Source organism: Microcoleus sp. CZ3-B2, from assembly GCF_036705055.1.
Taxonomy (GTDB): Bacteria; Cyanobacteriota; Cyanobacteriia; order Cyanobacteriales; family Microcoleaceae; genus Microcoleus.
In genome coordinates this window covers 1-57,443 of sequence record NZ_JAUBTN010000036.1, presented here as the reverse complement: position 1 = coordinate 57,443, position 57,443 = coordinate 1, and the positions used below count along the sequence as shown (strand labels likewise).

The following is a 57,443-nucleotide window of genomic DNA, read 5'->3' as shown; positions in this document are numbered from 1 at the left end:
ATCAGTTTTCGGTTTGGGCGATCGAACAAACTTAGGTTTTTTCGCTGCGGGCTCTGGTTTTTTACCAAACAAACCCGATAGCGGCCCGCCTATGGCCCCGGCCAAATTCGCCGGCACGGGAATCGGCGTTTGCTGAGCGACGGGTGTCACCAGCCTGCGTAAAGTCAGGGTTTCCCAAGCCAACCAGCCCAACATAGCTACGCCCGCCATTTGACCCAGCAGGAGAGCACCAGTAATTCGCCCCGCACAAGTCCATAAAATTAACGCATAAAAAAGTCCTACCCCGCTCCAGGTAAAATCACTTTTGCGGTGAACTTCTGGAAAAAAGAAGGCCGCCATGTAAATACTGAAGCTGCCTAGACCGACCGCTAACGCCAGAATGTATGCAAGCATCTTGTCGGTACCTCCGCTTTGTCAAATAACTTCTACGCGCTAATTCTACCTTTGTGAGACACTCAACGGCTTCTTTCTCTAGACCAATTATCTATTTGGAAACAAGTTCGGCAGCGGATTAGTGTCCTGGATTGAACGGATTTAAAGGATTTAACGGGTGGATGTTGACCGTAAAGCTCAAGCGTGAAGATTTTCCCTACTTTCCCCATCTCCACCTCTTTACCCTCGGAGCGAAGTCGAAGCGCTTCTCACCCCTTCTTGGTCTCACCCCCTACTCAGTGGTGATACGTGTCACTTAACTGTGCCGGTACGATCGCACTTGCGGTAGAAGATGTTCTGTAGGGTATAGGTGTCCGAGGAATTATGCCTAGGGGCATAGATATTGGAGGTAGTGTCATGTTAGAAAAACTGTTGTTAGCTGCGGCTTTAACCTTATCGCTTCAAATTTTTGCTGGAGTCGGCACTGCCTCCAAGCTACCGAAAAATCTTGTATTGCGATCGAGCGCTCTGCCGACACAAACCATACAACTGCCCCAGGTTGGAGCACCTTTGTCCGCACAGCAGAACGTCGAATCCTAATTCAGAGGCGAAAAATCAGAGGTGCAAGTGCGATCGAACTAAAGGCACAGCCTCTCTCTCATATTTTTTGCAAGCTGTTCTGTTTTGTATTTTAGTCTTGACAATTTAGAGGTTTCATCCTTCAGACTTCAGTCCTGATTATCAATTAATCAGGATTTTCGTTTCCAGCGATCGAACAGTAGGTAAATCAGGAATAGCCGATCGCATCTTAATTCCCACAACCTCAGACAAATCTTACATTAGGTTGCCAGTTATCAACACTCAAGGCTTAAAATGCTTGTGCAAACTTCAGTAAAGGAGCGAAATAGATATATAATTTTCTGAAGGAACTGGAAGCTAATAAACACATTCACTGTTAAATCAAGGAGAGCAAAAATGGCACTTAGCGATATTTTATTGAATGAAAACAACAGAGACAATTTTGTTGATGACTGCGTACAGTTGATAGAAAAACAAGTTGCAGCAGCGCCGGGGTTGGGGGGTTTGGCTCTGAAAGCCGCCTACTCTACTGTCAAAGGGATACGGGCTGACTATTGCGCTCAAGTCGTCGATCAAATTCTGCCAGAAATCTCGATCGCACTCGACCCCATGTGGACTGAAGCTGTAAACAATGGCAACCCTGTCGAATATTTTGCTGAAAGAAAAGCTGAAGTAGCAAACCAATTGCTCCAAATCAGTGATAAAAAAGCCGATAACAGCACAAGAGCAGTGGTTAAAGGTGCCTATGCCAAACTCCGCCCATCAGCTAAAACTTACGTAGAAAATGGCATACCGGATTTAGCCAAAATTATTAATAAACATACTGCGACCTGAATCTTGAATGGGTGGGAAATTCCCACCCATTTCAATGCTGTTCTGGGTGAGGAATCTCTGCCAAATTAGTTCAATCTCGCGACTTTGTAGGGTTGGAACTAATATTAGTTTGTCAAGTCATATCAATTCCGGTTGCACCGGAATAGTAAATTCACTGTTGACTGTTGACTGTTGACTGTTGACTGTTGACTGTTGACTGTTGACTGTTGACTGTTAACATCATTCCGATGCAACCGGAAACGATATGAATCAGCAGAGAGATTTTTGATTATTCATATCGCGTCTGGTAGATTGACAACGATAAAATAGGTTCGTAGTGCGGACTTCAGTCCGCCACCTATTGCGCGATATTGTCCGCACGCGCGCACCTTGTTATGGTAATCGACAGAACATCAGATCGCAACATCATCACAACTGACGCAACCTAGGATCTAAAATTGTATTATCCGCCAGCTACCCATTGATTCGCCGCCCATATTTTCCACATTGCTTGTCCCGAAATTCCCAATCCCAAAAACATTACTAACATCGCGCTCAAAGCCGGCAGAAACTTCACGGCTGTTATCTGTTTTGGTAGCTTATCAAAATTCCGTTTCGCATAAACTAAGATTAATCCGATCGCGCTCAGCACCAAAGCCAATCCCAAACTAAAAGCTACCACTAGCCCCATTCCCAAACCTACATTCCCCAAAGCAGACGCGCTCAACAGCATCACCAAAGCAGAAGGACAAGGCAACAATCCCCCCGAAATTCCCAACAATAATAAGCTTTTCCAAGTAATTGGATCGCCGTCAGCACCGGGGGGCAAATGCGAGTGCAAGCGGCCGTCTCCGTGATGGTGGTAGTGCTGAGATATATCTGGTTTGACTGGCTTAAATTCTCTTTCCCAAGTTCCTCTATTTAGCAGATTTACTGGTTCTTCAAGGTTCGTATTCAGGACGACATTCCTGGTTTTTTTGCGAACTAAACTCCTCACTACGAACCTGATTTTTTCTAGGAAGTTATTTAAGCCGATCGTGGTAAGAATTTGATTTTTTGATTGTTTGCGGACTGTCGTCCTCGTTACTAACCTTGTTTTGATTCTTTCGGAAAGTAACTTAAAGCCGATGACTGCTACTAATAAGCCTGAGATTAAACTCAGCCAAGGATCGAGTTTTTCTGGTTCGATTAAGTTGGAAGCGAAAAGAGTAATTCCGCCGACTGCAAACACCCCCGCAGTGTGAGTTATTGTGGTTGTTGCTGCTAAAAATAAGGCGTGCATCGGAGTGGCCCGCGAACCTACCAAATAAGCGCCGACTATGGTTTTTCCATGTCCGGGCGACATGGCGTGCACGCATCCCCAGACAAATGCTCCGGCTACGGCTAGCAGCAAACTCCAACCTGTATCCCAGATAGATTCATTTCCTGTTAACAAAAACTCCCGGTTTTGGGCTGTAAATACAAAGCTTTTGACAGCACCGGCTTCCACGATGGTAGCTTGACAGCTAGCTGTAGCCACTCCGGGTAAAAATAGATTGTAGTTAATCCGCAATTTTTCGTGTTTGGAAATTCCACTAGAAGCGGGCCAAGTGTAGTTTAAGATTAAGGTGCTGTGGGTATTGATTTGCTGGATTAAATGGGCGGTTTTACTGGCTAATTCTAGCGGATTTACTGTTAATAAACCTTGAAGTTTGCTGCTGTTGGTGATGCGAATTTGTTGGCTTAAAAACTTTTCTAGCTCTTTTTTGTGGCTGCGAACTTCGGCTGCTTGTAGCTGGCCGTCTCGATTGTCGTCGGCGAATTTTGTTAAGCCGGTTGGAAAGGTTAATGTTACTTCGGTTTGGAAATCGTTGACGATTATTTCTGCGACGGATAAGTCTGACCAGTGCGAGTAAACTGGTTTGGTTGAGGTTGTGAGAAATAGTAATAGGGTGAGGGATAAAAGAATGAGGTATTTGTAGGATTTACGTAACTTTTTGGGCATATTTTTAAATTTTAAAACAAGTTGATTTTGTGAAATATTGTGGTTTTTTTAGGAGGCGATCGGGGGATTTATTCCCTGACTAATAGCTTGAGATTTTGTAGTAGGTACTCGTTATTAGTTAAAATTCAAAACTTCCTAAACCTAATGTTTTGCCCTCACGCCCGTCAAAACTCGGATCTGTTTCTTTAGCCTTTTGAAAATAAGCGCGAGATTCAGCATCTTTTCCTAATGTGCGGGCGATCGCACCAGCCCGGTAAAAGATACCCGCATCGCGAATGCCCGATCGCATTATTTCGGCCATCACCCGATCGGCTTTTTGCCATTCCCCAGTGCTAGAAAGTGCCTTGGCGTAAATATCCAACGTCACAGCATCCCTGCGGATTTTTACCTCATCCTGCATTAACAGCAGCGCTTCGGCGACATCCTGCGATCGACCTTTTTCCAACAGCAAACTCGCCAAATCGCGCCGGTGTCCGAAACCGCGAGCTCCAGAAGCCTGTTCCTGTCGCAGCCCCGCTTCTGCTTTGTCGCGCAGTCGCTTGGAGGATATCGCATCTCCCTGCAACTCCTTCACCCTCGCCATACCGCGATCCACAAGGCGATCGTACACCGTCGCAGCACCCCCAGCATAGGCAGAAACCTTACTGTAACTAGCCTCCGCTTCCCGATAATTGCCCTGGTTGGTTTCCAAATCCGCCAAATAAATCAGCGCCAGCGGGTTTCGAGGCACCAACCGCAGCGATTCCAAAAATAGCGCTTTCGCCTGCACAAACTGGCCGCGGCGGGCGTAAAAGCGACCTAAGAGCGATCGGGCCCGCGCCGATCCCGCAATCTCTCCGGGTTCCTCCGCCACCATTGCTTGTCGGTAATCCTGCAAAACTTCAGCATCTCGGCCCTGCGCCTCTCTCACTAACGCTCTTAATGTGAGAGAACCTAAGTTAGGAATCCGATTAACTAAGGTTTCTGCGGCTGTGTTTGCCTCACTAATTTTTCCCATCGCCAAGTTAGATGTAACCGAAAGGGCGATCGCATCTTCATTATTAAAACCCACCTGTTTAGCCAAGCGCAAAGCACTAGCAAAATCGTGTCTCGCTTCAGCAATTCGAGCTAAAACCAACAGCGCACCTTTGTTGTCAAAAGGCAAATCGGCGATCGACCTTTCGGCCGCCTGTTCCGCCAATAAAAACCAACCACCCTCCCCAGTTGCGCGAGCCATTTTCAGATAAACTCCCGCCAACGCAGCCCGATTCAAACCGCTGCGGGAATCTACAGCCAATCGCTGCTGGTAAAAAGCAATTTCTTGCTGAATAGCTTCCTTTTGATTAGGATTATTTCTCAGAGCTTCAAAAAAATGGTAGCGGTAATTTGCATCAAGATTAGCCGGAGTTTTCTCCGCAAACAAATCAGAAATAAAACGCAGATTTGGGGGAATGTTAATAACAGCAATACCCACAACAGGAACTGCTATCAATAACCACCACCAAAAAACATCAGATTTTATTACTTGTCCTGTTTTAGTTTTCATACATCCCCGTTAATCAGCGTTCATCGGCGGTAAAAAAAAGTATTTTAGATAGTCATTTCTCAAAAAGATGAGGCACCCTAGGGCGGAGCGAAGCGGAGGGATTGGGCGGAGCGAAGCGGAGGGATTGGGCATCTTGCCCGCTCGCGAAGTAGAAGGCTGGGCATAGGGCTATCCTCACCACACGAGCGAACCGCTATATGTCATTAGCCAACAAGCAATCACCAATCACCAATCACCAATCACCAATCACCAATCACCAATTACTAATTACTAATAACTAATTACTAATAACCAATAACCAATAACCAATAACCAATAACCAATAACCAATAACCAATAACCAATAACTAATTCGGCAAAGCCAAATAAGGAAAATTCGGTTCTAACGGCTTGTGTCCCTGAGCCGGATTTCCCGGAGTTCCGTTATATGAAACATTATCGCCAACCGGAGAACCCACCAAAGCTCCCAGAGTGATATCGATAACATCGTCCATCAGCATACGACCTCCGATCAAACTTCCTTGAGCATTTGTCGCACTACCGTAGCCGCTGGGTTTTGTGGTATCGATCCGCATGACATCGGGTAAGAAAGCTTGGGCGATCGCATTTGGATCGACATTATCGCTACCATCCAAAAGATCCACAGCATTCAGAGTAGCAACAGCTTCCTGCCGCACCGGAGCAGCAGCAGCGCTCAAATCCAATTTCGGAGAAATACTATTAAATGCCTCCATAAACGCGGGAGTAACTACCAAACCCTCGTTAATTGCAGGTCTCGCCAAGCGCTCGAATTGTTTGAAACCGCCAACTCCATCCCGGATCGAAATTGTTGACCAAACATCAAAAGTATTCGCCCCAGTTCCTGCTTGCAAAAACGCTTTCGGAACGCGGACGGTAATTGTATTGACGTTGTAACCTTTTGTAAAGTCGATCGCTTGATTCGGTGGCTTGAAACCTACTTTCGCCCCCGTGCCCAAAGCCCCAGCGCGGACTCGGAAAAATTGTTCTACATCAAAGAAAAACGGATCTTCCCGCAAACCTGCAAATACAGTCAAGTTAGAACCGTTCACAGGTACTGTATTCAAAACAGCATTAGAATTCAGCGGAGTTGTGGCAATTAGTCCGCCATTAACTGTAGTCTTAGTAGTTGTCTCGGAGCCACCGCGAATTACAGTTATAGCTACCGCTTGCATACCTTGATTGTTAGGCGGACTGAAGGCAAATCGCAAGATAGTATCGGCGCGTCCAGTAGGTGTAGAATTAACATCACCTACCTGCGAGATGTTAAATTGGTAGAGGGCTGTAGTGCTGAAATAATATTGATAGCGCGCTACAGACCTAGGATTTGAATTCATTGTCAATATTAAATCCCCGTCCGCAGCACTGGAATTTTGGTCTTTTTCGCGATATACGTACAGGTCTGTTAAATTAACAGTTCGACCTTTGATATCGACTTCGCCGTCGTCGTGGTCGGAAGCGGCAATTATCCCTGGAGTTAATACAACAATTAGAGCTAATTCAATAGCTAGTATGGTTTTACGAAACTTTTTTGTTAGCTTCACAGTTAGCACCTTTATTTCAATGGGATTTTTGGACAAATCAATGGCAAATAACCCGCGTTGGCGGGTTGTATTTTTTTAGCAAAAGGTTTCAACCTTTCAACCTGTGGGGCTTTGGTGCTGTTGCCGATTATTCTGCTATCAGTATACGAGTTAGTATACGAAGGTTTGGCAATTTTGGATCTGTGCAGAAATATTAAGTATTAAAAACTAAACCGTCAGCACCCAACTGTTGCGGTTGTTGCTACTAACAAAAGCAGCAGGTACAATTTCAAGATTCATGCCCAAAGCCTTGAAAGTAGCGCGAATAGCTGCAGCGTGGGCGGCTTCTGCCATGCCGATGCTAGCTCCTGCGGTAATCAAACCCGGAGTCTTCAACTTGGCAGCTTCCACAGTGTAGGCGATCGCAGCATCGGTCTCTAAAGCCAGGGCTAATTTAGCAATATTTACATCAGAATCTATATTTCCCTCCTTCTTATTGATGTATGATGAAAGGTCGTAACTCGACTTGGCTGTCACGGGATTTGCGCCCAAATTTTTCACCGCAGAAGCGAGAAGATCTCGGTGCTCTTTGTGGTCGTTTTGATTGCGGAGTGCTAGGGCTAAGACTGCTTTGCCAACATCAGTATTTGTGAGCTTCCCTGCTGCAAAAGTGTAGGCCCAAATTGCCTGATGTTCGTAAAAAAGTGCATTGTTGAGAATAGCAGCATCATTTTTGTTGTCATCGGGAGTGGCGGCGATCGCCTTTTCCCCAAGCAGCGAAATGCCCAAAGCGCCAGCTAACCCGGCAATAGCACCACCTGCAAGCGCAGCGCGGCGCGATCGCAAATTATAATTATGGCGAGTTTTCGACATTTGAGATAAAGCTATTTCTTCATTTTGCATAGAACGTATTGCTAGGTTTGAAAAGTTAACAAAAAAGGTGACAAAAGTGCAAGATAAATCGGGAGCGTGATAATTTAAAGCATGACAAAATTGGCCCGTCAAGGCCTACTTACGATCGCATCCCCAATTGACTTACAATTATGTTCTATAGTGATATACGCCAAATATTTAATTTTGGATCTGTGCACTCAAAACAATTTTTTTTAGGTACACTGAGATGACAGGCCAGAAGCCCAGGGATGAATCGCTGCTTTTAGTGCAGATTGCCCGGAAAGACCAAACGGCACTAGCTCAACTTTACGATCGCTACGGTCGCCAAAGTTATGCACTAGCTTACAAAATCCTGGGTTCGGTAGAAGAAGCGGAAGAAGTGGTACTAGATGTTTTTTCCCAAATTTGGCAAAAAGCAGCAACTTACGATCCTTCTCGCAGTCGAGCGGATACGTGGTTGTTCATGCTTACCCGCAGTCGTTCCCTCGATAGACTCCGAGTTTTGCAGCGAACAGTCCGGGCGGCCGAAGCTTGTCTGGAAGATGCGAAAATTCCTTCTTCGAGCCTTCCAGAACCGATGGAAGATGCAATAATCGAAGAACGCAGGGAACGAGTCAAAGCAGCGCTAGAAAAGTTGCCAGCAGAACAGCGAATTGCGATCGAACTCGCCTACTACCAAGGGCTGACTTGTGCGGCAATCGCGACTAAAATTGGTATTCCGACAGGTACAATCAAAACCAGAATTCGTTTGGGTCTTTCTAAATTGCGTCAAGCTTTGAGTGAAGAAATTTAGGTTGTCACAAAAACACAAGTTAAATTGTCTAACCTCAATCGAAAATTATGGCATCTCGAATTTTCGATATTTAGTGCGAAAAAAATACTCTAAAATCCCAAATCTAAAATCTAAAATCTAAAATGGAAATGATGCCGGATGAGGAGTTTAATATGCTTGCAGTTTTTCAAGTTCTCGATACGCTCGACGAGTCAGAAAGTCGCGCACTTGCAGAGAAATTGCAGAAATCGCCAGAACTGGAAAGCGAACGGGTGGCCTTGGAATCAGCAATTTCTGCGATCGCCTACACAGCCCCTCCAGTTCCCGTCGCCCCCGACCTAAAAAACCGCCTATTGCAGCGTATAGCCGAACTGCCGCCTACTCCGGCAGAATTAGTCAATTTACCGCCAATTGTTACCGAGAAAACTGAGAATAATACTCGCTCTTTAATTGTGCGATCGGGCGATGTCAAATGGAAACCTTATGGAGTTCCCGGAGTTTGGATCGGCAAGCTTTCTTTTGATAAGAAAAAGCGCGAAATCACCTGCTTGATGCGACTGGAACCGGGAGTAAGTTTTCCCCTGCACCGACACGCGGCATCGGAAGAAGTCTTTGTATTAGAAGGAGATTTAATTGTAGAAGGGGAAGTTTGTCATCAAGGCGATTACATTCGTTCGGTTCCCGGTTCCATACATTCGCCGCTCAGTGAAGGGGGATGTTTGCTGTTAATGAAAAGTTCCCTAAATAACGAAATGCTTGTTTGATATCGACAATTCGGTTTGTAGTAAGGAATGCGAGTCCGGGCGGTTTTGTGGACGGTCGTCCTCACTACAAACTGAATTTAGGTTTGTAGTAAGGAATGCGAGTCCTTAAGCTGTTTAAAATTCCAACTAAATAAGGTGAATGCTATGCTAAATTACTGGCGCTTAACTGCTGTGATGTGCGCCGTTATTATACAATTTATACCTAGCGACAAAAGCGCGATCGCCCAAGAACACGAAGGATGTTTTTTGGTTAACTCAGCGGGAGAAGTGATTAACTTAAATCAGTTGTGTTCGCCTGAAGAATCTATTCAACTTATAGGAAACGATGGGAAATTTATTGAAGACTACAAACGCTTAGCAAAAAGCTACTCTCCAGAAGCAACCGGCAATTTACTGCAAGCAATCCAAAGAACCCCCGGTAGAAAAATTGCCGCAGCTAAAAAAATGTGTGCGGATGCAAAATCGGGACTTTCTTTGGCGGAAGTTAAATTAAAGGCGATCGGACAATCTCTCAGCATCGAAAATCCAAATGTCAAAGAAAGTTTTCTGGCTGATGCCGATATTATTACCACTCTTGCAGCTAACCATTATTGCCCGGAATTAGCAAATAAATAAATTAGTTGAAAGACGGAATTTTCCCGATTGAGGATGCGATCGACAATGATAATTATTTGTGCAATTTAAAATAGATGAAACATTTAAAATCAAGTTCCGCCGACTTGCGGGATTTATTCAAAGACAGTATTACTGTTAAATACCTGGCGGAACCGCTAAAATCTGTCCCCGCTGACGAAGATGCAGCCAAATTGCGATCGTGGATGGAGGCCAGGGATTTTGACGTGCTGGGGATCGAAGAAAACGGCACTGTTTGCGGTTATATAGAACGATCGCACTTAATCACAGGTAAATGTAGCGACTACCAGCAAATTTTTCACCCCTGTGAATTAATCGCCGCCGCGACTCCGCTGATGGAATTGTTGCCGCTACTGCGAGAAAAACCGAGATTGTTTGTATTGGAAAGCAACCGCATCAACGGGATTGTCACCTGTGGCGATTTGCAAAAAGCACCGGTGCGGATGTTGCTGTTTGGGTTGGTGACGCTGCTAGAAATGAATTTATTGCGGATTGTGCGGATCTATTTTCCCCAAGATTCGTGGCAAAATTCGCTTAAGGGCGATCGTATTTTAGCGGCCAAACATCTTTGGGGATTAGGGCGATCGCGAAATGAAGCAATTGACTTAATCGATTACCTGCAATTCTGCGACAAGCGAGATTTAATCCTGACGAATGCCGAAATAATCGATCGGCTGGGGCTCAAATCCAAGCGTTACGGAGAGCGTTTTTTAAAGTCAGCAGAAGCATTGAGAAACAAATTAGCTCACGCCCAAGATTTAATCAACGGTTCTTCTTGGCCGGAAGTAATTTTGCTCGCTCAGGAAATAGAAGCGTTATTACAGCGCTGCGAAGAAATTGAAATCACCACAACCACTAAATTATAGCCTTTTTCAAAAAGGTTAAAAGTTAGTCGATTTGAAATTTGAGATTGATGGCTCCATCGATACCTCATATCAATTCCGGTTGCACTCCTCATGATGTTAACTGTTAACTGTTAACCACTAACTACTAACTACTAACTATTAACTGTGAATTTACTATTCCGATGAAGAGCGGATTTGATCTCATCTTTCGCTCTAACTGCTACAGACAGCATTCAACCTTTAATTTCTTAGTCCACGGAGCCGGACATAGTTTGTATAGCAGCGATTTCAATCGCCGTCAGATATCTGATTTAATTTCTAATTTTGAGTTTCCTGTTAGTATACTGAGGAACCCAACCTTGAGCAGTGGTGTAATACTGCACGGCTTTCAAGTAAAGCAACGGAGTTAAATAAAACCAATGTTCGGTATTGGGTGGCACTTTTATGTATTCTTCAGCTTGTAACATTAATTGTACCTGAGAGCCGTTAGGATACACAAATCCAAAAACACATTCGCCAGCTAACACATGAAGAACTTCTGCATCTGCGTGGGTGTGAGTGCGATCGCTTTGAGTCATGAGTGGGTAAATTTGCGGCGAACCGGGATGCAGCACTTTTAAGTCGCACCACTGACATCCGCTTGTACGCTTTAACTGTTCAAACTTGTTGTTAAATGCTGAGAGAATCTGCTGTTTTTCTGTGAGGCTGAGAATGTCTTGGATGAGAATTTCTTGAACCGCAGGATTTTTTTTCGTTAGCAGGCGATCGACCTCAATATTTAAAATAGCCAGTTGGCTGGCGATCGCGCAAATATCGCTGTATGTCGTACCGTCTTCTAGTTGCAGAACAGCCATCGTACACCACCTATTTATTTGACTTTGAGAAGAATTTAGTTTCCAGTTTCTATATACTGTTGTGACAAACTAAACTCCTGCTTATTTTCAATAATAGCCGATCGCTCAAATTAGATATTGTGCTTCCCTAACCTTCAAAGTGATATCATATTTTAACTATCAAGCCTTAAATTTTAACTTTTATTTAAGAACCTGGCGAGTAGAGTCCGCCCCAATCATCTGACAAAACTCAAAAAATTGACAGCAGCATTCCCGCCATGCAAGCAGTCATAAAACAAGCCACAGAACCAGCAATCATCGCCCTCATATCAATTTCGGTTGCACTCCTCATGATGTTATATCGTTTCTGCTTGCATTGGAATGATTTAACCACAGAGAACACAGAGTACACAGAGGGAGAGAATATATATCTGAATCATTCCGATGCTACCGGATTTGATGTTAACGGTTAACAGTCAACAGTCAACAGTCAACAGTGAATTTACTATTCCGATGAAGAGAGGATTGGAGATCGGGCCCAACCGAGCAAAATCGCCCTGATGCGATAGTGCGATCGCACCAATCCCCCAAATTTGAATCCCGATGAAACCAATATTAGAAAAACTGCACAAAGCATAAATCGGAATAATTGCCGATCGTTCAGAAATCGTTTATGGTGATAAACGAAGAGAAAACAATGAGAGTCGGCAACACTGCAAAAGCGATAAAACGCTCCATCAATTTTTCTCCATATAAAAACTTTTCTCCGCTATATAAAAAAATTAGAAACTGGGTAACTAAATCTCCTAAAAATTTAAATAGCGCCAAACCACGAGCAGTTTTGAGAATCAAAATTGTCCAAATTAGCTGCCAAGCAATTCCCCAAAGTACGGGAAGCCACTTAACAGCGCGCCGAGAAACTGAAAACGCCTAGGACAAAGCGACAAAAACCGCTAACCCCAAGAGAGAAATAAGTCTGTCCATTTCAGTCAGATTCCCTTATAATCAGAGACTAAAGCTCAAAATTACGGCGCAGCATAATTGCTGCTACATTTATGCCTCTACCTATAGTTGCTATTATTGGACGCCCCAATGTAGGCAAATCGACGATCGTCAACCGTTTAGCCAACAGCCAAGACGCAATCGTCCACGACGAACCGGGAATCACGCGCGATCGCACCTACAGACCAGCATACTGGGGCGATCGCGAATATCAAATCGTAGACACAGGCGGGCTAGTATTCGACGACGAAACCGAATTTCTGCCATTAATCCGGGAACAAGCACTGGCGGCCCTTGCAGAAGCCAGCGCAGCCATTTTCGTAGTAGACGGAAAAACCGGACTCACAGGCGGCGACGAATCCATCGCATCTTGGCTGCGCCTGCAAAAAGTCCCCGTCATTCTCGCCGTCAACAAGTGCGAATCGGAAAATACCGGACTCACCCAAGCAGCAGACTTTTGGACATTGGGACTAGGAGAACCTTTCCCAATTTCCGGGATTCACGGTAACGGCACCGGCGAATTGCTAGACGAACTAATGACTCACCTTCCCACAGAAATAGAGCCAGAAGTAGATGAAATTAAAGTAGCAATTATCGGTCGTCCCAACGTCGGAAAATCGAGCTTGCTAAACGCATTTCTCGGAGAAAACCGCGCCATAGTCAGCCCAATTTCCGGCACAACCCGCGACGCGATCGACACCATAGTAGAACGCAACGGTCAAACCTACCGCCTGATCGACACCGCCGGAATTCGCAAAAAGAAAAACGTCGAATACGGCGCAGAATTCTTCGGCATCAACCGCGCCTTCAAAGCCATCCGCCGCGCCGACGTTATACTGCTAGTAATTGACGCAATTGATGGCGTTACGGATCAAGACCAAAAATTAGCCGATCGCATCAGCCAAGAAGGTCGAGCCTGCATCATGGTCGTCAACAAATGGGATGCCATAGAAAAGGATAACGACACCATCTACGAGTACGAAAAAGAAGTAAGAAGCAGACTTTATTTCCTCGACTGGGCAGAAATGATTTTCGTCAGCGCCATGAGCGGACAGCGAGTTGAAAAAATCATTGAATTAGTAGACAAAGCCTCCGACGAACACAAGCGTCGCGTCCCCACCGCCGTGATTAACGAAGTCATAGAAGAAGCCACAAGCTGGCACTCAGCGCCAGTTACCCGCCAAGGAAAACAAGGCAAAATCTATTACGGAACCCAAGTGCGATCGCAGCCGCCAACAATTGCATTGTTTGTCAACGATCCCAAACGGTTCACCGAAAACTACCGTCGTTACATGGAAAGCCAATTCCGCAAACACCTAGGCTTTACCGGCACACCAATGCGGCTGCTATGGAGAGGCAAAAAAGTTCGAGCCACCGAAGTCAGCACAACAAACAGAGCACTCCGAGTCAAGTAATTTGAGAATTTAGATTAAAAAAAACGCAGTTTAATGATATAATTAAGTTGCGTTTTTTTTATGTTTTTCTCCTTCTTTTCTCCTCCTTCTTTTCTCCTCCTTCGCGTCCTTCGCGTCTTCGCGGTTCAATCAATTCATATTCTTAAAAATCTAAAATCTAAAATCTAAAATCGCAACATGGATTTACTTCGATCGCTCCCGATAGGACTTTACCTAGAACAACCCGTAACCTGGCTGCACCGCGTAGACTCCCGCGTCAAACTAGCCTGGTTGATGACATTCCTGATCGCGCCCATACTCGCCAACCCCGCTTGGAGGTTGATGCTAGTAGCAATGTTAATCGTACTGACACTAACCGCAGCCATTCCCCTGCGCGTGTGGAAACAGCAAATGGGACTGCTGCTGCTATTCTGCCTTTTAGTATTTTGCCTCAGCGCGATCGCCCCCGATGCACTCCCCTCAGAACACCAGCCCCGCATCCCCGCCGACGAATTAACCTTTTCCCAACAGCCCGCAACCCTTCCACCCCCTCCAGAGCCGAAAGCCTGGTACAAACCTTTTAATTTAGGCTCAAACTCCCCAACCCAAAATTCCAAATCTCAACCGCAAACGAAACTCCCCCAACCCACAAACTACCGTTACGTTTTATTTAAAGGCGGCCCGATAACAATCACACGCAAATCCATAGATTTAGCTATCAACGTCAGCACCTTATTTTTCACAGTAATTTACAGCACCAACCTCTACCTACTCACCACAGCCAGCGAAGAAATCACCTGCGCCATTGAAAATTTAATGAGCCCGCTGCGCCGCTTGCACTGGCCTGTCACCGAAATAGCGCTAACATTAACATTATCTTTGCGCTTCATTCCCCTAGTATTGGAAGAAATACAAAATTTAGTGCGATCGGTCAGCACCAGAGCCATAAACTGGAAAAAACTCGGATTTCGCCGCGCCGCTCAAGTTTGGCTGCTCATCGCCGAGCGACTGTTAGAAAACTTGCTGTTGCGAGCCGAACAAATAGCCAGCGCCATGACTGTTCGAGGCTTCACCAGCCCCGATCGACACCGTGTAGAATGGCATCAGTTGCACTTCAAAATCCGAGACTGGATCGCCCTCGGTTGCTTGATCCTTCTCTGGAGCGCCCGCTTGGTTTGGGGTTGGGACAGTTAGGATTTTAGATTTTAGATTCTTCGACTTCGCGAGAGAACAAGTTTTAGATTTTAGATTTGGGGATTGATTGATTGATTGATTTGGGATTGAGTGATTGAGTGATTGATTGATCGGTAGTTGACACCACATTAGACCGGTTTGGCGATCGCGCTTCCTCGAAAAAGTTTACACGCCCGCCGAACGCAGGGATTGCGGGCAATAAAATTCTCAACACAGCAGCATTAAAGGTAAAATGAATCGAGTTTCCTGCAACCAGCTAGCTGCTGGGCCGCCAAGGACGCTGTTATCAAAGCTCTAGGCACCGGATGGGGGGGAATACGATATGCAGATGTGGAAGTTCGGCGGGACGATCGCGATGCTCCAAACGTGCAACTGCACGGAACAGCAGCAGCACGAGCCTCAGCCACGACGGAGACTACTGCACCGCAGGGCGCGATCGCCCTTTGTACCCCGCCAGAAAACAACCCCCTCCCGTGATTCGCCAGCGAAACTTAAATCTAAAATCTAAATCTTTAAACTAAAATTGATCGACTGTGAGCATAAATGACTACAGAAACCTACCTGAACCATCCAAACTTCGGCCTCCTCTTCAGGGTATCCCAGGTTGAAGACAGCCAAGAATTATTCACCACACTATACGCCCAACGCCTATTCTTCTTAGTGACAAACGGCCCAGGCGGCCTGAGATTTGAACCCATCAGCCGCTCCGACGCTCGCCTGATGGTAGAAATTCGCCTGCGAGCCCTCCGCCGCAACGGGCAATACAAAGATTACGACCAATTGCAAGCCATTCACCAGCGTACATTTCAATAGCGAAAATCTGTCATTGGTCATTAGTCATTAGTCATTGGTAATTGGGAATTTCGTAATTGGGAATTCCTCGTTACCAGGCTCTGCCTGGTAATGCAGATCCCGAGGCTCTGCCTCTCTTTACCTCGCCGCCTCTGGAAACACAGAAGTGTAGCAGATGTTGAAATTAAGTAACCGGGCATCATTAATTACAAAAAGACTCTTGACGCTGATTCGGCCCTGGGGCGATATGCAAGTGTAATTAATTCAGCACGCCCTACTGATTAAATTTTCGTTCCTAACTTTCCTTCCCTCCACTTCCGAGCATTGAGCAACTATGACCATTACCTCTCGAATTAACAGCATTCGCCAACACTTGCCCGAATCAGTGCGGTTAATTGCCGTTACCAAACAGGTATCGACTGATGCTATCCGCGAAGCATACGGCGCGGGCATCCGAGATTTTGGGGAGAGCAAGGTTCAAGAGACTGTCGAAAAACAAAACCAACTGCAAGATTTGCCCGACATCAACTGGCACCTCATCGGGCACTTGCAAGCCAACAAAGCAGCCAAAGCCCTAGAGCATTTCCAGTGGATTCATTCTGTGGATAACTTAAAATTGGCAGCTAGGCTCGATCGCATAGCGGGCGAACAGTCCTGCTCTCAGGAAGTCTGCCTGCAAGTCAAAATGTTGCCAGATCCCGACAAATACGGCTGGACAGTCCCAGAACTGCTTGCCGACCTCCCAGAACTGAATAAATGTCAGAATCTCAAAATTCAAGGTTTGATGACAATACCTCCGCTAGGATTAGATGAGGCGCAAATCCTAGAATTGTTTAACAGCACCCGCGAACTTGCTAATAAAATCCAGCAGCAAAATTTGCCCCACATCCAAATGCAGCAGCTCTCGATGGGGATGTCGGGAGATTATCATTTGGCAATTCAAGCAGGTGCTACTATGATACGGCTAGGAACAAGCTTGTTTGGCTCTAGAAGAGAGGACAACTTGGGTTAAAAATAGAGTAGTTAGCGACCCGCGGCTAACCCGCAACGCGAGTATAGTCGGGGCAGTACAGTCGTGAAGGAGCTTAAAGAGTGAGCATTTTTTCTAAGCTACGAGATTTTGTAGGCTTCAACAATGAAAGTGAATACGATTACGAATACGACGAAGCGGATGGAGATCGTTTTCAAACCGTCTACCAACCGCCCGAACCAAACGCCGCTGCAGCCGCTGCAGCAGAAGAAGAACGCCGCCAAAATCGCAGAATGCGGGAGCGGTCAGTAGTAGGATCGACAGGTACGGATGTTGTTGCACCAACCGGGGGAGTAGGGTCAGTAATGAATAACGTGATTGGAATGCCTGGAGCTATGAACGGGATTTCGGAAGTAGTAGTAATGGAGCCGCGCACTTTTGAAGAGATGCCGGCAGCAATTCGAGCGCTGAAAGAGCGCAAGTCTGTGGTTTTGAACCTGACTGTGATGGATCCAGACCAAGCGCAAAGAGCTGTAGACTTTGTGGCGGGCGGTACTTACGCCCTTGACGGTCATCAAGAGCGAATTGGCGAAAGCATTTTCTTGTTTACGCCTAGCTGCGTGCAGGTGAGAACTCAGTCTGGTGTGGTTCACGAAGTGCCCCCAGCCCAAGGACGCCCCCGCCCTGCTGCTGCTCCTGCACCGACTGTCTGGCCGGCAGAACAAGCTCCAATGGCTCAGTAGTCATTAGTCCTTAGTCAGTAGTCAGTAGTCAGTAGTCAGTAGTCCTTAGTCCGTAGTCAGTAGTCCTTAGTCCGTAGTTAACAACTAATAGCTGTGGAATCAAGACTGCGGATTAATAACCTTAGCTAACAACTAAGTAGCCCATGACTAATGATTACTGACTAACAACTAACAAATAACAACTAATATCGTTTCCGGTTGCACCGTCAGGTGTTTTAACCGCAGAGAACACAGAGGACACAGAGGGAGAGAATAGAGATTAGAGTAATTTCGATTCTACCGGATTTGATATAACAACTAACAACTAACAAATAACAACTAGCAACTAACAAATAACAACTAACAACTAACAAATAACAACTAACTAATGACTAAGATTAAATTTGGTACGATCGGCGGCGGGGTAATGGGAGAAGCTCTCCTGTCGCGCCTCATAGCACAAAAAGTTTATTTACCCTCAGAAATATTGGTCAGCGATCCGCAACCCCAACGGCGCGAATTTTTGACGGAAACCTACGGAATCGCTACAACAGCAAGCAATCTAGAAGTTGCTACCGCTACAGAAGTGCTGTTTTTGGCGATTAAACCGCAAATGTTTGATACGGTAGCTTTGGAGTTGGCGGTGGCGGCCGATCGCCAACAAGCAAATAATGGAGAAACGGCTAATTCCCAGCCCGAAGCGTTGATAGTATCGATTTTAGCAGGAGTCCCGCTCAGCAAGCTAGAACCGGCGTTTCCGGGGCGGGGAGTGCTGCGGGTGATGCCGAATACTCCGGCGACGGTGGGGGCGGGAATGAGCGCGATCGCCCCTGGCAAACTCGTGCAACCAACGGATTTAGAATTGGTAAAACGCATCTTTGGCGCTGTGGGAGAAGTCGTGGAAGTTCCCGAAAGTATGCTGGATGCGGTGACTGGGCTTTCCGGTTCCGGCCCTGGTTATGTGGCAATTTTTATCGAAGCCTTGACAGATGGCGGAGTTTGTGCTGGACTGCCACGGGCGATCGCCTCTCAATTAGCAATCCAAACTGTATTCGGTACAGCGAAGCTATTACAAGAAACAGGAATGCACCCCGCCGAATTAAAAGATCGAGTGACAAGTCCCGGCGGCACAACTATTGCCGGAATTGCTAAATTAGAAAGTAATGGCTTTCGATCTGCTACGATAGAAGCAGTCAAAGCAGCTTATTTGCGTTCTCAAGAATTAGGGAAATAGGTGTTATATCAAATCCGTTCGATTGACCGCAATCACTAAGTAAGTCGGTGGGGAAAAACACAACTGTGTTAAGAAAGATAAATGAGGCTCAAACCCCAATCCCTCCTGCATTCTGTCTCCTGACTCCTGCCTCATCCCAACTACAAATATTTACGCCTTTCTACTTAAAGTCCGCACTAAGAACGAAGGGTTTTTGTTATGGTCATCAACCGGACATGATATGATTATCGATCGCTAGCTGCTGTTTCCAATTTCTCTCCAATCCTCGGTTCAGTACCGTTCAACAAGCGCTGAATATTGCTGCGGTGCCGCACAATCACAAATACGCCGCCCGCAATTGCAAACAATACATAAGCCAGCGGTTGATGTAAAGCAAACATCAATCCAGCAACGCTAATTGCTCCGATAATCGAGCTTAAAGAAACAATTCGGGACACTGCAAAAACAATTCCAAAAATCCCTAAAGTTCCTAAACCAACTGGCCAATACAAACCCAGCAAAACTCCCAAACTCGTAGCCACAGATTTACCGCCGGTAAACCCCAGCCAGATAGACTTGCTGTGGCCCAAAACAGCAAACAAGCCTGTTAAAGTTGCCATCCAAGGGATGACAGTGGCAGTATTTTCTACACCTGCGCCGATCGCTAGCTGACTGGTAAAATCTAGAGAGTAAATGTAGCGGGTTAGGACAATCGCGCTTACGCCCTTCAACACATCAACCAGCAACACCGCCAACCCCGGCCCCTTCCCCAAAGTCCTGAGTACATTAGTCGCGCCAGTCGAACCAGAACCCACCTCTCGAATATCAATTCCCAGCATCCATTTACCCAGGGTATACCCAGTCGGAATGGAACCCAGCAGATAAGCTGCTATTAAAAGTGCGCCATTTAAAACTATCCAGCTAGTCATGTTTTAATTTAATCTTCGTGTATTTTTACAATTTGCCATAGCAAATGTGTTTTTTTACCTTCATAAATAGAGGGCGGATTTTGCCTCGATCGAGTTGCTTGTTTCATAGATTCTGAACTCAACCCGCCCCTACCGGGAATGGTGTGTTTTTTGCTTGTCCAATCAGCAATTACCGATTACCATTACCCGTTTATAATTACTAATTACCCATTCAAAAATCCTTAGGAACCATCAAACTTTGCGGATCGGGAGCAAAGGCCAGCCACAGCGGAAATTGCAGCATTGACAAACTAATTAAATCCTCAGTTTCATCGATCGCAATTAGCGGCAAATTGCCATCTTTCACCAGTCGATCGGCTTTTTGAGCCAAAGCCTCGGGAGACTCAAACATAATAATGCCGCGTTCCGGGCCAAAATCGCTGCGAGTAATCCCCAAACAGTCCTGCAAACCCCTGCGCCACTCTCCCAAACGTTCGGGAGTGTTGGCGAGCACCAAAGTCCGCACCCGTGCGCCGTAGACGCTTCTGAGGACAGAAACAATCGCCGAAGTAATCAAGATATTTTGCAAGCGCGAACCCATAGTTCGCAAAGCGCCCCTTCCTCCTTGGGTGAAAAACCAGTTAGAGACTCGTTCCGCGTGGATGGGTTCAAAGGTGCGGCGGAGTTGCCAAGCTGGGCCGTAGTAGTCCGGGAGGGTGCGATATTGGTCGAGGATGCGGCGAATTTGTTTGGTTTGTTCTTGAAATCCTGGTTCGGCAAATCTCAGATTTACTGGTGCTGAGGACTCCGATTCGTCCGCATACATTTGCTTGGGCGTTTCTTGGATTGGCGGTGTCAAATCTAAGAGTTCCGCAGTGGCGGCCAAATCCTGCAAACTTCCGACTAGATAGTCTTTGAAACCCTGGACTCGGATGGCTAAGTCTTGGGAAACGCCTGCAAAAGTTGTCCGCATTTCCTTTTGAATTCGATCGCGCCGGCGTTCGAGTTTTTCTATTTCGATTTGTAGGGTTTGTTTGCGCTTGTCTAATTGAATCAAGCCGTCTTGTACCAAACGCCCCATCGATGATTGAGCCTCGCTCAACGCTTCTAATGCTTTGGCTTTGTCGGCTTCCAGCGCCGCAATTTTTTCTGTCAAATTTTGTTCTTGCTGGAGCAATTTTTGAACTCGATCTGCCACATTTTCGGTAACATTTTCTGAAATTTCTGTCACCGTTGCGGCGGTTGCTGTTGGCTGGGAGTCTGTTTCTGGCTCGATTCGACCGATCCTCTTCGAGGGCTTCGCTAACGCGCTTTCAAAAGAGCGATCGTCTGTTTCTGGCTGAATTTGATCGATCGCGCTTGCTGCGTCCGCTTCATCGGCGATTTCGGCCTCTTCCTCGGCCCAGGGGTCTGTTTCTGGCGGGAATTGGGCGGCAGGTTTGTTAAGAGCGATCGGCTTTTGCGGTGTCTGAGATGGAAGTTGGTACTCCGTCTCAGATACCGATAAGTTTAGTTCGCCGTCAGCGGCGGCTGTTTCTTGAGGTTTTTGGGTTGGAGATTCGTCTGAATTCATGGGAAATTTTGTTCGGCCCAGGGCACGGAAAAGCTAAATATTTTAAATTAACAACTTTTTTAGTCTTGACGGAGACAGCGCTGTTCTAAGCAGGTCTGTAGCATTTTACGATCGAACAGAACCGGCAGAAAGTGAATGCTGTTAATTTCTTTGAAATAGAACAAAATCGGCAGCGCGGGCCAAAATATCCGCCAATTTTGCCATTCTCGGTAAGGAAAGCGGCGGATTAAGTTTTGCGATCGATAAATGTCCAAATCCGTTGCGGTGAATTGCAGCCGGATGGTGGCGGCTTGGTACATCAGAAACAAGCCGAACAGCGAAAGCGGCAAACTCGCCCACTTCTGCACGAACAGCAGCGGTACGGCGGCCAGTACCAGCACTAGGGGAATCGCAAAACTCGGGGCGAGCTCGATCGTATTTGTGGGCGCGGTCGCAGAGGCGGTTGTATTCACAGGTTTAAATCAAAGGTACATAAACGAATGTTGCCAATTATTCATATTTTATCTGTTTCCTAGCTTACAAGCCTTTGAGTACGCTAGAACCCGTCCCCTGAAACATGATCCAAGTCATCAAAAAGTTAACCACAAAAATTGCCAGCAAAGCCGTCACCACCGCTGTAGTAGTCGATTGTCCCACACCTTTTGCGCCGCCGGTGGTGGTCAAACCCCAGCTAGTACCGATTACAGCAATCAAAGCACCGAACACAAAAGCCTTAATTGCTGCGCTGCAAATATCCCACAGACTCAGGAAATGCCGGACAGATTCTAAAAACACTGTTTGAGAGATGCCGTACATTGTCGTTGCAATCAGCAGCCCGCCGATGATGCCGGTGACTAGGGACAATATTGTCAGAATTGGCAGCATCAAGCAGCAAGCAATGACGCGGGGAATTACTAAGTAGTCTATCGGGTCTGTTCTGAGCATCAGCAGGGCATCTATCTGCTCTGTGACCTGCATCGTGCCGATTTCCGCCGCAAAAGCCGAACCTACCCGTCCCGTCACGATTACCGCTGTTAAAACGGGGCCGAGTTCGCGAGTCAAAGACAAAGCCAAAACGCCGCCGACGACATTGCCGGCACCGAGGTTAATAAACTCCCTCGCTACCTGAATTGTAAATACCATGCCGACAAAACCAGCAGTCAGCAAAGCAATCAACAGCGATTCCGGGCCAACTGCTGCCATTTGGTCGAGGGTGTTGCGGCGGTTAATTTTGCGCGTCAGCAGGTGCAGCATGACTTGGCCGCCCAATAAAATTGCTGCGAACAACCGCTTACTCCACAAACTGAGGCTCGACTGTGTAGTTGTACTCAAGGGATTTTGACTGTAGAACAACTGCCAAAAATGAAATCTATCTACAAATCTTAAACAAGTTTCTTCTCTAAGATTTAAGATTTTTGACAGAATTGGCTGCGGAGGGCGATCGCTGCCTATCGTAGAAAAAGACAAGTTTTGTTTACTTGCACCTTTCGGCAGTTTAGCTGAATTTACTGACTCTTATGAGCATATTTCCTAATTTTCTTCGCTCTTTACTGCTGACGGGCCTGTTGAGCTTTGTCGCTCCCTTATTGTCGATCGGCGCGGGATTGACTGGCTGTGCGCTGATTAGCCTCGTCCCTGGCTTCCAAGGGCTCGGTCGTTCTGGAGAAAACATGATTTTACAGTTCTTAGCGACTTTCGGCAGTGGCTCTCCTCTGCAGGGTGTTTTGGCGATCGGTCTAGCTTTTGGTTTGGTTGGTGCTTTGTTTGATACCTACGCTTCTTATCAGCATTCGCGGTGGGATTGACCGACTTGAGAAAAAGCAGAGCAATATCAAATTTAACATTATTTAGCTGTGGCTCCCTCGGATACCTGCGCCTGTAATGATTTAGCAGTACGATCGCCAATGTTCGGAAATGCGATCGCCCTTTTTGCGGAAAACCGAATATCGCTGTTGCGGAAGCAGGAATATATTAAATACAGGTTGAGTCAAGTGTTTCTCAACCTCTAACAACGTAAGAGATTCGAGGTATCAATTATGGCACTTATTCGTTGGGAACCTTTGCGAGAAATGGACTCCTTGCAGCGAGAAATGAATCGGTTGTTTGATAGCTTGACACCAGCGACCGATCGCCCATCTAACGGCCTAGCTTTTGTCCCCCCCGCCGAACTCAATGACACTCCCGAAGCCATCCACCTTAAGTTAGAAATCCCAGGAATGGAAGCTCAGGATTTGGACGTACAAGTAACCGCAGAAGCGGTGGCTATTAGTGGCGAAAGGCGATCGGAAATCAAGAGCGAAGATAAAGGCATAACCCGTTCAGAGTTTCGCTACGGTTCCTTCCGCCGGGTGATTCCCCTACCCGCACGAGTTCAAAATGACAGCGTACAAGCTGAGTACAAAAATGGGATTTTGAACTTGACTTTACCAAAGGCGGAAGCAGAAAAGAACCGCGTGGTTAAAGTTCAACTCGGCTAATCAATAATTCTTTACCACTTTAGTTAGTTTATTAATAGGGGGCGCAGTGCGTACCCCTATTCTTTGGGTAATTGGTAATTGAAAATTGAAAATTGAAAATTGCGAGTTTAAGGAATAATTCTTCCCTCTTCCCTCTTCCCTCTTCCTTCTTCCCTCTTCCTTCTTCCCTCTTCCTTCTTCCTTCTTCCTTCTTCCCTCTTCCTTCTTCCTTCTTCCTTCTTCCTTCTTCCGACGGACTTACATCCGTTACATCCCGTACATTGCTCGTTGCCGAACTTCCTTCTTCCATCTTCCGACGGACTTACATCAGTTACATCCGTTACATCCCGTACATTGCTCGTTGCCGAACTTCCTTCTTCCAACCGTGTTAAACTCAAATCAGCAATGGTTGGTGGGGAGACTGGCGTGCCGAGTCAGGGAGTTGGAGGACATGGAACTGCATCGGAATTTGGAAACTTAACCGGAATGACTCGCCAAGAAGTCGATGACTTTTTGCGCGGACTGGGTGCAGAAATCCGACCTACTAAAGGTGGTTATCTTGAATAGGAATTTGCCGCTCGTTCGCGAGTCCATATTCGTATTGATGGTGAAGTTATACGCACCGCTGCTCCTAGATACGGTTCAGATGGCAGAAGAATAAACAAAGGTTTGCGTCTTGACAAAGACGGCAGTTTGATCAAAACACGCGATGAATTTGGCAACCCAATTCTGGGTACACACAATACTGGAGAAAAAGTGAGGAATTAGTATGCCGGATGACTACAACTTACTTAATTTAGGTGGACTGACATCCCTCGTAACCAATGTCAATGTCTCTTTGTGGGGAAATGAAATTTTATTTCAATGTATTTACGATCCTACAGGAGACCGCTTGCCTTATACCATAGTATTTCATGACTGCCGAGATGTCAGTTGGGAAGTGTTCCATCCTGAAGATGTACAAGATCCTGAAGCTGATTTAATTGGCATTCATTTGGGTGAAGACGAGCACCGTCAAGCAGCTTTAATTCATACAGACATTTTTGCAATTTCTATTTTGTATGGCAGCTTCAGTATTCACAAAGGAGAGGATTTAAATTTAGAAATAACAGATTTAGAAACAAAGGTTTTGGTGTCATAACCGCCAGTATTCTTGTAGAGACTTTAAATTGCCTCGCGACTAAGTTACATATTAGTTAATAATATGATACCTATAAAATAACCATTGTGAGGTTCGATCGTTCGGACTTGTGTCCGCCAAATAAAAGAGGAGATAAATCCCAGCACCTCAACGAATTACCAATTTTTTAGTAAAGACAGTAGGTATTCTTGCCCGCATCAGTTTACGATACTTAATAGAACTTTTTTGCCAAACGAGGTAGAACAAAATGCCTGATATTGTGGATATTGCCGTAGGTGCGGGTTCCTTCCAAACCCTGGTAACAGCGGTGCAAGTAGCTAATTTAGTAGATGCACTCAAAAGTCCGGGGCCTTTCACCGTCTTTGCACCCACTGACGATGCTTTTGCGAAATTGCCACCGGGAACTATCACTACGCTAGTGCAGAATGTCCCCCAACTGAGCAGAATTTTGATGTTTCACGTCGTCTCCGGCAAGTTTATGAAGGCTGATTTGGCAAAACTCGGTTTTGTTACTTCTTTAGAAGGTTCGCCGATTAAAATTGATTGTTCTGACGGTTTTGAAGTGAAAAACGCTACTGTTGTCGCGGCAGATATCGAAGCTGACAATGGTGTCATCCACGTTATTGATAACGTGATTTTGATGGGATAATTTCACTTTTCAAATTCGCTGCGGGAGCGAAGCAGGTGTCTTGCACTGCAGCTTCGCTCCCGATCGCACTTTTATTTTGTGACGAATGAAGGTAATTTAAATCTAAAAAAGTTGTCTTTTCGCCGGATATATTTTAAAATTATTGTTTAAAAAAGTTTGAAAATCAATAATTATAATATAAGGAAACCTGTGTGGTGATCACTATGCAAATCCTAGCCGCCAGCCTCAAAGAAAAAGTCCGCCAGCGTACTTTTGAACTGCAAGTTCTCAACGAACTTACCGTGAAAGTAAAACTTGCCACAGTTGCTGAGGAAATTTTGTCTGCGTGTATCGAACATATCGGGCGTCTGATTCCTGCGGAGACGATCCTCTTCGTTGGCGCAGCCCCCGTAGGGGCGGGCTTTCCTTCGGATCGCTTCGCTAACGCTAACGAACTTTTGACGCTACCGGACGATCGACTATACCTCCAACCACTGTCAAACCCTTTAACTGCTCGCACCAAAGCCAAAATTAAAGCACGATTGCAAGCAGCCCGCGTTGAATGGCTCGCTGGAAATCGGGACTGGGCGTACAACATCGCTTTGCCACCAATTGCTCAGTTTAAGTCTGTCTTGATGGCACCAGCTAACGAAGATGAAAGTCAAGAATTGTTGGGAGTATTTTTTATCGGTGCAGAGCAGGCAACTGCTTTTAATATCGAACACCTTTGTTTGCTCCAAACTGTCGCTGAAATTTGTGCAACATCTTTGATTAATTTAGCAGCTAAAAAGCCGAATGTCAAGGAAAAAGATCGAGATAATTTTGCCGTCGGTGAGGAAACTAAAGAATTTGTATTGCGGGCTTTGGCGGACTGTGCGCCGGACATAGTTTTTGCCAAAGATCGAAATTTTAAATACATTTTTGTAAATCAAAGTTTGGCGAAATATTTAGGCAAAAATGTCGAGGAAATTATCGGGAAAGATGACATTGAATTAGGATTTTCAGCAGCAGCCGTATTTGGCGATCGCCAAGGCTTTGTTAGGGGCATTCGCGAGGAAGATCGAGCTGTACTCGCCGGGGAGATGGTTCGCAATCCCTACCAGGCGATCGTCTTTGGAGGCGACAGACAGCACTTTTTTGACGCGCAAAAACTGCCGCTGCGCGATGCGGAGGGCAATATATTTGGGGTTTTGGGTATTTATAGGGAAATTTTAGAACACTCCGCAGCAGAGGAAGCCAGAAATCAAAGCCAAGCCAAACTGCAAAAAATTACTGCTAGCGTACCTGGTACGGTATATCAAGTTGACTTGCATCCAGACGGCTCGATGACCTTCTCGTTTGTGAGCGCGGGCTGTCGAGAATTGTATGAAATAGAACCAGAGGCGGCTCAGCAGGATATTCATGTAATTGTTGACATGATTCATCCCGAAGATCGAGATGATTTTGTCAACTCGGTGCAGATTTCTGCTGAAAGTTTGCAGCCTTGGCGGTGGGAAGGCAGAATTGTTACTCCGTCAGGAAAACTGAAATGGATGCAAGGAGCTTCTCAACCGCAAATGCAAGCATCGGGGGAGATAGTTTACTACGGCTTGTTCACGGATATTAGCGATCGCAAACGAGCGGAATTAAAACTGCAACTTTATCAAGAAATATTTTTAAAGTCTAACGATGCGATCGCCATTTTAGACCCCCAAGGCTATTATTTAGAAACAAATCAAGCTCACACGGCTTTGCTGGGTTACAGTTCATCGAAATTGTGGGGAAAAACCCCTGCGATTCACATGGGAGAACCGGCTTTTGCGTCGCTGCTGCAAAGCTTAGCCGAAACAGGGAGTTATCGAGGCGAAATAACCTGTGTTAAGGCTTTACAAGCCGGAATCTTTGAGGCGGAACTTTCGGCTTTTGCGGTTCTCAATGATGCTGGGGATGTGGTTTGTTACGTCAGCGTCAAAAGAGATATCACCGAACGCAAGCGAGCTGAGGACAAACTTAAACTTTATCGAGAAATATTTTTAAACTCCAACGATGCGATCGTAATTATCGATGCTGATGGGTTTTTTCTGGAACAAAATCGCGCTCACCAATCGCTGCTAGAATACACAGACGCAGAATTAGAAGCAGAAGCGCCGCCGCTGGTGGCGGAGGAGCGCTTTTCGACAATTACCAAAAATTTAGCGAAAACAGGAACTTTTCGGGGCGAAATTACTAACTCTACTAAAAAAGGGCGCACGCTGGCGATCGACGTAGCAGCATACTCTGTGATGAACAACAGCGCCGATATAATTTGTCACGTCTGCGTCAAGCGCGACATTACCGAACGCAAAAAAGAAGAAGAAGAACGGCAAAAATTTGTGTCGTTGATTGAAAATAGCAGCGATTTTATCGGTATGGCTACTCTCGAAGGCCACACGCTGTTTGTCAACGAAGCCGGACGCAAAATGGTTGGTGTAGATCGGCTTTCGGAAATGCTTTATACGGAGATATGGGATTATATAGGTAACACTTTTAAACAAGAATTTACTCAAGAGATTTTGCCAAAAATGCTCGGTGATGGTCAGTGGCAAGGTGAAGGTCAAATGCAGAACTTCCACAGCCAAAAACGCATAGATGTGGTGATAAATGCTTTTCTGGTAAAGCATCCTCAAAGAAGCGAACCGCTGTGCTTTGCTGTGGTAATTCGCGATGTGACTGAACGCAAGCAGGCTGAGAGAATGCTGCGGGAACAAGCAGAACAAGAACGGCTCGTTTCGGCGATCGCCCAGCGAGTCCGGCAGTCTCTCAATCTCACTCAAACTCTGAGCACAGCCGTAGAAGAAGTGCGGCATTTGCTAGGGACTGACCGCACGGTAATTTATCGTTTTGAGTCGGAGAAAACAGCGATTGTGGTTGTGGAATCTGTGGGCGAGGATTGGATGCCGCTGCTAGACAGAAAGCTGGAAGAAGCCTCTTTTGAGGAAAGTTATGTATCGGTGTACCGCGCTGGTAAAATTCAAGCTATTGAAGATGTTTATACGGCAAGCTTGAGCGACATCCACCTAAATTTTTTGGTGAGTTTGCAGGTAAGGGCTAATTTAGTTGTCCCAATTTTTATCGGCGATGAAAATCAAGAGTCGATCGCCGAAAATTGGTCGAAAACTCCCGGAACAGAATCGCACATCGCGATTTGGGAAACCAGTCAAAATCGGTTGTGGGGATTGCTGGTTGCTCACCAGTGCGGTGGCCCGCGCGCTTGGACTGATTCTGAGGTGGATTTGCTGGGAAGGTTGAGCGTGCAGTTGGCGATCGCCATTCAGCAATCTACTTTGTTTGAACAAGCGCAGCAGGCCCGAGAAGCAGCCCTAGAAGCCTCTAGAATGAAGTCGCTATTTTTGGCAAATATGAGTCACGAAATCCGCACTCCGATGAATGGAGTGATGGGAATGACTGATTTGCTGCTGAAAACAAATCTCACTCCCGAACAGCTAGACTTTGTGCAGACGCTGAAACTCAGCAGCCAAAATTTGCTATCAATCATTAATGATATTCTCGATCTCTCCAAACTGGAAGCCGGAGAAATGCGTTTGGAAACCATCGAATTTGACCTCAGTATCTGTTTGGATGAAGTGCTGGATTTGTTGGCAACTCCCGCACAAGAAAAAGGTATAGAATTGGTGGCGCTGATTGACAGCGACGTGCCGCAGCAAATTAGAGGCGACGCAGCGAGGTTGCGGCAAATTCTCACTAACTTAATCAACAATGCGATTAAGTTTACCGAAGTAGGAGAAGTAGTAATTGAGGTTTCTACTGGCAGACCTCCGGGGTTGGTGGCAGCCAGTGCCGCCCGCAAAAAATTAGAGAATATGCAGCCGTTAAAACTCGGAAGCGATCCCTCGCTGTTGCTGCTGTTTAAAATCACAGATACAGGAATTGGCATAACGACAGAAGACCAAATAAAGCTGTTTCAATCTTTTACTCAAGTTGATGCTTCTACGACGAGAAAATACGGTGGCACAGGTTTAGGCTTGGCTATTTCTAAGCAGTTGGTGGAGTTGCTAGGGGGTCAAATAGGCGTGGAAAGCACCCTTGGTCAAGGCTCAACTTTTTGGTTTACTGTGCCGGCTGTTAAGGAAAATTTGACTGCTGCGAGGACAGCGTGCGACGTGAATTTGCAAACGGTGTTGGCGGGACGAAAAATGTTAGTTGCTAGCGATAAGCCGACCTTGCGAAAAGTGCTGCTGAAAATGGCTGTTTTGTGGGGAATGGAAGTTGACGAGGTTGAGAACGGTTGGATGGCGATCGCCTCTCTGTACAAAGCTGTCAGCATTAATTCTCCTTACGCTATTGTTTTGGTGGATATTCAGTTACCGGAAATGGTGGCGGGAAGTCTGGAACGTTTGATGATTGCTGAGCAATCTATGCAGCAAACACATTGGGTGGTGTTGACTTCTATTACTCAGATATCGGAGGCGAAACGTTTAGTAGATATCGGTTTTAGCGGCTATTTAACTAAACCTGTGAAAGCTCATCGGCTGTTTGATTGTTTGGTGAATGCGATCGCCCCTAGTGTTGAAATCGATCTGTCGCTGGCAAATCCCACCAATAATCAAGCCTCAGTTATTGACAATCGGGAGTTAGCCAGCTTGAAGATTTTGTTAGTTGAAGATACTCCGATCAATCAAAAAGTTGGCTTGAATCAACTCAAACTTTTGGGATGCGCTGCGGATGTGGCGAATAACGGTGCTGAGGCGCTATCGATGCTGACCCTCAAAAAGTATGACATTGTGTTGATGGACTGTCAGATGCCGGTTTTGGACGGTTACGAAGCGACGCGGGAATTGCGCCGTCTGGAAGCGACAGGCGCTGCTGGTTTGGGGGAGTTGGAGCTTCATACGGTGGTGATTGCGATGACGGCGAATGCTTTGAAGGGCGATCGGGAAAAGTGTCTGGCGGCGGGGATGGACGATTATATTAGCAAACCTATTTCGATCGAAAAGTTAAAATCTGTACTAGAAAATTGGTCGGTAAAGTTAAAAATTGAAACTCCCAAGTTTCAGGGCGAGGAACTCCAAAACTCTGCAGCGGATCTAGAATCTGTAGTCGATATAGCGCGCTTGCACGAAATTGCTGGCGCTGATTTAGATTTTGAGCAGGAAATTTTGCAAGCTTTTGTGGTGGATACTGGCAGTTATTTAGAAGAAGCTAAGGGGGCGATTTCTTCGGGAGATGTGCAGGCGCTGGCCCGCCACGCGCATCAAATTAAAGGTGTCAGCGCTACGGCGGCGGTGCGGCGAATGCCGGATTTGGCTGCTGAGCTTCAAACTCTGGCCGAATCCAACGATTTGGAGGGGGCTACAAAAATCATCGCTGAATTAGAAATAATTCTGGCGGGGGTTGAAAAGTGGACTGCTGGTCAGTGATAGGTTCTACAGTATTTGTAGGGGGGCCTGGGCCTAAAAAATCATGATAGTTTGGCTACAAAAGAAGTGTTGGGTTTTTTGCACGGGCGATAGTTTGCAAGGTGCGGATCTATGAGATTATGAATATGTTTAGGGATTTTCGCTAGGCGACGCACCCTAGGACTTGATTGATTTTATGCAGAAGTGGTCCGATCGCCCGATCGCAAATACCTCCTATTAGTCTCTGCCATCGATAGCCTGTAAAGATTTTTAACTTTTTATCAAGATATTTATTTCTATGTGACGAGATTAGGAACTCTTATAACATCTTGTGTGTTGTAGCTTTTGACACTACTAAATTGAGTTATTGTGGTGAAATATAAAATAATCATTAAGCCGATCGCTCAAAAGGTACTTTTCGTATATCGGCTTGAAAGACTAAGATCAGATTTTCGCCCGCCCAACCCATTAACTGCGTATTTACGCTTGAGGAGGTTTTATGACTCCAATCATGTTACGTCAACTCTGGTCGTTAATTGAGACCACCCAAGCCACTCTGTTAGTCAATTTAGACGATGACACCCTGGTACAGTGGCTGCTGAAGCAGTTGAAGGCAAATTCTGCGCTCAATGGCAATGAAACAGATGTGTTGAACGAGTACATCGAGTCTCGGCTGTCGCTAATTCGCGATTTAGCTGAGGAGCGTTTGACCCCCGATCGGTTCTGAGCCGATTAAATCAAAATTGGATAAATATTGTAGAGAAGGGCGATCGCCCGCAGCCGGCTAAAAAAGATCGGCTGGTTTGCGTGGAGTTGTCGCGGTTGACAACAGCTAATTTGAAGCAGCCCGATGTTGTAAATGGGCGATCGGCAAAGTTATCGACAGCTACAAGGTAGGATCGTCAGGAAAGCGTTCTACTAAAATCTATGCGTAAATGGGGATTTCTGTTGCTAGCAAGCGTGTTATTAGTCGCACCGCTAGCATCTTGTCGGGATCGATCGGCACAAACCGGACAAAATACAGCAACAAATTCTGGTGAAGGCAAATCGCAACAAGGTTCCAGCCGGATAGATACTATTGTCAGCCGCGGCAAACTCATTTGCGGCGTCAGTGGCGAACTACCGGGTTTTAGCTTTGTAGACGAAAAAGGTAAATATTCGGGACTCGATGTAGATGTGTGCAGGGCGGTGGCGGCCGCAATATTTGACGATCCCGAAAAAGTCGAATACCGAAAGCTCAACGCCAAAGATAGATTTACAGTTTTGCAATCTGGCGAAATCGACCTTCTCAGCCGAAATACCACCTTTACGGCCAGCCGCGACAGCACTACGGGACTGGAATTTGCGCCAATTGTCTTTTATGACTCTCAAAGCATCATGGTCAAAAAAGACAGCGGCATCAAAAGTTTAAAAGATTTTGCGGGCAAATCTATCTGCGTGCAGACAGGTACGAGCAACGAACAAAATTTGTCCGACCAAATGCGAAAATTAGGAGTCAAATACACTCCTGTCGTATTTGAAGATGTGAATGCTACCTTTGCTACCTATCAAGAAGGTCGCTGTCAAGGTGTTACTTCCGATAGATCGCAACTTCTTTCTAAGCGCACAACTCTACCGAATTCCCAGAACAATGTGATTTTGCCGGTAGTGATGTCAAAAGAACCCTTAGCCCCAGCGGTAAAAAGCGGCGATGCGAAATGGGCGGATGCGGTGAGATGGATTATTTTTGCGACGATTGAAGCTGAAGATTTGGGAATTAATTCAGCAAATGTAGATAAAATTGCAGCAAGCAGTACCGATCCAAACGTCAAACGTTTGCTAGGAAAAGAAGGAGACTTAGGTAAAGGTTTCGGACTCTCGAACGATTTCGCTCTCCGCATTGTTAAAAAAGTGGGGAATTACGGGGAAATATACGATCGCAACCTCGGCCCGAAAAGTACACTTAAGTTAGACCGGGGTCAAAACAGACTCTGGAAAGATGGCGGTTTGCTTTACTCGCCACCCTTCCGTTAATTTCATCAGGACTTAAACGCGCTTCGTCCCAGAAACCGGGTTTTTTACGCAAATATTTGACGCTTGCTCTTTACCGCTTCAAAAACCCGGTTTCTGGGCTATTGGTGCGTAATTCTCTGTATAGTAGACCTCTGTCATTCATTGGCTCTCAAGACTTGAAATTATCTGCGTTTATCGTGGGTTGCATCTGCCTTGCACCTGCGGTAGATCTATCAATCAAAGATTTATGCAATTCAAGTCTAGTTCGCTCTACATTAAAAAATTATGAATACAGAACCTCAACCGGGCCACTCCAAGAAATCATCCAAATTTCAAGAGTTATCAACACTGCTGCGAGACGATCGCTTGTGGAAAATAGTCGGACAGGCGATCGCCCTAATTTTAGTAATAACTGTAATCGCCATTTTTTGGGACAATATCAGCGCCAATTACGCGCAACTAGGGATTGAATTTGGATTTGACTTTCTCAATTCCCAAGCATCCTTCGATATCGGCGAAAGCGTAATTCCCTACAGTCCCGAAAACACCTACAGACAAGCTTATTTTGTCGGTTTAGTCAACTCGCTGCGGGTAATGGGTCTGGGGATTGTTTTCACAACAATTGCGGGCGTGACGGTAGGAATTGCGCGCCTTTCCGACAACTGGTTGCTGCGAAACTTGGCTGCTTTGTACGTAGAAATTCTGCGAAACACGCCCTTATTGCTGCAATTATTTTTCTGGTATTTTGCAGTGTTCATTTCCCTGCCAAAACTGGAAGATAACCCGCAGATGAAAGAGCCGATTTACTTGACAAATCGCGGCATTGCTGTACCTTGGCCTGCACCTTTGCCCGGTTTTGAGATTTGGTTGATTTTATTAACTGTCGGAGTTTTGGCTGCGGCGGGGCTGTGGATGTGGCGGGGGCGGGTGATGCTGGAAACAGCGAAGCCGGGAAGACAGTTATTTTGGGCGGCAGGTGCGATCGGGCTAAGTGCGATCGTAGCTTTAATTATCACCAAAAATCTGCCTTTGCGCCTAGATTTCCCCCGCCTGACACCAGCATTGCAACTCCAAGGAGGATTAAAAATAACTCCAGAATTTGCAGCCTTAGTAACAGGACTGAGCTTGTATACTGGGAGTTATATTGCAGAAATTGTCCGCGCCGGAATTCAGTCAGTATCGCGAGGTCAGTGGGAAGCAGCAAAATCTTTGGGACTAAAATCGGGAACCGCGATGCGGATGGTAATTTTGCCGCAAGCCTTGCGGGTGATAGTGCCGCCTTTAACCAGTCAGTATTTAAATTTAGCTAAGAATTCAAGTTTAGCTGTGGCGGTTGCTTATCCCGATGTTTACTTTGTAGTGGGTTCTCCGACTTTGAATCAGACCGGTCGGGCGATCGAAGCAATGCTAATTATCATGGTAACATACCTGACAATTAGTTTAATAGTTTCTCTATTCATGAATTGGTACAATCGAACCGTACAACTCAAGGAAAGATAAAAATTTAATTCTGGTAACAATAAGGCAAATCAAATGGCTTACAGTGACTTCAGTTTAAGCAGCGTCTTGAAAACATTTAAATTAAGTTATTCTGAAACTGCTAATTTGTTTGCGAACGAACAGAAACTAGAAAGCCGTAAAAACTTTAGAAATGTTAGTATAGCTGTTCTCAATAAAATGAGGTTTGCCCAATGACCAATCCCTCCGCTTCGCGCTCGCCCAATCCCTCCGCTTCGCTCCGCCCAATGCCCACTCCTAGCATCTAATGTTACTGAAAAAGGCTAGATATAAGTGCAATTAGAAATTAACGACTAACCACTCAAGAATTATGGAAAAAACCCCCGTACTACCGCCTCCCCCCACCGAATCGCCCACACCTTGGAATTGGGCGCGCAAAAACCTATTTAGTACCTGGTACAACTGCATTTTTACAGTAGTTTGTCTGATTGTCGGTTTCCAAACTATCAAAGGAATTATCGTTTGGGCTACAACAAAAGCTCAGTGGCGGGTATTAGAAGCCAACTTGCCGCTATTTTTTGCGGGCAGATTTCCCAGCGAATCCTACTGGCGGCTGTGGATAGTGGCGGGAATAATTGCTTTGTTGGGAGGCTTGACTTGGGGAAATATTCAGCGGGAAGAACGACTTTGGAATGCGCCTACATTGATTTTACTCGCTGCTGCGGTTGTCGGTGCGCTAATTTCGCCGATCGACCAAACCTCTCGCTTCTACCTCTTAGGAATTATTATCGCAGCCATCGTCGGCTACGTCACCGCCAGACAAGTCAACCCTAAAATCATGGGTTGGATGCCAGGAATTTGGGCTTTATCCTTCCCGCTGATTTTGTGGCTAATTAAAGGCGGGTTAGGTTTGAGAGAAGTCTCGACAAATGATTGGGGCGGTTTAGTGTTGACGCTGTTTTTAGCAATAATTAGTATTGTGCTTTCCTTTCCCTTGGGAGTATTGCTAGCCTTGGGGAGACAAAGTTCTTTGCCCGTCGTCAAACTGCTTTCAACATTATATATTGAAATCGTTCGCGGTTTGCCATTAATTGGCATTTTGTTTTTAGGTCAAGTGATGCTGCAATTATTCTTGCCGCCGGAATATCCCAAATTAGATAGAGTCGTAAGGGCGATCGCGGGATTAACATTATTCAGTGCGGCATACTTGGCAGAAAACGTGCGCGGGGGCTTGCAAGCCGTACCCAGGGGACAAATAGAAGCGGCAAGGGCGATCGGGCTAAACACACCGCTACTGACAATTCTCATTGTACTACCCCAAGCGTTGCGAACAGTCATTCCGGCGATCGGCGGTCAATTCATCGGATTATTCATGGATACATCCCTACTTGCCCTATTTGGAATGTTAGAATTAATCGGAATATCCCGCGCAATTTTAGCAAATCCATCATACATCGGCAGGTACGCCGAAGTTTACATATTCGTCGGCCTAATTTATTGGGTATTTTGCTATTCAATGTCATTAGCTAGCCGCAAACTAGAACGCAGTCTCGAAAAAAGTTATTAGTTGTTGGTTATTAGTTGTTGGTTATTGGTTATTGGTTACTGGTTACTGGTTATTGGTTACTGGTTACTGGTTATTGGTTATTGGTTATTAGACAAGTTTTCTACAGGAATTTCTATCAGCGTTCATCAGCGTTAATCAGCGGTTAACAAATAAAACAAACATGGAAACTCAATCCACAAATCCCGAAACAGTAATCGTAGCAGAAAATGTCCATAAATGGTACGGAAAATTTCACGTACTGCGAGGCGTTAGCATGAACGTAAACCGAGGCGAAGTCGTCGTCATAATGGGCCCGTCCGGTTCGGGAAAATCCACATTTATTCGTACTTTCAACGCCTTAGAAGCATATCAGCAAGGTAAAATAACGATCGACGGAATCGAACTTTCCCACGACTTGCGGAACATCGAGACAATTCGCCGGGAAGTAGGAATGGTATTTCAACAATTCAACCTGTTTCCCCACCTATCAGTCTTACAAAACGTCATGCTAGCGCCCGTATGGGTGCGCCGCTGGCCCAAGAAAAAAGCCGAAGAAGCAGCAATGCAACTGTTAGAAAGAGTGGGAATTTTGGAACAAGCACAAAAATATCCCGGACAGCTATCTGGCGGACAGCAGCAACGGGTAGCAATTGCACGTTCTTTAGCAATGCAGCCTAAAATTATGCTTTTTGACGAACCAACATCAGCATTAGATCCAGAAATGGTGCGAGAAGTTTTAGATGTGATGCGAAATTTGGCGGAAACTGGAATTACAATGGTAGTAGTAACTCACGAAGTCGGATTTGCGCGCGAAGTAGCGGATCGCATTGTATTGATGGACGGCGGCGTTTTAGTGGAAGAAGCCGGGCCGGAAGAGTTTTTTCAGAATCCGAAGGAAGAACGCACCCGCAAGTTTTTATCTCAGATATTGTAACTAATTTTCAAGTTTAATCGGTGAATTTGGCGGCGGTAGCAGCCGTAAAAAAAGACAGAATTAAGGTAAAATAAAAAAGTGTACAATCAGTCTCTATTTTGCTGAGATAGCTTGCAATGCCATCCACAAAAACTCTGCCGTTAGTTAAAGACTCGGAACGCCTAGAAAGTCGCCTCAAAGAAATTCCGGCGGTTCCTGGTGTATACTTAATGCGAGACGAGAGCGATCGCATCCTTTACATCGGTAAATCAAAAAAACTGCGAAATCGCGTCCGTTCCTACTTCCGCGAAAGCCAAAACCTCAGTCCCCGCATCGCGATGATGGTACAGCAAGTGCGGGAAATCGAATTCATCGCCACCGACACAGAAGCGGAAGCTTTAGCATTAGAAGCAAACCTTGTAAAACAGCACCAACCTTACTTTAATGTCCTCCTTAAGGACGATAAAAAATATCCCTATTTGTGCATAACTTGGTCGGAAGAATACCCGCGCATTTTCATCACCCGTAAACGTCGCGCCAGCAGTGCAAAAGACCGCTACTACGGCCCCTACGTCGATACAGGGGCGCTGCGGAGTACGCTGCATTTAATCAAGCGGATTTTTCCCCTGCGACAGCGCCCTCAGCCGCTGTTTAAAGACCGTCCCTGTTTGAACTACGACATCGGCCGCTGCGTCGGCGTTTGTCAAGGGCTAACTTCGCCGGAAGAATACCGCAAAATTATCCAAAAGGTAGCGATGATTTTTCAGGGAAGGACTCAGGAGTTGCTGGACATTCTGGAACCGCAAATGGAAAAAGCAGCGGAAGATTTAAACTTTGAAACTGCGGCGCGGATCCGAGATCAAATTAAGGGTTTGCAGTCTTTGAGTGCTGGTCAAAAAGTGTCTTTACCCGATGATACGGTTTCTAGAGATGCGATCGCCCTTGCAGCCGGCACTCAGCACGCTTGCGTTCAATTATTCCAGATTCGTGCCGGCCAATTAGTCGGAAGACTGGGATTTATTGCAGAAATACCCTCCCAACCGCCCCTTACCAATGGGGGGCAAGAGTTGTCTCAACTTTCTGTTTCCTCCCCTCTTTGCGAAGGTGGGGAAGCGGGGGTGGAACCGGGAGCAATTTTGCAGCGGGTGTTGGAGGAACATTATCAAAATGTCGAATCTGTAGAAATTCCCAGCGAAATTTCAGTGCAGTACGAATTGCCAGAAGCGGAAATATTAGCAGATTGGTTGAGCAATCGTAAAGGACGAAAAGTGACAATTGTGACTCCGCAGCGCCAAACTAAGGCGGAGTTGATTGAGATGGTGGAACGCAATGCTGAGTATGAATTGGCGAGAATGCAGAGATTGGGCGATCGCAATTCTCAAGCAATGGAAGATTTAGCAGAAATTCTCGATTTGCCGGAAATCCCGCACCGAATTGAAGGTTACGATATTTCTCACATTCAAGGTTCTGACGCTGTAGCTTCCCGCGTCGTATTTATTGACGGTTTGCCTGCAAACCAACACTACCGCCATTACAAAATTAAGAATCCTGAAATTAAATCGGGTCATTCTGACGATTTTGCGAGTTTAGCAGAAGTGATCGGCAGGAGATTCCGAAAGAATCAGGAAAAAGAAAGTTCGGCAACGAACAATGTACAGGATTTAACGGCTCAAAGTAATGAAAATGAATTGAGTAATTTAGGATTGCGGCAAGAAGTCAGTAGTTTATCTTCGGTTTCTCATACTATTTCTGACAAACCGGATTTGATTATGATAGATGGTGGCAAAGGTCAACTGTCAGCAGTTGTGGCTGTTTTGCGGGAGATGAATTTGCTAGATGAGTTGCGGGTTGTCAGTTTGGCTAAGCAGCGAGAGGAGATATTTTTGCCGGGGGAATCTTTGCCGCTGCCCACTAATTCTGAGCAGCCAGGGGTACAATTATTGCGGCGGGTGCGGGATGAGGCGCACAGATTTGCTGTGAGTTTTCACCGGGATCAAAGAAGTCAGAGAATGAAGCGATCGCGCCTTGATGATATTCCGGGATTGGGACACCACCGGCAAAAACTGTTGTTAGCGCATTTTCGGTCGATCGACTATCTGCGTTTAGCGACTCCCGAACAGTTGGCAGAAGTTTCTGGGATTGGCCCGCGTCTGGCGCAGCAAGTCTACGATTATTTCCACCCGTAAAGCCTTTGGTAGCCTGGGAAAGGGAGATTTTTAGCTGATTGGGCGATCGGGCTCCAAGTCCCGATTTAGCCCTTGGGAGGGACAACTTAAAAAATTTTGCACAGGCCTATTGCAATTTTTAGAAGCTTGTGTTATATTTGGATTCTGTGTGCGGGCATAGTTTAGTGGTAAAACTTTAGCCTTCCAAGCTAACTATGCGGGTTCGATTCCCGCTGCCCGCTTACCAAGATAAATGGCTAGAACCCTTGAGAAATCAAGGGTTTTCGCGTTTCTAGGGCTTAGCGTATGTGACCGTACAAGGAGTCTTTGGAGACAAAACGGGCTATCTGGAGACAAATTTGGAGACAATTTGGAGACAATTTGGAGACAATCAACTCCCTAGCCCTGCCAATAAGTCCAGCACAGCTTCCATATCTGCCAAGTCGGCCTTTGACTTTTTGCGCCGCCCTTTCAACTGGTTGAGCAAGTCTGCCGGCTCTGGAAAATCCGCGTCGGTCGGAGCCACATTTTGATTTGCTTCCCGATCGCGCGTGCATCCTGGAGTCCGCAACCCAAGAACGGACTCGCATTCCGCACTACGAACCAATTTCGTCATTGTCAATCGATCGTACATGGTATGAGTTTCTCAACAACAGCTATAATAGTGTTTGCTAAGAGCACCCTAAAACCGACTGTTTGCTATTAAATATCGTCATCATCTGGGCCCTGTACCCCCTGAATAATCCGCGATAACTCACTCTTCTCATTAATGGCAATCCGAGTCGGAGAACCGCTGATCACCCGTTCGTAGCCGCGGAACGAATCTTTAATTTGCGGCCCCCGTTCAGTAATCGTATATTCCCGAATCCCTTTGTCGTGCCACGAACCGCGCATTTTAAACACATTAATTGCCCGCGACATTTCCCCGCGAATTTCTACATACTGCAGCATGATAATCGTGTCAGTAATCGTAGAAATATGGGAGTCAGTAATCGAATGAGAACCCATAAACTGATCGCTGGTATTTGTAAAAAAGCCAGTGATTTCTTCCTGCTTCGCAAAACCCGTTACCCCAATCACAAATTGCCTAAAAGCATTATTGCTGACACCCCTAGCTAAGGCCGACAGCGAGTCAATAGCAATTCGAGAAGGTTTGAATTCCGCAATTTCTGATTTAATCGTCTGCAAGTGGTCTTCCAAACCCGCAGATTCCGGGTAAGTACACAGCAGTTTTAGCAGTCCTTTCTGTTCCATTTCTTCAAAATCAATGCCCCAAGAATAAGCATTGCGGAACAACTGAGCCCGCGATTCTTCATAGGCAAAAAGCAGCGCCCGATTGCCGTTCATGCAAGCATTTTGCAAGAACTTGCTTACCAACAGGGTTTTGCCGGTTCCCGTTGCACCAGTAGCTAAAATAATCGAGTCTTTAAAGAAACCGCCGCCGCACATCTCGTCGAGAGTTTTATCGCCGGAAGAAACCCGCACGTTAGAAGACTTTTGAGTTAATCGCATCGCTCCCAATGGGAAAATATTAATGCCGTCATTAGTCATAGTAAAAGGATATTCGCCTTTCATGTGAGTTGTACCGCGCAACTTCAAAATTTCCATTGTGCGGCGGCGGCGTTCTCCTTCTAAAACGTTGCGAACAATTACTACATTATCCGATACAAATTCTTCCACTCCAAATCGGGCCACAGGGCCGTATTCTTCCAGCCTTTCGGTAGTCATAACTGTAGTTGCACCTACTTGTTTGAGGCGCGCAACTAAGCGAAAAATTTCTCGGCGCACTACCGATGCAGCGTCGTACTGCTGAAATACTGCTGTCACTGAATCTATAGAAACGCGCTTGGCTTTGTACTTGCGAATGGCGTATTGAATTCGTTCGATTAAGGCTGATAAATCAAAATTTCCCACGATATCCTGACCTTCTGGGTCGGGGGAAGCGTCCAAAATAAATAGCTTGCCTTCATCGATTAATTTTGCGAGATTCCAACCGAAACTGCACGCATTTTTAATAATATCTGTTGGTGATTCTTCAAAAGTTACGAGGACTCCCGGTTCGTCAAAATGGGTGATTCCGTTATAGATAAATTGTACGGCAAATAAAGTTTTTCCTGTTCCTGATGTGCCGCTGACTAGGGTGGTTCTGCCGACTGGCATTCCGCCGTGACTGATGTCGTCAAAACCTTCAATCATCGTGCGAATTTTTTGAACTCCTGCAGTTACATTTTTTTCTGGTTGTACTGTTTGAATAATTTCATTCATATGGATTTTTGTGAACTCTCAGTATTCTTTAGTTGTGAATCATTAACTTTTCTAGTGGTGTCCGCGTTCGTACTGGCTTATATAACCCGTGCGAACGGGGACAGTTCTATAACAAAAAAATGCTTTTTACAAAAATGAGATGCTCCCATAACTAATAACTAATCACTGCTGACTAATGACTGTCACCCGATCGTCTTATGAATTCAGGTCTTCTTCGCGGAGTTCTTCATAGAGCAAATCTAATCCTATCAGAACTTTCTCGCGATCGGACAAATCGCCAATAATTTTTCGCACCGGGGGCGGCAGGATTTTCGCCAGAGTCGGGGTTGCCAAAATTTTGTCCTCTTCTGCGAGTTGAGGATTTTTGAGAACGTCTATGACTTTCAGGGCGTACACTCCTTGAAACTCTTGTTCTAGGATGTCCTTTAGGGTTTTCAAAGCTCGCACTGAGTTGGGAGTATTTCCAGCAACATAGAGCTTGAGAACGTAGGTTTTTTTGAGAGGACTCATGAACTTTTATAGATGTTGAGTATGAGTTGTCAGATGTTAGTTGTAGTTGTTATTTGTGTTAAGTCTGCTGTTCTTTGTTATTTTATAATAATTGCTGCTTTCCGATCGCCCTATCGAACGTCTTATCCTTTCTATTTTGGTAAATTTTAGCTTCTGCTTTCTTCCTTCTACTCTCTAGGTTTAGATGTCTCTTTTGGAATCGATCGCCTGTACATTTCGCACAGATGAGCGATCGCGTCAATCAGAGTCAAGCGGTAATCGAGCAATATTTCCTCGCTGCGCCCTTCTAATTTTAGCTGTTTAGCAAACTCCTCCATCAACTCCATATGAATTTCTACAATTTGAGTAACGGGAACGTCAGCAAAAAAAGCCAAATTGACAAATTCATCTATTTGATTGTTGACGGCAGTATCTTCAGAAAAATAATGCAAAACGATGTCGCGATAACTTGACTTGAGTTGCTCCAAGAACTTTTGCTTGTCTGACTCAGACAGATTTCGCAAAAAAATCTGGGAATTTCTTTTATAATACACACCTAAGTATCCTAATCGCTCCCGTAATTTTTCCGCAAGTCGGCGCTGCTGTCGGCTTAGTAAACTTTGAGCAGTCAATAGGGTTGTCGGATCGACTTTTGCGGATTGCTCGTTGAGAGGAACTAAAGTTGAAAGTTTGAGAAATTGCCCGATCGCCCGATCGATAGCTGCAGTTATTTCGCTCGATCGGGCGATCGGCAGTTGCACCTCCGCAGGGTGGTAAAAAAAAGTACAACTTTGATCTTGACTCTTGTCGGCATTACTGGGCTGCGTCTCAAAACTATCTGAAAGTGGTGCTTCGGGTATTTCATGCTCCCCGGGCTGGGGCAAAAAAATCACAGCAGGCAAAAAGAGCGATCGTTCTTGCAGCTTGCTGAGGAGTTCGCGCCGAGTTCCATCTACCTCAACAACCAAACAATCGAGGTGGTAACTGTGCTTCAGAAATCCCAAAAACTCCACCGCCGACTTGATATGGGTTAAAGCATAGCGATCGCCCCTCAAAAGCTCGATCGCCGAGCCTGCGAGTTCCTGTGAGCGGACAAAAATACCGATCGACAGTTGAGGAAGCAAAGCTGTAGGTGAAACACCGGTGGTGCCCGAAAGTGCTGGATCGCTCAGAGTTGATATCTCCTTTACAAAAAACTTAACATTTAAAAACTCATCGAAAACCTAACGAACTATCAATACTTTCAGCCATTTAGCAGGCACTCTCTAGGAACGGTCTAGCAAAACACCGTTTTTAGATGCCTTCAGACCTTACAGGGACTGACTTGCTACCTACAGTGTCGCTTAGTTGCTACCGCCATACAAGCAAACTCATCTAGAAATAGTCTAGAGTTTGGTTACTTGGCGCAAAAAAACCTTGGCTTTGCGTCGCGAAGGGGCAAATGTCGGTCAAACGCTGTTCGCTCCGATCCTGATTTTATTTTTATACCGCTAAATTAGGCAGGGCTGATTTAACCCTCCTAAAATAAGTATCATGTCAAGCATTTAAGAGATGAAAAAAAGCAGTACAAATCTGATTGAACAAATGGGGAGTATCTGTGTTTTGCATATATATAGCCTTTTTCAGAAAGATGAGGGCATAGGGCATAGGGCATCGGGTATCGGGCATAGGGCATGAGGCTCTCCTCACTTTTTTGATAACCGCTATAGTGTTCTCTCCTCATCGAGTGTTGTACGGCTAGGTTTTCAGGGACAGCACTATCATAAAAAAATGCTTTTTGCCAAACTAAAGATGATCCCAAAAAACAAGAAACGCCTTCGCGTCATCAAAAATAACTAGCAAAAAATTCTCTAATTATTCCTCGTAAAAAACCTCACTCAATTTGAGATTTTCCATGTTTCGATTTGAGATTTACTTGCTGCTGGGTGAATCACGGGAATTGGAATTCTTGTCTAAAATTTCGCTCTTTCCACGACGCTATCCGTTTTTGGGTGAATAAAAAAGCTAAAAAACAGGTTTATGAAAGAAGAAGCGGCAGTTTGAACCGCTTCTTTTTTGACAAAACCCGTACGGGAAGTTTGTTGAAGATAATTTATCCGAATCTTTGGCGCAAAATGAATTCTGCTACGCTCAAATCAACGGGCGTTGTCACCTTCAAATTTGTCTCTTCTCCCTCAACAATTCGCACGGCTAAACCGCATTTTTCAAACAAAGCGGCATCGTCTGTAACTTCCCAACCCTTTTGTCGCCCTTGTTCGTGACACTGCTTTAATAATTTCACTTCAAATCCTTGGGGAGTCTGGGCCGCCCACAAATTGCTTCTGTCCGGCGTGTCTCGCACAATCCTAGACTCGTCCACCACCTTAATGGTATCCTTGACCGGGACGGCGACAATCAAGCCCGGACAGCCCAACAGAGCTTCTGCCGAGCGATCGAACAATTCAGGAGTTGCCAAACACCTAGCCCCGTCGTGAATCAACACTCGATCGGCATTTGGTGGCAAAGCCTGCAAACCGTTGTAAACTGACTCTTGCCTGGTAGCCCCTCCTAGAATCAGTTCCACAGGCTTCACCAAAGCTAAATCGACCAGAATTGCCTTAAAATCTGGAAAATCGTCAGGCTGTCCCATGATGCCGATCCAACTAATCTGCCGCGAAGCTTCAGCAGCAGCCAAAGTCCAACTCAGCAAAGGTTTAGAGAGCAAATTCAGCAGCAGTTTATTCCGCTGACTCCCCATCCGCCGCCCCGAACCGGCCGCCGCAATCAATAAGTGCATTAACTAACCCTTCTTTACCAACTAGGTATATATTAAAAGCGTCCTGTACTTTTGGGTCAGTTGTTTAGCTGTCAGCCAGTAGCTTTTAAAGTCTAAAAATACTATAAGCTGATAGTGGAAGACCGATAGCTGAGAGCTACCTAGATAGATAATAGCCCGATCGTTTATGATGCGAATACTAGCACTTGTCCCTGGCGGGATTGGCGACCAAATTTTATTTTTCCCCACCCTTGACGACCTCAAGCAGTCTTATCCAGACTCTCAGATTGATGTCATCGTGGAACCGAGGGCAAAGGGCGCTTACCGAGTCTGCAAGTCCGTCAAAGAAGTCTTGACGTACAATTTCAAAGACCGCAACGCTATGGCAGATTTGGGCAATTTACTGGGCGTAATTCGCGATCGCGAATACGAAGCAGTTGTTTCCCTCGGCCAGCGGTGGACTGTAGGACTTCTGCTGTGGCTGACCGGCATTCCGCAGAGAGTTGGCTATTTAGGAACCAACGGCGCTCGATTTCTCACCGATGCCGTACCTCTAAAAACTGACCAGTACGCTGCCTCAATGTATCACGATTTGCTGCAAGGATTCAACATTAAAAATCCTTGTCCGCCCCTGGCAATTAATGTACCAAAACAGGATATTCAGTGGGCAGAAGCCGAACAGCAGCGGTTAGGTGTAAAAGAAAGCGGTTACATTCTGATTCACGGCGGTTCCAGTCAGCTAGCCCTGTCTAAAGGTATTGACAAAATTTACCCTACAGACAACTGGAGACAAATCATCGAAGACTGTCAGCAACGGCAGCCTAATTTGCCCGTTGTTGTTGTGAAAGGCCCCGAAGATGCAGCCTTCGTAAACAAGTTAGTCGAACTTTGTCCGAAGGTAAAAGTTATCTCGCCGGATGATATCGGCAAATTAGCCGCCACTATTGCTGCTGCTAATTTGATGATGTGTACCGACAGTGCGCCGATGCACTTAGCTGTAGCGGTTCAAACTTATACAATAGCTTTGTTCGGCCCGACTGAACCTGCAAAATTGCTGCCACCGGGCGATCGATTTTTGGGCATAAAATCTCCTACTGGTAAAATGGCTGACATTTCTCCTCAAGAGGTTTTGAAGAAGGTTTGGGGCGGCTAGCTTTGTTTGAGAAGAGGGCGGGTTTTGTACAAAAATTATTTATTATTTACAACATTCTTGTACAAAACCCGGTCTGACAAACTCACTCTTGGACGCACGGGCAGTCTGTCGATTTTAGATTTTAGATTTTAGATTGACTCCCAGAGCAATTTTGGATATTGAACAAAAGTCTAAAACTGTACTCTTTCCAATCAGGAGTCAAGGTGGCACGGTATCCGTTTTTTTTGTTCAAAAACCTGATTTTGTCACGAAAATACTTGTTCTTCATCCGCATATTAGATAAAAAAATCCGGTTTCGAGGAATCGGAAATGTACGAGATCGTATCCGGTAGATTACCCCGTTTGTAGTGCGGACTTCAGTCGGCAACAAGAGCCTACTTCAGTTCGCACTACGAACCTGTGTAAACGTGGGGTTAATCGAGCGGATAAGCTGTTGCTCATATATATTGTGTATGGCGATTGAGGGTCCGATGGGGATCAGGGGAGAAGGGGAGAGGGGGAGAGGATTTGACAATTTTTGATTGTCATCAAAATATACAATGTTTATTTCCACAACAGCTTATGATAGGATTCCTATAATATTATCAATTACAATTACATGAAACGAGCAGTATTTCTGGACAGAGATGGCGTTCTCAACATCGAAGCGGGCTACATTCACCAAGTAGAAGATTTGCATTTAATCCCAGGAATAGCTAAAGCTGTACGCCGTTTAAATGACCACAAAATATTTTGCTGTCTGGTTTCCAATCAATCCGGTCCCGCCAGAGGTTATTATCCAGTTAGCCACGTTGAAGCTTTGCACAAATGCCTTTGTCAACTATTAAAAAATGAAGGGGGAGCGAGCTTAGACGCTCTTTATTACTGCCCTTATTTGAGCGCAGCCGAAGGTGGAACAAACTCAGAATTTACACGATATACTACTTGGCGAAAACCGAATACGGGAATGTTGGTAGCCGCCGCTTGGGAACACAATTTGGATTTACCGAATAGTTTTATGGTGGGAGACAAAGCGACTGATGTGGATATGGCTCACAATGCCGGTTGTACTGGTATTTTAGTGCAGACTGGTTACGGCGAAAGCGTTTTGAGCGGCGAGTATCAGCACCATACTAAACCGGATTTTATTGCAGCCAATTTAGCAGTGGCGGTTGAGTGGATTTTGCAACATTTTGATGATTAGATAAGTCTTATATATGACTTTTTGAAGAAAGAGCTACATAGGGAAGCACGACTGTAAAGTTAGTACCAACGCCGATTTTGCTTTCACAGCAAATGGCACCTCCTTGCAAATCCACAGCTTTTTTGACAATGGTTAATCCCAAACCGTTACCTTTAATATTTCCAGTATTTTTGCAGCGGTAAAACATTTCAAATATTTTTTCTACTTCGGTTTCGGGGATGCCTATACCTTCGTCTTGGATGCGGATAATTAGTAAGGGATAGTTAATATGTGTAGATTGAGAATTAGAAAATAAACACTCACGAGAAAAACAAAAGATAGGTTCTTTGTCTCCATCTCCTGCTTGACTGTATTGCAATTCCAAGCTGACTTGACCGCCGCTTGGGGAATATTTGATGGCGTTGACAATTAAGTTAGAAATAATACAGTGCAACAATTGTTGATCTAAAATCGCGCTGGTAACGTCAGACGGGATGAATTTTAGTTTGTGCTTGGCTTCATTTCCTAACTGCAGTTGAGCCAGCAAATCTTGACAAAATTCGACTAAATTTATCGGTAATGGATGGGATTTGAGTTTACCTGATTCTGCTCGGCCCATGAACAGCATATCGTCGATTAGCTGGTTCATTTTTTTTGTAGCTGAGTTCACCAGCCGCAGGGTTCTGACTTGGGCTTCATCATTGCTACGATCGCGATCGAGCTGTAGGAGTTCTGCAGAGATTAAAATTGCGTTGAGCGGATTCCGCAATTCGTGAGCAGCCATTGAAATATACTGGTTTTGGCGGTACGACTTTTCTTCCACGCACTCTCTCGTTGCTTCCGAAGCTTTGAGAGAAGCTCGCATCTTAGCTTCGATTTCGTGTCGGTGCAGGGCAATCTCGATCGCCACCCGTAAATCATGTTGTTGAAATGGTTTGATAATATAACCAAATGGGTTTGTAAGTTTCGCTCTTTGCAGCGTTTTCTCGTCGGCATAAGCTGTTAAAAATACTGTTGGTACATCTACCTTGGTTCTGATTTGTTCGGCTGTTGTTATACCATCCATATTACCTTTAAGCACGATATCCATCAGCACTAAGTCTGGCCGTTCTTCGGCGACTTTTTCCAGTGCTTCTTCCCCTGAAACAACCGTAGCTGTTACTATATAACCCAGTTTTTTCAACCTGCCTGCTATGTCTTCGGCGACAATCACTTCGTCTTCGACCACCAAAATCTTTATAGGGTTCATATTATTTTTTAAATGCGCTGTCGATAAGACAACTCAGCGAAACTAATATCGTAACAAGTTCCGCACTTACTGTCAATCACAAGAGTTCCATCTAATTGGTTGGTCAACATCCGCACTAATCGCAATCCTAAAGTTTCGGTATGTTCTATGTTAAAACCTGCAGGGAATCCCCTGCCGTTGTCTTGAATACTTAAGTGAAATTGCTGAGAAGTTGTGTCACGATGAAAATTAATATTAATTTCACCGGCCAAACTTTCGGTAAAGGCGTATTTCAACGAGTTAGAAACCAGTTCGTTAATAATCAAACCGCAAGGAATTGCTGTTTCTATATTTAAAGAAATTGGGTCAACGTTGAGATTGAATTGGATGGATGTATTGCCGTAACCAAAACATTGATACAAATTAGCAAGCAAAGTTTCAACGTAGGGCAGGAGATCGATCCGATCGAGATTGTCGGATTGATAAAGTTGCTCGTGAATCAAAGCCATTGAATGGATGCGGGTCTGACTTTCTTCAAATAAAGCTAGCGTCGGTTCGTCTTCAATATATTGAGCTTGTAATTGCAGCAGGCTGGAAACTACCTGCATATTATTTTTGACTCGGTGGTGAATTTCTTTCAGCAATACTTCTTTTTCGCGGAGTGCTGCTTGGATGCGGGCCTCGGTCAATTTGCGATCGCTAATATCTTCACAAATACCAGCGATGCGGTAAATATTGCCCGATTCGTCGTAAATAGGAAAAGCTCGATCGCAAACCCAATGAATTGTGCCGTCTGGCAGAAAAATCCGATATTCGATATAGGTAGACTCGCCCTGCAACACTCGCCCCATTGCCTCTTGCAGCAAATGTTTATCTTCTGGATGCACCCACTCCATCATTTTTAAGGGCTCGGCATATAATTCTTCGTTGCTGCGCCCCCAGATTTGTTCGTAAGCTGGACTCAGATACAATAAATCGGTGAATTCAGCAGACATTAGCCAGAAGGAATCTTGGATATTTTCTGCTAACTGGCGGAAGCGTTCTTCACTTTCGCGGATGACTTTTTCTGAATGTTTTTGTTTGCTGATATCTTCTGCAATGCCAACGATGCGGTAAACTTGACCAGCTTGATTGGTAATCGGAAAAGCCCGATCGCGAATCCAGCGAATTTCGCCATCCGGTCGGACAATTCGATATTCCGTCTCGTCTTCAGCTACAATTTTTTTAGTGAATTTAGCAACAACGCGAGAGCGATCTTCTGGATGGAGGGAATCCGCTAAAAAGTGTCCGCCAGCATACAATTCAGCACAGCTTCGGCCCCAAATTTTTTCGTAACCTGGACTAATATAAATAATTTCCTGCGGTTGAATGCCTACCATCCAAAACACGCTTTCAATATTTTCTGCTAGCTGTCGGAATCTTTCTTCACTTTCTTTCAGTGCTGCTTCAGCTTGTTTGCGTTGTCTAGCTGCAACCACCGCATCGCTAATATCGCGTTGCACGCCAAAATACCCCACAATTCTTTCGAGAGAATCGTAAATGCAAATATAGTCGCCTTCCACCGAAATTGTAGTCCCGTCAAACTTACGATTGTCATTTTCGATGTGAATTCTGCCAGCATCAAAAAATTGCCTGAACATCTCTTTGCAGCCAGCCAAGTTGTGGGACAAAAAAAAGTTAATTGTTTTACCAATCAACTCTTCCCGAGTAGTTTCGTATTGAGCTATCAAAGCATGATTTGCCTTCGTTACCCGCCCGTGAGTAAATACGTAATCCAAAACTTTTTCTTTGTCAACTGTATCGTCCCAGTGCACGGGTTCGTCCAGCATCATAAAGAAAAAGCCATCTAAAGATTGAGAGAAAAACAATTCTAGCTGTTCCTGACTTTCCCGCAGAGCTTTTTCGGCGCGCCAGCGAGAGAGAATTTCTTCCTGCAATTGATTGTTGGCTGTTTTCAAGTCTTCAGTGCGCTTTTTATATTTAATTTCTAGCTGATTTTTGATTTCTTCCAGCGCTATTTCTGCCTGTTTCTTTTCGGTAATATCTTGAGTAACGACCATGCCTGCGAAAATTTCTTCCCGGTCGTTTTTGACGGGAGCAATTGTTGTTGAATAAACGCGATCGCCGTATTTATATTCAAAATTATTTTCTTTTCCTGCCAAAGCCGCGCGATATGTAGTCTCAAAAAGTGGCAAATCTTCAGGTGGCGATACTTCCCACAATGTTTTGCCTTCCAACAGTTCTTTGGACAAACCAACTACTGCCAAACCTTGACCGTCAACCAGAGTATAGCGCAAATCGCGATCGAACAAAAACACCGAGCCATTCGGATAATGTTTGATCAGAGTTCGGTACATTTCCTGGCTTTTTTCCAGAGATGCGATTAACTCAGTGCGATCGTCCTCCGTGATATCGAATTCAGTTGCAGAACCGGAAAAGGCAGCATTCTCGACTGCTTTGAGTTGTGCTTCTAATTTCTGACACAATTCTCTCTGCTGCTGCAAATGCTCTTCGAGTTGCCGAATTTTTACTTTTTGCTCTGCTACTAATGCTTCGCAGGTTTCGAGAGGTCGATCGATCGCTGTGGGATCAATGCACATAAGGGCTCTATGTTTTGCAGTTGCGGACTTGAGCTTTTTCAAGCCCATACTAACAAAGCTCAAGCCTTCAGTGCCAACTTATATCGTTTCCGGTTGCATCGGTATTGTTCAAACAGTCAACAGTCAACAGTCAACAGTCAACAATTATTTAGAAACTCCCGCCGTCAAGACTTCATGGCTGTCAAATGTCACCAAGACATCATCTTCAATTCTCACACCAATACCGCGCCATTTTTCAGGAATCTCCGGCTGTCCTTCTACGGGTTTAATATAAGGAGAAATATAAATCCCCGGTTCTACCGTCAGCACTTGTCCCGCCTGCAAAACTTGCGAATTTTCGCCGTACTGATAAACGCCGACATCGTGTACGTCCAATCCCAGCCAATGTCCGGTGCGGTGCATATAAAATGGCTTGTATTTTTCTTCTTTAATTATCTCTTCAATGTCGCCGACTAAAAGTTTTAAATCCATTAAACCTTCAACTAAAACGCGCACTGCTGTTTCGTGAATTTTGCTGTAAGGATTTCCCGGATATACTTGACTGATTGCCTGCAATTGTGCTTGCAAAACTAAGTCGTAAATAGTCTGTTGTTCGGCGGTGAATTTGCCGCTGATGGGAAAGGTGCGAGTAATGTCGGCGTTGTAGTAGTCGCAAGCACAACCGGCATCTATTAGCAGCAAATCGTTTTCCTGCATTTGGCGGTTGTTTTCGATGTAGTGGAGAACGCAGGCATTGTTACCGGAGGCGACAATGGAAGGATAAGCGGAAGTGGCACCGTTCATGCCAAAAATATGTTCGATTTCTGCTTGAATTTCGTATTCGTACCTGCCAGGTTTGGCGAATTCTTGGGCGCGGTTGTGGGCGATAACTGAGATATTAGCGGCTTTTCGCATTAATGCTAATTCTGTTTCGCTTTTTACCAGCCGCATCGGGTGTAAAATGATGTTGGAATCTTCGATTGCTGTGGGGCCTGTACCGCGTTTCGGGTAGGTTGCCATCAATCTTTGCCAGTGATTGAGGATTGTTTGGTCGAAATTCCGATCGCGCCCGAAGTGATAGTATATGCGATCGGCCTTTTCTAGATATTTAGGTAATTTTTCGGCCAGTTCGGCGATGGGAAACGCTTCATCAGCGCCGTACAACTCCTTAGCACCTTCAACTCCAGCGCGATAACCGTGCCAAGTTTCTTTTTCCAAGTCTTTTGGCTGCACGAAGAGGACAAATTTGTGTTCTTCGTGATGCGGTGCGAGCACTGCTACGGCCTGGGCTTCGTTGAAACCGGTTAAGTAGAAAAAATCGCTGTCTTGTCGGTAGCTGTATTCAACATCGTTGTGCATGACGGCTGCGGGGGCGCTGCGAAATATCGCGGTTCCGCTGCCAATTTTTGCCATTAAATGTTCGCGTCTTTGTCGGTATTCGCTGGGGTTAGTCATCCGATTTTAGATTTTAGATTTTAGATTTTAGATTGAACTCTCTGTATGGAGAGGGAGCATCAAGCGTCCAAGCATTTGTAGTGTGAGTATCCCGCGAGCGAGTCTTGTACCGCTCGCGAACGGGGACGCTCGCACTACAACAACAAATGCTTTTTGTCAAACTGAGATTCTCGCTCTCGATCGATATTTTAGGCTTATTCGATCGCCAATTGACAACTATAGTCTACCAGCCGAGACAAATATGAGTTTGTGCGATCGACCAAAGTCCATCTCGGATCGAAATTCGACCAATTTTCGCCATCTTCGCTAATTCTGACTGTTCTAAACTCTCGCGAATTGCAGTTAACTTCCATTTGCACCAGCATTTTCTCGTTACTAAACTGCTGAGTGCCTAAAATAATTCTGACGGGATAAGAAGGAGCACCGGGAATATCCGATTTGCTTAATTCTACGCTGCTGGGGTCGATGCAAATATCTACAAAACATCTTAATTTTTCGGCGTGGGCGCTCAAAGTGTTGACGGAAATTAATGTTGAAATTACTATCAAACAAATCGATGAATTCTTAATCATATAGTTGCTTTTGAGTCGGCGGTTGAAACCGCTTCTACACAGACAAAACCCGCCTGCGCGGGTTGAATTTCTTCAGTCCGTGGAGGCGGACTTTGTTTGTGTATCAGCGAATTCTATTCGCCCTGAATATTCGCCTTGAACTTTTTAAAGCTGAGGAACGTACTGTTCTTTTTCAGGAACAAAAGTATATTCAGAGACGATCAGGCGCAACTCTTCGCCGTCGATGGTTTCTTTTTCAATCAGCAAATCGACTAAACGATCGACCACAGTGCGATTTTCGCGAATAATGCGGCGGGCATCTTCGTAACAGCGATCGACAATTTCCCGGACTTGTCCGTCAATCCGAGAGGCAATTTCTTCGGAATATTCCGATCGCGCCGTGTAGTCGCGGCCGAGGAAAATTTCGCTTTGCTGAGCTTCCAGGGCGATCGGGCCCAAGGTAGACATCCCGTAGCGAGTAACCATTTGGCGGGCCATACCGCTGACTTGCTGCAAGTCGTTGCCGGCACCGGTGGTAACTTCAGCATCACCGAAAACTACTTCTTCGGCTGCGCGGCCGCCCAAAGCACCGCTAATCCGGGCTAAGATTTGCGATCGAGAAATCAAACCTTGGTCTTCGCTAGGCATGAACCAAGTCAAGCCGCGAGCTTGTCCGCGAGGGACTAAGGTAACTTTTTGCACGGGATCGTGGGCTTGAATCAAAGTACCGACGACCGCGTGGCCGATTTCGTGGTAAGCAATCAAGCGCTTGCTCTTGCTGTCCACCAGCGGCGTGCCTTCCATACCTGCTACCACGCGATCGACTGCATCGTCAACTTCGAGCATCGTAATCGCTTCTTTGCGTCGTCTCGCTGTTAAAATAGCAGCTTCGTTGAGCAAGTTAGCCAAATCAGCGCCGGTAAAACCCGGAGTGCGGCGGGCGATGGCATCCAAAGAAATCTCTGTAGACAGCTTCTTGTTGCGCGCGTGAACTTCCAAAATTTCCAAGCGGCCTTTGATATCCGGCGTATCTACGCTAACTTGGCGGTCAAAACGACCCGGACGCAGCAGCGCCGAATCGAGCACGTCGGGGCGGTTTGTAGCAGCAATGATGATAATCCCAGTATTGCCCTCAAAACCGTCCATTTCCGTCAGTAACTGGTTCAGGGTTTGTTCCCGTTCGTCGTTGCCGCCACCGATGCCTGCGCCGCGCTGGCGGCCCACTGCATCGATTTCATCGATAAAGATTATGCAAGGAGCGTTTTCTTTGGCTTTTTTGAACAAGTCGCGGACGCGGGATGCGCCGACACCGACGAACATTTCCACAAATTCTGAACCGGAGATGCTGAAGAAAGGCACGCCGGCTTCCCCTGCGATCGCTTTTGCTAGCAAGGTTTTACCGGTTCCGGGAGGGCCTACTAGCAGCACGCCTTTGGGAATCTTCGCCCCTACTGCGGTGAAGCGTTCGGGTTTTTTGAGGAATGTTACGACTTCTTGAAGTTCTTCTTTGGCTTCCTCTACGCCTGCTACGTCGTCGAACAGTACGCCTGTTTTAGCTTCCATTTGAAAGCGTGCTTTGGATTTGCCAAAGTTCATCGCTTGGCCAGGGCCTCCGGGCACGTTGCCACCGCCGCGGCGGAAGAGGAAAAACAGCCCTCCGACTAACAAGAGGGGAAATACTAGATTGCCTAAAAGTCCCCAGACTGCGCCGTCGTTCCGCAGGGGATGGGTGTCGAAGCTGATTTGGGAGTCTCTTAGCCTAGAAACGAGTTCCGGGGAATTTGATGGCAAGTCCACCCGCCACCGCTGCTCGCGATTGTCTAATTCGGGATCTACGGCTAGGACGATCGCCGTCCGACCTCCGTCGTACAAATCAACGCTGGTAACTCGACCGGCGTTTAAGTAATCTAAGAATCGACCGTAGCTTAAGCGTGTGCTGGCGGTGTTCTTACTCATTTCTGCTGGGGATGGGGCAAAGGCTCCCTGCCACAAGAAAAAGCCGATTACCAGGGCGGGTAAAGTCCAAAGTAGTATAGTTCGCCAAGAAATTTTCATAAATAGGGATACCTTGAATTGGGGACAGATCGGGTAAGAGCGCGGTGCCTCCGGAGCGGGACAAAACTTTACACTCAGAATCTTAACTAAATTTAACTTAACAATGCACGATCGGGCAACAGGCCTTGGCTCGCGATCGCTAGAAAAAAAAGTTAGGTTAGTTACTGCAACGGCGATCGTCCCGAATATAATGTTTGGTGCTGATTTCGATACCGATATAGGTAGAGTTAAAAGAATCGCCTCAAAACCCACTGTCTTTAAGCGTGGCAGTGTCAAGGGATAAGGCATGATAATGGTGAGGCTCAGTGAGGTAACACATTTCGATGACAACTAGACAGCTTGTTCCTAATTCGGCTATGCTGACGCAGCAGACTAAGATCGCTTCTCACAAATCGATTATTAGTGCTGATTTGGGTCGTACTGCAACTAAAGCTTGCGTAAGTCGCAACCCAAACAGCGTTGTTTTTATCCCCGCCAACGTGGCTAATATGCCAGTGGAAAAGGTGCGGGGCGGCAGCTTTGAGTCCAAAGCCACAGACCCTCTGTTGGATATGTGGCTAGAGTACCAAGGCAAGGGATACGCGATCGGTCAACTGGCTGCAGACTTTGGCGCTAATCTCGGCGGCGCAGACCAGTCGAAAGTAGTGGATGCTTTGGTTAAGGTTTTTTCCTGTGCTGGATATTTCCAGATGAAGGGCGAAATGGCCGTAGTGCTGGGTTTGCCTTTTTATTCCCAGGATCAGTTTGAAAAAGAAAAGGAAGAGATTATCAGCCAACTTCGCTCTCCCCACGTGGTGGTCTACCGAGGTGAGCGCGTGGAAATTGACATCCGCCACGTTTGGGTGATGCCGGAAGGATTCGGCAGCCTGATTTGGTGTGAGGCTCAAGACAATAAGGAGTTTACGCCGGATTTACCGGAACTGTCGGTGGCTGTTGTCGATATCGGACACCAAACTACTGATTTGTTAATGGTCGATCGTTTCCGGTTCGCCCGGGCGGCTTCTAAGAGCGATTCTTTCGCCATGAACAAGTTCTACGAACAAGTAGCCTCCAAAATTCCGGGGGCAGACCCTCAATCTCTGTCTTTACTAGAAGCGGTGAATAAACCAGAAGGCGAGCGTTTCTACCGTCCGAGAGGAGCGACTAAGCCGACTAACTTAGATCCGATTATTAAGGATTTGCGGGAGGCTTTTGCTAACGAACTATCCGAACGTTTAGTGCAGTGGCTGCCGGAACGGGTGACGGATGTGGTTCTGACTGGCGGCGGCGGCGAGTTTTTCTGGGAGGTACTCCAACCTTTGCTCAAAGATGCCAATCTTAAGGCTCACTTGGCTCAACCTTCTCGGAAAGCTAATGCTTTGGGACAGTTTATTTATGCTGAGGCTCAGCTAGCCACAATTAAGTAACGCATTAAGGCTTGAACCCTATGGCACTGTGGGCAAAAAATAAGGCGAATTTCTCGGTGGCGTTTACTGAAGATGCTGCCGATCAAACTTTACTGGCCGCTATTGAAAAAGAGTTGGCTTTTACGAAGTATCAGACTTTCGGCAATCTCTGCAAGCAAGCTTTGTGGCAGTTTTTGTCTGTATCTGAGTCTGCTGGCTCTACAGATAGCTTTCAGCGCTTGGAACAGCGTATAGCTGAACTTGCGGTCAAATTTGCTGAGTTCGAGCGCCATGTTTCTGCTGAGGAATTAAGCCGTTTGGAAGGACTGGAACATCACCTAAGTCAACTGGGCGCGCAGTTGGATCAGTTGCAGGGAAGTGTTAACAGTAAGTTTGCTCAAGTTTCTTTTGCCCCAGTTTCAAAAGTAGTAGAGCCTGACTCGATTAAGTCTGATTCTGTGGCGGATGATAATGTCATTTCTGATGCTGAGGTTGCTCCTCGTCGGGAGTCCGATCCTTTGTTGGAGCGTTTAAGTTCTTTGTTACCGCAAGATTTCTAGTATGAGGTAGAACCAGGCTATCGGGCCTTGAGATTTGATGTTAGCGATCGGCTTTTGACAGTCGGTACTAGAATAAATAAAGTCGATCGCTCTTTTGAAAAAAAGGCGATCTTTTTTTTATTAGTTATCAGTTGTTAGTTGTTAGTTGTTAGTTTGTTAGTTGTGGGTTGTTGGTTGTTAGTTGTTAGTTGTTGGTTATCAGTTGTTAGTTGTTAGTTGTTAGTTTGTTGGTTGTTGGTTGTTGGTTATCAGTTGTTAGTTTGTTGGTTGTTGGTTGTTGGTTATCAGTTGTTAGTTTGTTGGTGGTTGGTTGTTGGTTGTTAGTTGTTAGTTGTTGGTTGTTGGTTGTTAGTTGTTAGTTGTTAGTTGTTAGTTGTTAGTTAGGGCTTGCTGAATAGAACTAGAAGTTATGACTGCCAAGGGTTTCAAGATTTTTAAACACAAAAAAGTGCTCTCGTTATGACCTTTGTCGGCTCAAAATCCTTGCATTTCGGTGGACAATTGTGGAGTAAATTTGGGAACCCATCTCCGAATCTCCCATTTTTCAAGCTGTTTGGCACCTAGATTCGATTTGTGGACTTTTTCAGCAAGCCCTAGTTATTAGTTGTTAGTTATTAGTTGTTGGTTATTAGTTGTTGGTTATTAGTTATTAGTTATTAGTGGTTAGTTGTTGGTTATTAGTTGTTGGTTATTAGTTATTAGTGGTTGGTTGTTAGTTGTTAGTCATATCAAATCCTCTCTTCATCGGAATAGTATAGTCATTTCAAATAAAAAAGAGACACTATTGAGCGCAGTAGGCACAGATAAGTTCATCTAAAGATGTGCCAGCA

Annotated in this window: 54 protein-coding genes, 1 tRNA gene and 1 pseudogene (1 of these 56 running past the window's edge); 33 read left to right on the top strand and 23 right to left on the bottom strand. The window is 45.6% G+C overall.

The features are described 5' to 3' along the window. Window positions 1-393, bottom strand: partial view of a Ycf66 family protein gene (locus QUA97_RS17170; RefSeq protein ID WP_194068365.1) — the start only. Its footprint begins 1,233 nt before the window's first position; the window shows 393 of its 1,626 coding nt (coding positions 1-393); the start codon lies at window positions 391-393; its stop codon lies beyond the left edge, outside the window. 396 nt (window positions 394-789) lie between these two features. On the opposite strand from QUA97_RS17170, the gene QUA97_RS17165 reads away from it, so the two are divergent. Next, window positions 790-972, top strand: coding sequence for a hypothetical protein (locus QUA97_RS17165; RefSeq protein WP_194068367.1), 183 nt, complete (start codon window positions 790-792; stop codon window positions 970-972). Window positions 973-1,347: 375 nt separating this feature from the next. Continuing rightward, window positions 1,348-1,785 (top strand): DUF6918 family protein, encoded by a 438-nt coding sequence (locus tag QUA97_RS17160; RefSeq protein ID WP_194011455.1) that lies wholly within the window; start codon window positions 1,348-1,350, stop codon window positions 1,783-1,785. A gap of 442 nt (window positions 1,786-2,227) precedes the next feature. Here QUA97_RS17160 and QUA97_RS17155 read toward each other — a convergent pair whose 3' ends face one another. The 4 genes from QUA97_RS17155 to QUA97_RS17140 form a co-directional block, all read right to left on the bottom strand. Further along, complete coding sequence (locus QUA97_RS17155; RefSeq protein WP_333195289.1) at window positions 2,228-3,748, bottom strand: nickel/cobalt transporter; 1,521 nt, start codon at window positions 3,746-3,748, stop codon at window positions 2,228-2,230. A 118-nt stretch (window positions 3,749-3,866) separates the two neighbouring features. Beyond that, window positions 3,867-5,273, bottom strand: a complete 1,407-nt coding sequence (locus QUA97_RS17150) for a tetratricopeptide repeat protein (protein WP_194068371.1) — start codon at window positions 5,271-5,273, stop codon at window positions 3,867-3,869. A gap of 347 nt (window positions 5,274-5,620) precedes the next feature. Then, on the bottom strand, window positions 5,621-6,835 hold the full coding sequence (locus QUA97_RS17145) for a DUF4331 domain-containing protein (protein ID WP_333195288.1): 1,215 nt from the start codon (window positions 6,833-6,835) through the stop codon (window positions 5,621-5,623). Between the two features lie 207 nt (window positions 6,836-7,042). Beyond that, window positions 7,043-7,717 carry a DUF4439 domain-containing protein gene (locus tag QUA97_RS17140; RefSeq protein WP_333195287.1) on the bottom strand — a complete coding sequence of 225 codons (675 nt, stop codon included), beginning with the start codon at window positions 7,715-7,717 and terminating at the stop codon, window positions 7,043-7,045. Window positions 7,718-7,934: 217 nt separating this feature from the next. Here QUA97_RS17140 and QUA97_RS17135 point away from each other — a divergent pair, with 217 nt between their 5' ends. From QUA97_RS17135 to QUA97_RS17120, 4 genes are all read left to right on the top strand, one after another. Further along, complete coding sequence (locus tag QUA97_RS17135) at window positions 7,935-8,501, top strand: sigma-70 family RNA polymerase sigma factor (RefSeq protein WP_194068375.1); 567 nt, start codon at window positions 7,935-7,937, stop codon at window positions 8,499-8,501. A gap of 122 nt (window positions 8,502-8,623) precedes the next feature. Further along, window positions 8,624-9,244 carry a cupin domain-containing protein gene (locus QUA97_RS17130; RefSeq protein WP_194068377.1) on the top strand — a complete coding sequence of 207 codons (621 nt, stop codon included), beginning with the start codon at window positions 8,624-8,626 and terminating at the stop codon, window positions 9,242-9,244. Between the two features lie 144 nt (window positions 9,245-9,388). Beyond that, on the top strand, window positions 9,389-9,859 hold the full coding sequence (locus QUA97_RS17125) for a DUF732 domain-containing protein (RefSeq protein ID WP_333195286.1): 471 nt from the start codon (window positions 9,389-9,391) through the stop codon (window positions 9,857-9,859). A gap of 74 nt (window positions 9,860-9,933) precedes the next feature. Continuing rightward, window positions 9,934-10,743 (top strand): hypothetical protein, encoded by an 810-nt coding sequence (locus QUA97_RS17120; RefSeq protein WP_194068381.1) that lies wholly within the window; start codon window positions 9,934-9,936, stop codon window positions 10,741-10,743. A gap of 290 nt (window positions 10,744-11,033) precedes the next feature. Here the strand turns inward: QUA97_RS17120 and QUA97_RS17115 are convergent, their stop codons facing one another. Continuing rightward, window positions 11,034-11,576 carry an acireductone dioxygenase gene (locus QUA97_RS17115; RefSeq protein WP_194068383.1) on the bottom strand — a complete coding sequence of 181 codons (543 nt, stop codon included), beginning with the start codon at window positions 11,574-11,576 and terminating at the stop codon, window positions 11,034-11,036. Window positions 11,577-11,833: 257 nt separating this feature from the next. Here QUA97_RS17115 and QUA97_RS17110 point away from each other — a divergent pair, with 257 nt between their 5' ends. After that, window positions 11,834-12,028 (top strand): hypothetical protein, encoded by a 195-nt coding sequence (locus QUA97_RS17110; RefSeq protein ID WP_333195285.1) that lies wholly within the window; start codon window positions 11,834-11,836, stop codon window positions 12,026-12,028. A gap of 3 nt (window positions 12,029-12,031) precedes the next feature. Here QUA97_RS17110 and QUA97_RS28335 read toward each other — a convergent pair whose 3' ends face one another. Both QUA97_RS28335 and QUA97_RS17105 read right to left on the bottom strand, forming a co-directional pair. Continuing rightward, window positions 12,032-12,187 carry a hypothetical protein gene (locus tag QUA97_RS28335; protein WP_442922535.1) on the bottom strand — a complete coding sequence of 52 codons (156 nt, stop codon included), beginning with the start codon at window positions 12,185-12,187 and terminating at the stop codon, window positions 12,032-12,034. Between the two features lie 28 nt (window positions 12,188-12,215). Further along, window positions 12,216-12,473 (bottom strand): annotated as a pseudogene (locus QUA97_RS17105) (Na+ dependent nucleoside transporter N-terminal domain-containing protein); the annotation flags it as partial. A 137-nt stretch (window positions 12,474-12,610) separates the two neighbouring features. Between QUA97_RS17105 and der the strand changes: the two are divergent. From der to proC, 7 genes are all read left to right on the top strand, one after another. Continuing rightward, window positions 12,611-13,972 (top strand): ribosome biogenesis GTPase Der, encoded by a 1,362-nt coding sequence (gene der / locus QUA97_RS17100; protein ID WP_333195284.1) that lies wholly within the window; start codon window positions 12,611-12,613, stop codon window positions 13,970-13,972. 177 nt (window positions 13,973-14,149) lie between these two features. After that, a complete protein-coding gene (locus QUA97_RS17095; RefSeq protein ID WP_333092822.1) occupies window positions 14,150-15,145 on the top strand; it encodes an energy-coupling factor transporter transmembrane component T family protein in 996 nt (331 codons plus the stop codon). 246 nt (window positions 15,146-15,391) lie between these two features. Further along, complete coding sequence (locus QUA97_RS17090; protein WP_333195291.1) at window positions 15,392-15,622, top strand: 4'-phosphopantetheinyl transferase superfamily protein; 231 nt, start codon at window positions 15,392-15,394, stop codon at window positions 15,620-15,622. Between the two features lie 66 nt (window positions 15,623-15,688). Then, window positions 15,689-15,958, top strand: coding sequence for a transcriptional coactivator PipX (pipX, locus tag QUA97_RS17085; RefSeq protein ID WP_194068390.1), 270 nt, complete (start codon window positions 15,689-15,691; stop codon window positions 15,956-15,958). Between the two features lie 313 nt (window positions 15,959-16,271). Continuing rightward, window positions 16,272-16,949, top strand: a complete 678-nt coding sequence (locus tag QUA97_RS17080) for a YggS family pyridoxal phosphate-dependent enzyme (RefSeq protein WP_333195283.1) — start codon at window positions 16,272-16,274, stop codon at window positions 16,947-16,949. 80 nt (window positions 16,950-17,029) lie between these two features. Next, a complete protein-coding gene (locus tag QUA97_RS17075) occupies window positions 17,030-17,650 on the top strand; it encodes a cell division protein SepF (protein WP_194068394.1) in 621 nt (206 codons plus the stop codon). A 367-nt stretch (window positions 17,651-18,017) separates the two neighbouring features. Then, a complete protein-coding gene (gene proC / locus QUA97_RS17070) occupies window positions 18,018-18,863 on the top strand; it encodes a pyrroline-5-carboxylate reductase (protein ID WP_333195282.1) in 846 nt (281 codons plus the stop codon). Between the two features lie 224 nt (window positions 18,864-19,087). Here proC and plsY read toward each other — a convergent pair whose 3' ends face one another. The 4 genes from plsY to QUA97_RS17050 form a co-directional block, all read right to left on the bottom strand. Next, entirely contained in the window at window positions 19,088-19,771 is a 684-nt protein-coding gene (plsY, locus tag QUA97_RS17065; protein WP_194068398.1) for a glycerol-3-phosphate 1-O-acyltransferase PlsY, read from the bottom strand. 211 nt (window positions 19,772-19,982) lie between these two features. Then, on the bottom strand, window positions 19,983-21,323 hold the full coding sequence (locus QUA97_RS17060) for a DUF3086 domain-containing protein (protein WP_333092828.1): 1,341 nt from the start codon (window positions 21,321-21,323) through the stop codon (window positions 19,983-19,985). 59 nt (window positions 21,324-21,382) lie between these two features. Further along, on the bottom strand, window positions 21,383-21,775 hold the full coding sequence (locus tag QUA97_RS17055) for a DUF3119 family protein (protein WP_333195281.1): 393 nt from the start codon (window positions 21,773-21,775) through the stop codon (window positions 21,383-21,385). Between the two features lie 64 nt (window positions 21,776-21,839). After that, the gene (locus QUA97_RS17050) at window positions 21,840-22,634 is read right to left on the bottom strand and encodes an MlaE family lipid ABC transporter permease subunit (RefSeq protein ID WP_333092843.1); all 795 of its coding nucleotides are present in this window, start codon (window positions 22,632-22,634) and stop codon (window positions 21,840-21,842) included. A 185-nt stretch (window positions 22,635-22,819) separates the two neighbouring features. Between QUA97_RS17050 and QUA97_RS17045 the strand changes: the two genes are divergently transcribed. The 3 genes from QUA97_RS17045 to QUA97_RS17035 are packed head-to-tail and all read left to right on the top strand — an operon-like array spanning window position 22,820 to window position 23,779. Beyond that, entirely contained in the window at window positions 22,820-23,107 is a 288-nt protein-coding gene (locus tag QUA97_RS17045; RefSeq protein ID WP_194068401.1) for a hypothetical protein, read from the top strand. A gap of 48 nt (window positions 23,108-23,155) precedes the next feature. Further along, window positions 23,156-23,311, top strand: a complete 156-nt coding sequence (locus QUA97_RS17040) for a hypothetical protein (RefSeq protein WP_333118224.1) — start codon at window positions 23,156-23,158, stop codon at window positions 23,309-23,311. 27 nt (window positions 23,312-23,338) lie between these two features. Continuing rightward, window positions 23,339-23,779: an Hsp20/alpha crystallin family protein gene (locus tag QUA97_RS17035; RefSeq protein ID WP_333092830.1), complete on the top strand. Its 441-nt coding sequence runs from the start codon at window positions 23,339-23,341 to the stop codon at window positions 23,777-23,779. 31 nt (window positions 23,780-23,810) lie between these two features. On the opposite strand, the gene QUA97_RS17030 is transcribed toward QUA97_RS17035, so the two are convergent. After that, entirely contained in the window at window positions 23,811-24,068 is a 258-nt protein-coding gene (locus tag QUA97_RS17030; RefSeq protein WP_333195280.1) for a hypothetical protein, read from the bottom strand. Between the two features lie 44 nt (window positions 24,069-24,112). Between QUA97_RS17030 and QUA97_RS17025 the strand changes: the two genes are divergently transcribed. The 11 genes from QUA97_RS17025 to QUA97_RS16975 all read left to right on the top strand — a co-directional run bounded on the left by QUA97_RS17025 (window position 24,113) and on the right by QUA97_RS16975 (window position 39,218). Next, window positions 24,113-24,325: a hypothetical protein gene (locus tag QUA97_RS17025; protein ID WP_333133207.1), complete on the top strand. Its 213-nt coding sequence runs from the start codon at window positions 24,113-24,115 to the stop codon at window positions 24,323-24,325. Window positions 24,326-24,527: 202 nt separating this feature from the next. Next, window positions 24,528-24,899 (top strand): hypothetical protein, encoded by a 372-nt coding sequence (locus QUA97_RS17020; protein ID WP_194068407.1) that lies wholly within the window; start codon window positions 24,528-24,530, stop codon window positions 24,897-24,899. 247 nt (window positions 24,900-25,146) lie between these two features. Further along, complete coding sequence (locus tag QUA97_RS17015; RefSeq protein WP_194011615.1) at window positions 25,147-25,548, top strand: fasciclin domain-containing protein; 402 nt, start codon at window positions 25,147-25,149, stop codon at window positions 25,546-25,548. A gap of 191 nt (window positions 25,549-25,739) precedes the next feature. After that, on the top strand, window positions 25,740-30,923 hold the full coding sequence (locus tag QUA97_RS17010; protein WP_333195279.1) for a PAS domain-containing hybrid sensor histidine kinase/response regulator: 5,184 nt from the start codon (window positions 25,740-25,742) through the stop codon (window positions 30,921-30,923). 478 nt (window positions 30,924-31,401) lie between these two features. Continuing rightward, complete coding sequence (locus QUA97_RS17005; protein ID WP_194068409.1) at window positions 31,402-31,629, top strand: hypothetical protein; 228 nt, start codon at window positions 31,402-31,404, stop codon at window positions 31,627-31,629. 200 nt (window positions 31,630-31,829) lie between these two features. Then, on the top strand, window positions 31,830-32,915 hold the full coding sequence (locus QUA97_RS17000) for an amino acid ABC transporter substrate-binding protein (protein ID WP_333195278.1): 1,086 nt from the start codon (window positions 31,830-31,832) through the stop codon (window positions 32,913-32,915). Window positions 32,916-33,179: 264 nt separating this feature from the next. After that, window positions 33,180-34,394, top strand: coding sequence for an amino acid ABC transporter permease (locus QUA97_RS16995; RefSeq protein WP_333195277.1), 1,215 nt, complete (start codon window positions 33,180-33,182; stop codon window positions 34,392-34,394). A 328-nt stretch (window positions 34,395-34,722) separates the two neighbouring features. Then, entirely contained in the window at window positions 34,723-35,919 is a 1,197-nt protein-coding gene (locus QUA97_RS16990; RefSeq protein ID WP_333195276.1) for an amino acid ABC transporter permease, read from the top strand. A gap of 160 nt (window positions 35,920-36,079) precedes the next feature. After that, window positions 36,080-36,832 (top strand): amino acid ABC transporter ATP-binding protein, encoded by a 753-nt coding sequence (locus QUA97_RS16985; RefSeq protein WP_194070966.1) that lies wholly within the window; start codon window positions 36,080-36,082, stop codon window positions 36,830-36,832. A 116-nt stretch (window positions 36,833-36,948) separates the two neighbouring features. Next, window positions 36,949-38,997 carry an excinuclease ABC subunit UvrC gene (gene uvrC, locus QUA97_RS16980; RefSeq protein ID WP_333195275.1) on the top strand — a complete coding sequence of 683 codons (2,049 nt, stop codon included), beginning with the start codon at window positions 36,949-36,951 and terminating at the stop codon, window positions 38,995-38,997. A 150-nt stretch (window positions 38,998-39,147) separates the two neighbouring features. Beyond that, window positions 39,148-39,218 (top strand) — tRNA-Gly (locus QUA97_RS16975). A gap of 149 nt (window positions 39,219-39,367) precedes the next feature. Here the strand turns inward: QUA97_RS16975 and QUA97_RS16970 are convergent. The 5 genes from QUA97_RS16970 to ispD all read right to left on the bottom strand — a co-directional run bounded on the left by QUA97_RS16970 (window position 39,368) and on the right by ispD (window position 44,506). Beyond that, window positions 39,368-39,610, bottom strand: coding sequence for a hypothetical protein (locus QUA97_RS16970; protein WP_333195274.1), 243 nt, complete (start codon window positions 39,608-39,610; stop codon window positions 39,368-39,370). A gap of 68 nt (window positions 39,611-39,678) precedes the next feature. Then, entirely contained in the window at window positions 39,679-41,241 is a 1,563-nt protein-coding gene (kaiC, locus tag QUA97_RS16965) for a circadian clock protein KaiC (protein WP_194070968.1), read from the bottom strand. Between the two features lie 195 nt (window positions 41,242-41,436). Then, window positions 41,437-41,751 carry a circadian clock protein KaiB gene (gene kaiB / locus QUA97_RS16960; protein WP_006632119.1) on the bottom strand — a complete coding sequence of 105 codons (315 nt, stop codon included), beginning with the start codon at window positions 41,749-41,751 and terminating at the stop codon, window positions 41,437-41,439. Window positions 41,752-41,918: 167 nt separating this feature from the next. Continuing rightward, a complete protein-coding gene (locus tag QUA97_RS16955; RefSeq protein WP_194070969.1) occupies window positions 41,919-42,854 on the bottom strand; it encodes a circadian clock protein KaiA in 936 nt (311 codons plus the stop codon). Window positions 42,855-43,822: 968 nt separating this feature from the next. Next, on the bottom strand, window positions 43,823-44,506 hold the full coding sequence (gene ispD, locus QUA97_RS16950; RefSeq protein WP_194070970.1) for a 2-C-methyl-D-erythritol 4-phosphate cytidylyltransferase: 684 nt from the start codon (window positions 44,504-44,506) through the stop codon (window positions 43,823-43,825). A gap of 169 nt (window positions 44,507-44,675) precedes the next feature. Between ispD and QUA97_RS16945 the strand changes: the two genes are divergently transcribed. Continuing rightward, window positions 44,676-45,638: a glycosyltransferase family 9 protein gene (locus QUA97_RS16945; RefSeq protein ID WP_194008176.1), complete on the top strand. Its 963-nt coding sequence runs from the start codon at window positions 44,676-44,678 to the stop codon at window positions 45,636-45,638. Between the two features lie 598 nt (window positions 45,639-46,236). After that, window positions 46,237-46,821 (top strand): D-glycero-alpha-D-manno-heptose-1,7-bisphosphate 7-phosphatase, encoded by a 585-nt coding sequence (locus QUA97_RS16940; protein WP_333195273.1) that lies wholly within the window; start codon window positions 46,237-46,239, stop codon window positions 46,819-46,821. Between the two features lie 7 nt (window positions 46,822-46,828). On the opposite strand, the gene QUA97_RS16935 is transcribed toward QUA97_RS16940, so the two are convergent. The 5 genes from QUA97_RS16935 to ftsH2 form a co-directional block, all read right to left on the bottom strand. Continuing rightward, entirely contained in the window at window positions 46,829-48,049 is a 1,221-nt protein-coding gene (locus QUA97_RS16935) for a hybrid sensor histidine kinase/response regulator (RefSeq protein WP_194069275.1), read from the bottom strand. Window positions 48,050-48,057: 8 nt separating this feature from the next. After that, window positions 48,058-50,628: a PAS domain S-box protein gene (locus QUA97_RS16930; protein ID WP_194069273.1), complete on the bottom strand. Its 2,571-nt coding sequence runs from the start codon at window positions 50,626-50,628 to the stop codon at window positions 48,058-48,060. A gap of 144 nt (window positions 50,629-50,772) precedes the next feature. Continuing rightward, a complete protein-coding gene (locus tag QUA97_RS16925; RefSeq protein ID WP_194069272.1) occupies window positions 50,773-52,062 on the bottom strand; it encodes an aminopeptidase P N-terminal domain-containing protein in 1,290 nt (429 codons plus the stop codon). 194 nt (window positions 52,063-52,256) lie between these two features. Beyond that, window positions 52,257-52,634, bottom strand: coding sequence for a hypothetical protein (locus tag QUA97_RS16920; protein ID WP_194069271.1), 378 nt, complete (start codon window positions 52,632-52,634; stop codon window positions 52,257-52,259). Window positions 52,635-52,778: 144 nt separating this feature from the next. Then, a complete protein-coding gene (ftsH2, locus tag QUA97_RS16915) occupies window positions 52,779-54,668 on the bottom strand; it encodes an ATP-dependent zinc metalloprotease FtsH2 (protein WP_194069270.1) in 1,890 nt (629 codons plus the stop codon). Between the two features lie 103 nt (window positions 54,669-54,771). Between ftsH2 and QUA97_RS16910 the strand changes: the two genes are divergently transcribed. The 3 genes from QUA97_RS16910 to QUA97_RS16900 are packed head-to-tail and all read left to right on the top strand — an operon-like array spanning window position 54,772 to window position 56,613. Next, on the top strand, window positions 54,772-54,951 hold the full coding sequence (locus tag QUA97_RS16910) for a hypothetical protein (RefSeq protein ID WP_194069269.1): 180 nt from the start codon (window positions 54,772-54,774) through the stop codon (window positions 54,949-54,951). Window positions 54,952-54,991: 40 nt separating this feature from the next. Further along, the gene (locus QUA97_RS16905) at window positions 54,992-56,074 is read left to right on the top strand and encodes a ParM/StbA family protein (protein WP_194069268.1); all 1,083 of its coding nucleotides are present in this window, start codon (window positions 54,992-54,994) and stop codon (window positions 56,072-56,074) included. A 20-nt stretch (window positions 56,075-56,094) separates the two neighbouring features. Further along, complete coding sequence (locus QUA97_RS16900) at window positions 56,095-56,613, top strand: hypothetical protein (protein WP_194069267.1); 519 nt, start codon at window positions 56,095-56,097, stop codon at window positions 56,611-56,613. Window positions 56,614-57,443 lie beyond the last annotated feature (830 nt).

Excerpts from the sequence above, each read along its gene's own strand:
- QUA97_RS17165 (WP_194068367.1), top strand. The coding sequence starts at position 790 with ATGTTAGAAAAACTGTTGTTAGCTGCGGCTTTAACCTTATCGCTTCAA.
- QUA97_RS17160 (WP_194011455.1), top strand. The coding sequence starts at position 1,348 with ATGGCACTTAGCGATATTTTATTGAATGAAAACAACAGAGACAATTTT.
- QUA97_RS17155 (WP_333195289.1), bottom strand. The coding sequence starts at position 3,748 with ATGCCCAAAAAGTTACGTAAATCCTACAAATACCTCATTCTTTTATCC.
- QUA97_RS17150 (WP_194068371.1), bottom strand. The coding sequence starts at position 5,273 with ATGAAAACTAAAACAGGACAAGTAATAAAATCTGATGTTTTTTGGTGG.
- QUA97_RS17140 (WP_333195287.1), bottom strand. The coding sequence starts at position 7,717 with ATGCAAAATGAAGAAATAGCTTTATCTCAAATGTCGAAAACTCGCCAT.
- QUA97_RS17135 (WP_194068375.1), top strand. The coding sequence starts at position 7,935 with ATGACAGGCCAGAAGCCCAGGGATGAATCGCTGCTTTTAGTGCAGATT.
- QUA97_RS17130 (WP_194068377.1), top strand. The coding sequence starts at position 8,624 with ATGGAAATGATGCCGGATGAGGAGTTTAATATGCTTGCAGTTTTTCAA.
- QUA97_RS17125 (WP_333195286.1), top strand. The coding sequence starts at position 9,389 with ATGCTAAATTACTGGCGCTTAACTGCTGTGATGTGCGCCGTTATTATA.
- QUA97_RS17120 (WP_194068381.1), top strand. The coding sequence starts at position 9,934 with ATGAAACATTTAAAATCAAGTTCCGCCGACTTGCGGGATTTATTCAAA.
- QUA97_RS17115 (WP_194068383.1), bottom strand. The coding sequence starts at position 11,576 with ATGGCTGTTCTGCAACTAGAAGACGGTACGACATACAGCGATATTTGC.
- QUA97_RS17110 (WP_333195285.1), top strand. The coding sequence starts at position 11,834 with ATGCAAGCAGTCATAAAACAAGCCACAGAACCAGCAATCATCGCCCTC.
- der (WP_333195284.1), top strand. The coding sequence starts at position 12,611 with ATGCCTCTACCTATAGTTGCTATTATTGGACGCCCCAATGTAGGCAAA.
- QUA97_RS17095 (WP_333092822.1), top strand. The coding sequence starts at position 14,150 with ATGGATTTACTTCGATCGCTCCCGATAGGACTTTACCTAGAACAACCC.
- pipX (WP_194068390.1), top strand. The coding sequence starts at position 15,689 with ATGACTACAGAAACCTACCTGAACCATCCAAACTTCGGCCTCCTCTTC.
- QUA97_RS17080 (WP_333195283.1), top strand. The coding sequence starts at position 16,272 with ATGACCATTACCTCTCGAATTAACAGCATTCGCCAACACTTGCCCGAA.
- proC (WP_333195282.1), top strand. The coding sequence starts at position 18,018 with ATGACTAAGATTAAATTTGGTACGATCGGCGGCGGGGTAATGGGAGAA.
- plsY (WP_194068398.1), bottom strand. The coding sequence starts at position 19,771 with ATGACTAGCTGGATAGTTTTAAATGGCGCACTTTTAATAGCAGCTTAT.
- QUA97_RS17060 (WP_333092828.1), bottom strand. The coding sequence starts at position 21,323 with ATGAATTCAGACGAATCTCCAACCCAAAAACCTCAAGAAACAGCCGCC.
- QUA97_RS17045 (WP_194068401.1), top strand. The coding sequence starts at position 22,820 with ATGAGCATATTTCCTAATTTTCTTCGCTCTTTACTGCTGACGGGCCTG.
- QUA97_RS17035 (WP_333092830.1), top strand. The coding sequence starts at position 23,339 with ATGGCACTTATTCGTTGGGAACCTTTGCGAGAAATGGACTCCTTGCAG.
- QUA97_RS17030 (WP_333195280.1), bottom strand. The coding sequence starts at position 24,068 with ATGGAAGAAGGAAGTTCGGCAACGAGCAATGTACGGGATGTAACGGAT.
- QUA97_RS17020 (WP_194068407.1), top strand. The coding sequence starts at position 24,528 with ATGCCGGATGACTACAACTTACTTAATTTAGGTGGACTGACATCCCTC.
- QUA97_RS17015 (WP_194011615.1), top strand. The coding sequence starts at position 25,147 with ATGCCTGATATTGTGGATATTGCCGTAGGTGCGGGTTCCTTCCAAACC.
- QUA97_RS17005 (WP_194068409.1), top strand. The coding sequence starts at position 31,402 with ATGACTCCAATCATGTTACGTCAACTCTGGTCGTTAATTGAGACCACC.
- QUA97_RS17000 (WP_333195278.1), top strand. The coding sequence starts at position 31,830 with ATGCGTAAATGGGGATTTCTGTTGCTAGCAAGCGTGTTATTAGTCGCA.
- QUA97_RS16995 (WP_333195277.1), top strand. The coding sequence starts at position 33,180 with ATGAATACAGAACCTCAACCGGGCCACTCCAAGAAATCATCCAAATTT.
- QUA97_RS16990 (WP_333195276.1), top strand. The coding sequence starts at position 34,723 with ATGGAAAAAACCCCCGTACTACCGCCTCCCCCCACCGAATCGCCCACA.
- QUA97_RS16985 (WP_194070966.1), top strand. The coding sequence starts at position 36,080 with ATGGAAACTCAATCCACAAATCCCGAAACAGTAATCGTAGCAGAAAAT.
- uvrC (WP_333195275.1), top strand. The coding sequence starts at position 36,949 with ATGCCATCCACAAAAACTCTGCCGTTAGTTAAAGACTCGGAACGCCTA.
- QUA97_RS16970 (WP_333195274.1), bottom strand. The coding sequence starts at position 39,610 with ATGTACGATCGATTGACAATGACGAAATTGGTTCGTAGTGCGGAATGC.
- kaiC (WP_194070968.1), bottom strand. The coding sequence starts at position 41,241 with ATGAATGAAATTATTCAAACAGTACAACCAGAAAAAAATGTAACTGCA.
- kaiB (WP_006632119.1), bottom strand. The coding sequence starts at position 41,751 with ATGAGTCCTCTCAAAAAAACCTACGTTCTCAAGCTCTATGTTGCTGGA.
- ispD (WP_194070970.1), bottom strand. The coding sequence starts at position 44,506 with ATGCACTTATTGATTGCGGCGGCCGGTTCGGGGCGGCGGATGGGGAGT.
- QUA97_RS16945 (WP_194008176.1), top strand. The coding sequence starts at position 44,676 with ATGCGAATACTAGCACTTGTCCCTGGCGGGATTGGCGACCAAATTTTA.
- QUA97_RS16940 (WP_333195273.1), top strand. The coding sequence starts at position 46,237 with ATGAAACGAGCAGTATTTCTGGACAGAGATGGCGTTCTCAACATCGAA.
- QUA97_RS16935 (WP_194069275.1), bottom strand. The coding sequence starts at position 48,049 with ATGAACCCTATAAAGATTTTGGTGGTCGAAGACGAAGTGATTGTCGCC.
- QUA97_RS16930 (WP_194069273.1), bottom strand. The coding sequence starts at position 50,628 with ATGTGCATTGATCCCACAGCGATCGATCGACCTCTCGAAACCTGCGAA.
- QUA97_RS16925 (WP_194069272.1), bottom strand. The coding sequence starts at position 52,062 with ATGACTAACCCCAGCGAATACCGACAAAGACGCGAACATTTAATGGCA.
- QUA97_RS16920 (WP_194069271.1), bottom strand. The coding sequence starts at position 52,634 with ATGATTAAGAATTCATCGATTTGTTTGATAGTAATTTCAACATTAATT.
- ftsH2 (WP_194069270.1), bottom strand. The coding sequence starts at position 54,668 with ATGAAAATTTCTTGGCGAACTATACTACTTTGGACTTTACCCGCCCTG.
- QUA97_RS16910 (WP_194069269.1), top strand. The coding sequence starts at position 54,772 with ATGCACGATCGGGCAACAGGCCTTGGCTCGCGATCGCTAGAAAAAAAA.
- QUA97_RS16905 (WP_194069268.1), top strand. The coding sequence starts at position 54,992 with ATGACAACTAGACAGCTTGTTCCTAATTCGGCTATGCTGACGCAGCAG.
- QUA97_RS16900 (WP_194069267.1), top strand. The coding sequence starts at position 56,095 with ATGGCACTGTGGGCAAAAAATAAGGCGAATTTCTCGGTGGCGTTTACT.